At 44.2% G+C, this 57,671-nt stretch carries 48 protein-coding genes and 2 pseudogenes (2 of these 50 cut by a window edge); 25 read left to right on the forward strand and 25 right to left on the reverse strand.

What is annotated here, in order from left to right; genetic code table 11:
- On the reverse strand, positions 1-221 hold the beginning of the coding sequence (locus FTV31_RS04585) for a hypothetical protein (protein ID WP_180013300.1). 484 nt of this gene lie to the left of the window's left edge; 221 of the gene's 705 nt are visible here — the first part of the coding sequence; the start codon lies at positions 219-221; its stop codon lies off the left edge, out of view.
- A 206-nt stretch (positions 222-427) separates the two neighbouring features.
- Between FTV31_RS04585 and FTV31_RS04590 the strand changes: the two genes are divergently transcribed.
- Entirely contained in the window at positions 428-1,849 is a 1,422-nt protein-coding gene (locus tag FTV31_RS04590; RefSeq protein WP_180013302.1) for a phosphate--AMP phosphotransferase, read from the forward strand.
- Between the two features lie 49 nt (positions 1,850-1,898).
- Here FTV31_RS04590 and FTV31_RS04595 read toward each other — a convergent pair whose 3' ends face one another.
- The gene (locus FTV31_RS04595; protein WP_159123426.1) at positions 1,899-2,402 is read right to left on the reverse strand and encodes a hypothetical protein; all 504 of its coding nucleotides are present in this window, start codon (positions 2,400-2,402) and stop codon (positions 1,899-1,901) included.
- A gap of 178 nt (positions 2,403-2,580) precedes the next feature.
- Between FTV31_RS04595 and FTV31_RS04600 the strand changes: the two genes are divergently transcribed.
- From FTV31_RS04600 to pnp, 6 genes and pseudogenes are all read left to right on the forward strand, one after another.
- A complete protein-coding gene (locus FTV31_RS04600) occupies positions 2,581-6,291 on the forward strand; it encodes an exodeoxyribonuclease V subunit gamma (protein WP_180013304.1) in 3,711 nt (1,236 codons plus the stop codon).
- Positions 6,292-6,347: 56 nt separating this feature from the next.
- Positions 6,348-8,810: pseudogene (locus FTV31_RS17550) on the forward strand (UvrD-helicase domain-containing protein); the annotation flags it as partial.
- A gap of 1,002 nt (positions 8,811-9,812) precedes the next feature.
- Positions 9,813-10,412: pseudogene (locus FTV31_RS17555) on the forward strand (PD-(D/E)XK nuclease family protein); the annotation flags it as partial.
- Between the two features lie 71 nt (positions 10,413-10,483).
- Positions 10,484-12,256 (forward strand): exodeoxyribonuclease V subunit alpha, encoded by a 1,773-nt coding sequence (gene recD / locus FTV31_RS04610; RefSeq protein ID WP_373686975.1) that lies wholly within the window; start codon positions 10,484-10,486, stop codon positions 12,254-12,256.
- 894 nt (positions 12,257-13,150) lie between these two features.
- Complete coding sequence (gene rpsO, locus FTV31_RS04615) at positions 13,151-13,420, forward strand: 30S ribosomal protein S15 (RefSeq protein ID WP_004637724.1); 270 nt, start codon at positions 13,151-13,153, stop codon at positions 13,418-13,420.
- 249 nt (positions 13,421-13,669) lie between these two features.
- Positions 13,670-15,757, forward strand: a complete 2,088-nt coding sequence (gene pnp, locus FTV31_RS04620) for a polyribonucleotide nucleotidyltransferase (protein WP_171505581.1) — start codon at positions 13,670-13,672, stop codon at positions 15,755-15,757.
- Between the two features lie 161 nt (positions 15,758-15,918).
- On the opposite strand, the gene FTV31_RS04625 is transcribed toward pnp, so the two are convergent.
- The 8 genes from FTV31_RS04625 to FTV31_RS04660 all read right to left on the reverse strand — a co-directional run bounded on the left by FTV31_RS04625 (position 15,919) and on the right by FTV31_RS04660 (position 24,259).
- Positions 15,919-16,182 carry a YdcH family protein gene (locus FTV31_RS04625; protein ID WP_004781728.1) on the reverse strand — a complete coding sequence of 88 codons (264 nt, stop codon included), beginning with the start codon at positions 16,180-16,182 and terminating at the stop codon, positions 15,919-15,921.
- A 93-nt stretch (positions 16,183-16,275) separates the two neighbouring features.
- A complete protein-coding gene (locus FTV31_RS04630) occupies positions 16,276-16,605 on the reverse strand; it encodes a chaperone modulator CbpM (protein ID WP_004781729.1) in 330 nt (109 codons plus the stop codon).
- Positions 16,606-17,125: 520 nt separating this feature from the next.
- The gene (locus FTV31_RS04635; protein WP_179991984.1) at positions 17,126-17,587 is read right to left on the reverse strand and encodes a DUF2147 domain-containing protein; all 462 of its coding nucleotides are present in this window, start codon (positions 17,585-17,587) and stop codon (positions 17,126-17,128) included.
- 187 nt (positions 17,588-17,774) lie between these two features.
- Positions 17,775-18,236: a DUF2147 domain-containing protein gene (locus FTV31_RS04640; protein WP_180013364.1), complete on the reverse strand. Its 462-nt coding sequence runs from the start codon at positions 18,234-18,236 to the stop codon at positions 17,775-17,777.
- A gap of 277 nt (positions 18,237-18,513) precedes the next feature.
- The gene (locus tag FTV31_RS04645; RefSeq protein ID WP_180013306.1) at positions 18,514-18,963 is read right to left on the reverse strand and encodes a DUF2147 domain-containing protein; all 450 of its coding nucleotides are present in this window, start codon (positions 18,961-18,963) and stop codon (positions 18,514-18,516) included.
- A gap of 216 nt (positions 18,964-19,179) precedes the next feature.
- Positions 19,180-20,055, reverse strand: a complete 876-nt coding sequence (hslO, locus tag FTV31_RS04650; protein WP_004781734.1) for an Hsp33 family molecular chaperone HslO — start codon at positions 20,053-20,055, stop codon at positions 19,180-19,182.
- A 50-nt stretch (positions 20,056-20,105) separates the two neighbouring features.
- Entirely contained in the window at positions 20,106-21,962 is a 1,857-nt protein-coding gene (locus tag FTV31_RS04655; protein ID WP_180013308.1) for a cation:proton antiporter, read from the reverse strand.
- 74 nt (positions 21,963-22,036) lie between these two features.
- Positions 22,037-24,259, reverse strand: coding sequence for a primosomal protein N' (locus FTV31_RS04660; protein ID WP_180013310.1), 2,223 nt, complete (start codon positions 24,257-24,259; stop codon positions 22,037-22,039).
- 149 nt (positions 24,260-24,408) lie between these two features.
- Here FTV31_RS04660 and gspF point away from each other — a divergent pair, with 149 nt between their 5' ends.
- From gspF to FTV31_RS04675, 3 genes are all read left to right on the forward strand, one after another.
- Positions 24,409-25,614, forward strand: coding sequence for a type II secretion system inner membrane protein GspF (gene gspF, locus FTV31_RS04665; protein WP_034705070.1), 1,206 nt, complete (start codon positions 24,409-24,411; stop codon positions 25,612-25,614).
- A gap of 70 nt (positions 25,615-25,684) precedes the next feature.
- Positions 25,685-26,182: a type II secretion system major pseudopilin GspG gene (gene gspG / locus FTV31_RS04670; protein WP_005232473.1), complete on the forward strand. Its 498-nt coding sequence runs from the start codon at positions 25,685-25,687 to the stop codon at positions 26,180-26,182.
- 284 nt (positions 26,183-26,466) lie between these two features.
- Positions 26,467-26,802: a hypothetical protein gene (locus tag FTV31_RS04675; RefSeq protein WP_005232472.1), complete on the forward strand. Its 336-nt coding sequence runs from the start codon at positions 26,467-26,469 to the stop codon at positions 26,800-26,802.
- 150 nt (positions 26,803-26,952) lie between these two features.
- Here the strand turns inward: FTV31_RS04675 and lnt are convergent, their stop codons facing one another.
- Together lnt and FTV31_RS04685 are read right to left on the reverse strand one after the other, a co-directional pair.
- Complete coding sequence (lnt, locus tag FTV31_RS04680; protein ID WP_180013312.1) at positions 26,953-28,512, reverse strand: apolipoprotein N-acyltransferase; 1,560 nt, start codon at positions 28,510-28,512, stop codon at positions 26,953-26,955.
- Complete coding sequence (locus FTV31_RS04685) at positions 28,509-29,348, reverse strand: HlyC/CorC family transporter (RefSeq protein ID WP_004781742.1); 840 nt, start codon at positions 29,346-29,348, stop codon at positions 28,509-28,511. The genes lnt and FTV31_RS04685 overlap by 4 nt, the downstream gene beginning before the upstream one ends.
- 200 nt (positions 29,349-29,548) lie before the next feature.
- Here FTV31_RS04685 and tusA point away from each other — a divergent pair, with 200 nt between their 5' ends.
- The 3 genes from tusA (at position 29,549) to FTV31_RS04700 (ending at position 33,965) form a co-directional block, all read left to right on the forward strand.
- Positions 29,549-29,809 (forward strand): sulfurtransferase TusA, encoded by a 261-nt coding sequence (gene tusA / locus FTV31_RS04690; RefSeq protein ID WP_004781744.1) that lies wholly within the window; start codon positions 29,549-29,551, stop codon positions 29,807-29,809.
- Between the two features lie 245 nt (positions 29,810-30,054).
- A complete protein-coding gene (locus FTV31_RS04695; protein WP_180013314.1) occupies positions 30,055-32,847 on the forward strand; it encodes a type VI secretion system Vgr family protein in 2,793 nt (930 codons plus the stop codon).
- On the forward strand, positions 32,844-33,965 hold the full coding sequence (locus tag FTV31_RS04700; protein ID WP_180013316.1) for a hypothetical protein: 1,122 nt from the start codon (positions 32,844-32,846) through the stop codon (positions 33,963-33,965). Before FTV31_RS04695 ends, FTV31_RS04700 begins: the two co-directional genes overlap by 4 nt.
- 220 nt (positions 33,966-34,185) lie before the next feature.
- On the opposite strand, the gene FTV31_RS04705 is transcribed toward FTV31_RS04700, so the two are convergent.
- Positions 34,186-35,898 (reverse strand): electron transfer flavoprotein-ubiquinone oxidoreductase, encoded by a 1,713-nt coding sequence (locus FTV31_RS04705; RefSeq protein ID WP_180013318.1) that lies wholly within the window; start codon positions 35,896-35,898, stop codon positions 34,186-34,188.
- Positions 35,899-36,085: 187 nt separating this feature from the next.
- Between FTV31_RS04705 and FTV31_RS04710 the strand changes: the two genes are divergently transcribed.
- The 5 genes from FTV31_RS04710 to FTV31_RS04730 all read left to right on the forward strand — a co-directional run bounded on the left by FTV31_RS04710 (position 36,086) and on the right by FTV31_RS04730 (position 40,514).
- Complete coding sequence (locus FTV31_RS04710) at positions 36,086-36,697, forward strand: DUF1285 domain-containing protein (RefSeq protein ID WP_004781755.1); 612 nt, start codon at positions 36,086-36,088, stop codon at positions 36,695-36,697.
- Positions 36,698-36,746: 49 nt separating this feature from the next.
- A complete protein-coding gene (murI, locus tag FTV31_RS04715; RefSeq protein ID WP_180013320.1) occupies positions 36,747-37,625 on the forward strand; it encodes a glutamate racemase in 879 nt (292 codons plus the stop codon).
- A 115-nt stretch (positions 37,626-37,740) separates the two neighbouring features.
- Positions 37,741-38,769: a DUF4062 domain-containing protein gene (locus FTV31_RS04720; protein WP_034704817.1), complete on the forward strand. Its 1,029-nt coding sequence runs from the start codon at positions 37,741-37,743 to the stop codon at positions 38,767-38,769.
- A gap of 65 nt (positions 38,770-38,834) precedes the next feature.
- Positions 38,835-39,848, forward strand: coding sequence for a ferrochelatase (hemH, locus tag FTV31_RS04725; RefSeq protein WP_179992859.1), 1,014 nt, complete (start codon positions 38,835-38,837; stop codon positions 39,846-39,848).
- Positions 39,849-39,869: 21 nt separating this feature from the next.
- A complete protein-coding gene (locus FTV31_RS04730; RefSeq protein ID WP_180013322.1) occupies positions 39,870-40,514 on the forward strand; it encodes an MBL fold metallo-hydrolase in 645 nt (214 codons plus the stop codon).
- 32 nt (positions 40,515-40,546) lie between these two features.
- Here FTV31_RS04730 and FTV31_RS04735 read toward each other — a convergent pair whose 3' ends face one another.
- Complete coding sequence (locus tag FTV31_RS04735) at positions 40,547-40,729, reverse strand: hypothetical protein (RefSeq protein WP_004781764.1); 183 nt, start codon at positions 40,727-40,729, stop codon at positions 40,547-40,549.
- Between the two features lie 154 nt (positions 40,730-40,883).
- Positions 40,884-41,060 (reverse strand): DNA gyrase inhibitor YacG, encoded by a 177-nt coding sequence (locus FTV31_RS04740; RefSeq protein WP_180013324.1) that lies wholly within the window; start codon positions 41,058-41,060, stop codon positions 40,884-40,886.
- An 84-nt stretch (positions 41,061-41,144) separates the two neighbouring features.
- On the opposite strand from FTV31_RS04740, the gene FTV31_RS04745 reads away from it, so the two are divergent.
- Together FTV31_RS04745 and FTV31_RS04750 are read left to right on the forward strand one after the other, a co-directional pair.
- The gene (locus FTV31_RS04745) at positions 41,145-41,789 is read left to right on the forward strand and encodes an SAM-dependent methyltransferase (protein ID WP_180013366.1); all 645 of its coding nucleotides are present in this window, start codon (positions 41,145-41,147) and stop codon (positions 41,787-41,789) included.
- 3 nt (positions 41,790-41,792) lie between these two features.
- The gene (locus FTV31_RS04750; RefSeq protein WP_180013326.1) at positions 41,793-42,995 is read left to right on the forward strand and encodes a TIGR03862 family flavoprotein; all 1,203 of its coding nucleotides are present in this window, start codon (positions 41,793-41,795) and stop codon (positions 42,993-42,995) included.
- Positions 42,996-43,078: 83 nt separating this feature from the next.
- Here the strand turns inward: FTV31_RS04750 and FTV31_RS04755 are convergent, their stop codons facing one another.
- Positions 43,079-43,657, reverse strand: coding sequence for a hypothetical protein (locus FTV31_RS04755; RefSeq protein WP_005232438.1), 579 nt, complete (start codon positions 43,655-43,657; stop codon positions 43,079-43,081).
- A 15-nt stretch (positions 43,658-43,672) separates the two neighbouring features.
- Positions 43,673-44,449, reverse strand: coding sequence for a class I SAM-dependent methyltransferase (locus FTV31_RS04760; RefSeq protein ID WP_180013328.1), 777 nt, complete (start codon positions 44,447-44,449; stop codon positions 43,673-43,675).
- A gap of 113 nt (positions 44,450-44,562) precedes the next feature.
- Here FTV31_RS04760 and FTV31_RS04765 point away from each other — a divergent pair, with 113 nt between their 5' ends.
- The 3 genes from FTV31_RS04765 to FTV31_RS04775 all read left to right on the forward strand — a co-directional run bounded on the left by FTV31_RS04765 (position 44,563) and on the right by FTV31_RS04775 (position 47,196).
- Entirely contained in the window at positions 44,563-45,834 is a 1,272-nt protein-coding gene (locus FTV31_RS04765; RefSeq protein WP_179992853.1) for a hypothetical protein, read from the forward strand.
- A gap of 121 nt (positions 45,835-45,955) precedes the next feature.
- A complete protein-coding gene (locus FTV31_RS04770; protein WP_125278832.1) occupies positions 45,956-46,150 on the forward strand; it encodes a hypothetical protein in 195 nt (64 codons plus the stop codon).
- 92 nt (positions 46,151-46,242) lie between these two features.
- Positions 46,243-47,196, forward strand: coding sequence for a 2-hydroxyacid dehydrogenase (locus FTV31_RS04775; protein ID WP_180013330.1), 954 nt, complete (start codon positions 46,243-46,245; stop codon positions 47,194-47,196).
- 38 nt (positions 47,197-47,234) lie between these two features.
- On the opposite strand, the gene FTV31_RS04780 is transcribed toward FTV31_RS04775, so the two are convergent.
- From FTV31_RS04780 to glyQ, 6 genes are all read right to left on the reverse strand, one after another.
- Positions 47,235-47,753 (reverse strand): hypothetical protein, encoded by a 519-nt coding sequence (locus FTV31_RS04780; protein WP_180013332.1) that lies wholly within the window; start codon positions 47,751-47,753, stop codon positions 47,235-47,237.
- Between the two features lie 108 nt (positions 47,754-47,861).
- Positions 47,862-48,341, reverse strand: a complete 480-nt coding sequence (locus FTV31_RS04785; RefSeq protein ID WP_180013334.1) for a hypothetical protein — start codon at positions 48,339-48,341, stop codon at positions 47,862-47,864.
- Positions 48,342-48,576: 235 nt separating this feature from the next.
- Positions 48,577-48,966, reverse strand: a complete 390-nt coding sequence (locus tag FTV31_RS04790; RefSeq protein ID WP_159123919.1) for a hypothetical protein — start codon at positions 48,964-48,966, stop codon at positions 48,577-48,579.
- 328 nt (positions 48,967-49,294) lie between these two features.
- The gene (locus FTV31_RS04795; protein WP_180013336.1) at positions 49,295-50,266 is read right to left on the reverse strand and encodes a hypothetical protein; all 972 of its coding nucleotides are present in this window, start codon (positions 50,264-50,266) and stop codon (positions 49,295-49,297) included.
- A 68-nt stretch (positions 50,267-50,334) separates the two neighbouring features.
- Positions 50,335-52,404: a glycine--tRNA ligase subunit beta gene (gene glyS, locus FTV31_RS04800; protein ID WP_180013338.1), complete on the reverse strand. Its 2,070-nt coding sequence runs from the start codon at positions 52,402-52,404 to the stop codon at positions 50,335-50,337.
- Positions 52,404-53,393, reverse strand: coding sequence for a glycine--tRNA ligase subunit alpha (glyQ, locus tag FTV31_RS04805; RefSeq protein WP_180013340.1), 990 nt, complete (start codon positions 53,391-53,393; stop codon positions 52,404-52,406). Before glyQ ends, glyS begins: the two co-directional genes overlap by 1 nt.
- A gap of 314 nt (positions 53,394-53,707) precedes the next feature.
- On the opposite strand from glyQ, the gene FTV31_RS04810 reads away from it, so the two are divergent.
- Entirely contained in the window at positions 53,708-54,535 is an 828-nt protein-coding gene (locus FTV31_RS04810) for a transglutaminase family protein (protein WP_180013342.1), read from the forward strand.
- A 198-nt stretch (positions 54,536-54,733) separates the two neighbouring features.
- The gene (locus FTV31_RS04815; protein WP_180013344.1) at positions 54,734-55,843 is read left to right on the forward strand and encodes an HPP family protein; all 1,110 of its coding nucleotides are present in this window, start codon (positions 54,734-54,736) and stop codon (positions 55,841-55,843) included.
- A 71-nt stretch (positions 55,844-55,914) separates the two neighbouring features.
- Here FTV31_RS04815 and FTV31_RS04820 read toward each other — a convergent pair whose 3' ends face one another.
- Together FTV31_RS04820 and FTV31_RS04825 are read right to left on the reverse strand one after the other, a co-directional pair.
- Positions 55,915-57,324: a DASS family sodium-coupled anion symporter gene (locus tag FTV31_RS04820; protein ID WP_166138077.1), complete on the reverse strand. Its 1,410-nt coding sequence runs from the start codon at positions 57,322-57,324 to the stop codon at positions 55,915-55,917.
- Positions 57,325-57,408: 84 nt separating this feature from the next.
- Positions 57,409-57,671: the 3' portion of a sulfite exporter TauE/SafE family protein gene (locus FTV31_RS04825; protein ID WP_180013346.1), read on the reverse strand. Its footprint extends 520 nt past the window's final position; only the last 263 of its 783 coding nucleotides appear in the window; its start codon lies beyond the right edge, outside the window — the gene reads right to left on this strand; it ends in the stop codon at positions 57,409-57,411.

Raw genomic sequence — 57,671 nt, forward strand, 5'->3', positions numbered from 1 at the left:
GCCAGTGCGTCAAAGTCCGGGCCACCGTAGAGCCGGTTCAGGAAATATTCGGCCATCAGCTGGTTATTTTTTTCAGAAAAATGCTGATGATGGCTACGATGCATCCGTGCCTTTTGCCATGCCTGCACATCCTGTAAACGGCTTAAAATTTCAGGCTGAGTATGATATTTCAGCTGATAATACTGTTCTAAGAGTTCATCTAATCGGGCAAGTTTGGACATGTATTTTCAAATATGATTTTTCGATCTCAGAATCTTAGAGGGTGTGGCGCAATCTCGCTATGACAAATTGATCAATGATTCCTTATTTGAATGTCAATTTGCTGTTTAAACAGACAATCTAATCGTGTGAAAAACGTTGCTAACGCTATTTTTGCCTTCAAACTCCTCGCTATACTGCCCACAAGAATAAAAGATGAGGGATCTCCATGCGTATAGAAGAACAAAGTTTCCAGTTAATGGATGAAGACCAGTTATCCCTTGCGCTGATCAATGCCCAGTATGATCTGAGAAAAACCCAGGGACAGAAAAATGGCAAAAGCCTGATTGTTCTGGTCAATGGAATCGAGCTGGCAGGTAAGGGTGAAGCAGTCAAACAGTTACGTGAATGGGTAGATCCTCGTTATATGCAGGTGAAAGCCGATCAGCCGCAAGTATTAGGAGAAAAACAGACTTTCTGGCAGCCCTATACACGGTTTATTCCGGCCCAAGGCCAGATCATGGTGCTATTTGGCAACTGGTACAGTGATCTGCTCAGAACCACGATGCAGACCGGTGCCATTGATGATGTCCAGTTTGATGCCTATCTGAAAGATATGCGTACCTTTGAGCAGGATCTGAAAAATAATTATGTTGATGTGGTCAAGGTCTGGTTCGACTTGCCCTGGAAAACGCTGCAAAAACGCCTGGATCAGATGGATCCAAGTGAAATGCAATGGCACAAACTGCATGGCCTGGACTGGCGCGACAAAAAAAAGTACGACACCGTGCAACGTTTGCGAGAGCGGTTTACTAAAGACGAAGACTGGCTGATCATTGATGGAGAAGATGAAAAACAGCGTGACCAGCAGTTTGCACAGTATATTTTGCAGGCGCTAAAACATTGTCCCAATCATCCGGTTCGGGCCAAAGGACGATGGAAACAGGCCAAAATTCCAGAATTATTGCAGCATCCTTCGCAAGAACTTGCCAAGACAGAGGACTATAAAGCGGAACTGAAAAAACTGTCTCCTCAGGTGGCCAAGGCGCTGCGCTCAGACCCACGTAATGTGATTTTGCTGTTTGAAGGGATGGATGCAGCGGGCAAGGGTGGAGCGATCAAGCGGATTGTGAAAAAGCTGGATCCACGTGAATATGAAATCCAGACCATCGGGGCGCCGGAAAAATATGAACTGAATCGTCCTTATTTATGGCGTTTCTGGAACAAGCTGCAAACTGATGATGATATCTGTATTTTTGACCGCTCCTGGTATGGTCGGGTGCTGGTAGAACGGGTAGAAGGCTTTGCCAGTCCGGCAGAATGGCAGCGGGCCTATGATGAAATTAACCGTTTTGAACAGAGCCTGATTAACCATCAAACCGTAATTATTAAATTCTGGCTGGCGATTTCCCAAGAAGAGCAGGCCGCCCGTTTCAAGGCGCGTGAAGATACCCCACATAAGCGCTTTAAAATCACTGATGAAGACTGGCGTAATCGGGAACGTTGGGATGATTATTTAAAAGCGGCCGCCGACATGTTTGAACGTACGTCGACAAAACAGGCACCATGGCACATTATCGCCACTGATGATAAAAACACCGCTCGGGTCGAAATTTTAAAAACAATTTTAAAGCAGCTTCAGGCAGATTAATCTGCCTGAGTTTTGAAAGGTTTTGAGATAAAAAAATGGGGCGGGCAATTTATTTACCTTGAGCAATTTGTTTTTGCTGGATATTTTTTGCTGTGCGATAACAATCTTCCACATGCGCTTCAGCAATTTTTTTCATGACAAAATAACCGAGGCTCGCGGCTACCAGTTGGCCACCCAGCGGAATGAATTTTGTGACTTGCTTTGTGATCACTTTCGCTGCAACATTGTTCAAAGATTTTTTGACTGCTGTACGTGCCACTACCAGACCGGAAAACTCGATTCCGCGTTTACGCAGTTCATTCCAGTGCACCTGTTTAGTTGCAGGATCAAACACACTGATCTGTTCAGGGGCTAGACCAAAGCGGGCATTGATCTCCGGAATCAGTTGCGACAGAATGCCGACATCAATGACCACGTCCAGAAATGGCACCGGAATCACAGCTGCTCCGGCAGAATAATAGGCACGTTTTTTGGTTAGCTCTAAGCACTCGTTGCGAATTCTGTCTAAATCTAAACTTGGATCGATACGATCTGGAATTTTGTCTAATTTCATGGGCATTACCTAAAGCTAGATGTTGTTTTTTTCTGTTCAAACATCAATAAGATGCTTTTTTCAAAGAACTTTTTTGACTGAAGTATGAGTTTTAAAGTGACATAGACAGTTCGGTAAGTATAGTAAATAATCTTTATCATTTTGTAGTACTGCTCCATCTCATTTTTCAGGGGAAACGATGGCAATTCATGTTATTCAGAGTCAACGCATTGATGTGCTTTTGGATAGTATGCTGCGTATCGTCAACCAGAGCGCAAAAAATCCCTTGGCTGTGTTACAGCCGCGGCATTTTATTGTGCCATCTCCTGCAGTCGAGGCCTGGCTGACCCAAAAAATTGCCGAGAAAAAGGGCATCAGTGCCAATACCCAGTTTCATCATCGGATCCGTGCCTTTCAATGGACCTCTTATCAGTGGGTGCTAAATAATCCAAAAGAAGTTGAACAGGTTCGTGAAGCCAATATTCCCCGAATTATTATTAAATGGCGGGTATTTCAGGCATTACGTAAATGCATTTTGCCTGAGCAGATTCCATTAGAGGTCGATCATCCACTGTATTCGATTATCAAACGGATTTATGACAGCGCAGATCGTCTGGAACAGGGCACAGAGAAGCAGCTGAAAAAACAAAGCATGCTGTACTGGGTATCTGAACAGGTCTCGCGCCTGTTTAGTCATTATATGGATTACCGTGGCTATTGCGCGCGGAATTGTCCGCCACAGGAATGCCGTTGTCCGACTAACTGGCTGGCGTCCTGGGGGCAGGATATTGCGCTCGACCTTGAACAGATGATCTATATTCCTAAAGATGAAAATGGCCATGAAATTCCGGTGGCAGACTTCGTCAAGATTCAGGCACGCGAACTGGAAGCCTGGCAGCGCTGGCTGTGGCAGCATGTCTTTCAGGATGATTATGCCAAGATTCTGGACATCGAACAGATGTACTGGGAACGTCTGGAAAATGAAGATACTCAGGCACAGGCTTTAAAACGTTTACCAGAACAGGTCGTGGTCTTTACCTTGCTAGAATTACCACCGAGTCAGCTGGATTTCTTGCGCCGTCTCGGTCAATACATCGATATTTATATTTTCCACTTTAACCCGTCACAGGAATATTGGGCCGATAGTGTCGATCCGGACTGGAAAGCGCGTTATGACCTCGGTGTGCAGGAACGTTTCATCAGGAAATTTGAAAAATCGCAGGGACGTTTGCCGACTGATACCGAAATCCAGTATTTCTTTGCAGCCTTTCAGCTGAACTTTAACGCCGAAGATCGGGAATCGCGTCATCCCTTGCTGACCCGCTTTGGCAAACAGGCGCGTGATCATTTCTCGTTATTATCTAAACTGTCTTCGGGTGAAGAAGGTCTCTGGGCCGATGCTTTCGTGGATGAGTATCAAGACAAGTTACTGGCCAAAATCCAGTCGGATATTCTGTACCTGCTGGAACCAGAAAAACACCAGTATCCGCTCAAACCAGATGATGATTCGGTACAAATTCATGTCTGTCATTCCTCACTGCGCCAGCTGGAAGTTTTAAAAGAACAGATGATTCACTGGCTGGCCCAAGGTACCGAAGATGCCCCACGGCAGCCGAGCGATATTCTGGTACTGGCCCCGAATCTGAAAGAGCTGGAACCGGCGATTCGGAGTGTCTTTGCACCGCCGCCACGAGAACGGGAAGGCCATAGCCAGCGTCTGCAAAAAGATAATCTATATTTACCGATTCAGATTGCCGGGGTATCCCGACTCGATGTCAGCAATGCCTGGCGCGCGGTACTGGGCCGGATTCAGCTGGTGCATCGACGTTTCAGTATCGAAGATTTTGCCGACTGGCTCAGCCTGAATGCGACCCAGCAACTATATGCGCTGGACTACGCGCAAGTTGAGCGCATGTTGCAGTTACTGGGCGAAGCGGGCTTTAAACGCGGTCTGGATCAGCAGCATTTACAGCAAAGCCTGACTGCCGGTGATGAAGACTACCGCTTCAGTTTTAAGTTTGCGCTGGATCGGCTGGCACTCGGGCTTGCAGTTCCGGAACATGTCCTGTTTCAGGATACCTTAAGCTATGCTCGGGTCTTGAGTAGTGATTTTCCTCTGATCTCGACTCTGATCCAGATTTATCAGGATCTGGTACAGCGCCGTGACTGGCTGATTTTGCATGAACAGGGACAACGTACCCCGGTAAAAACTTGGCTGGAATATCTGCGTGAAGACTTGAATGAGTTCCGTGAAGCCGGGGTTGAGTCCTTAAAGACGGTCGCAGAAATCATTGACAAGCAGATGCGGATGCTGACGTTGGCCGATTACCATGATCAGGATGATCCGCAGGCCAGCCAGGAGCTGGTCGCCTTAAGTCTGCCATTGCCTTATGTACTGGAAGAAATTCAGAATACGTTGGAGATGCAACTGGATCAGGCCGAGCCGACCGGACAAATTACCTTTAGTCAAATCGGCCAGATCCGTCCGTTGCCGTATAAGCTGGTGGTGATGCTGAATCTGGATACCGGTAAATTCCCGAGCCGGAATCAGCAGGTGCCATTTGACCTGATGAACAGTCTGAAGCCGCAATTAGGGGATCGTTCCCGTCTGGATGATGACCAGGGTGCTTTTCTGGATGCATTGCTACTGGCGCAGGACAATTTATGGCTGTTCTATAATGGCTTTGATGTTGATGATGGTGAAGCGCGTGATCCATCCACTTCATTGCAGGAACTGATCCAGCATATTGCCTTGATTTGCCAGTCAGACCAGCCCGATGCTGAAGTCGATGAAACGCTTGAGATGAATGGTTTGAGCGTCGCCAAGCATATCCGTCAACTCTATCATGTGCATCCATTACAGCCTTTTGACCCGATCGGTTACGTCGAATCTCATACTCCACGTTATCAGACCCAGTGGTTTGCTGTGGCAGAATATATTCGCAGTGCAGAGGGCAAGCGCAGCAGCTGGATCAATGCCCATTATCCGGCACTGATGCAGAAAGAAATCCGGGTGCTGAAAGGGGATGAGTGGATTCGTGACATGATCTTCCCGGCACGTCTATTCCTGAAAAGTGTCGGTATTTCCAGTGTGAGATATGCCGATCTGCCAAGTTCCCGAGAACCCTTATTGCTGAATAAACTGGAACAGTATCAGGTCCGTGATTTCCTACTACAACAGGATCAAGAGATTGAGCCACAGCTGATGCTGGATCGTTTGCCGGTCGGAAAAACTCAGGAAGCGACTTGGCTCAGCAGTCAGCAGGAACAGCAATCGCTAAAAGAACGTTTATTGCAGCTGAATAAAGAGCTGACACCTGTAACGCAGCAAACTTGGCAATATAACCCTGAACTGCTGATTCATATTACCTTGCCGCAAGTGCCGCACAGCAGTTACTGGCTCAGCATGCAGTCTTCCTCCGCTTCGGAAAAACGTCGGGCACAGGTCTGGCTGGAATATCTGCTCTGGCTAGCCTATCTGAATAATGATGAACTGTCGCCGCAGTTGGAACGGATTGTCATTTTCAGTAATAAAACCCTGAAATTCTCCGGACTGCGTTCTAGTCAGGCACGTCATCATTTACAGGCCTGGCTGAAAGCTTGGGAAGTGGGACAGACCCAGCCGCTGGTATTGCCTGCCGAATTGCTGATGAAAAAGGCCTGGGAATGGACTGAAAATGAACAGGGGCAGATCACTATTGCCGAGATGCAGGAACTGCTAAAGGCCTGGAACAACAGCTATGAAAGTGCCAAGCCTTTGGCCAGTGATGAATCCAGTCAGCTGCATCAGGACTGGCAGTTTATTTTGCAGGATCAGGACCCGGATCTGGCCTTGCAACGCTGTTGCCATGATTTTGCCCATGCGCTATATGCGCCGATTCATGAACATCTGGAATGGATAAAAGAATAATGACCATGTTACCGAACCAGAGCAGTAAAAAGATTTCAACCAATCCGATTCAGGACATGCGCTTTAGCGGCCTGCACTGGATTGAAGCTTCGGCGGGGACCGGTAAAACTTATACTTTATCCAGCCTGATGGTACGGATTTTTCTGGATCAGTATTATCCGCATCAGGTCATTGCCACAACCTTTACCCGTAAAGCTACAGCTGAACTGAAAAACCGGGTACGTCTCAGAGTCGAGGAAACGCTAGCCTTCATTCAGCGTCATCAGGAGCTGAATTCGGTCGAAATCACCGCCAAAATCCAGGCTGAATCGGATCCACTATTTCAGCAGGTATTAAAAGATTATGGCTCACGCATGGATTATGCCCGGCGCCGTCTGCGTCTGGTACTGAACCAGCTGGATGAGCTATTTGTCGGAACACTGGACAGCTTTAGCCAGAAATTATTGCGTGAATTTGCCTTTGAAAGCGGCAAGATTGAACGGGCCGAACTGACTGAAGATCAGGACCTATATATCCAGCAGCTGATTCATGACGTGCTGCGAGAATGGATCCAGCAGCAGCCGCAATATATGATCAATTATCTATATCTGCAAAACCTGTTGAAACCGGTAGAACACTATACCGGACTGGTTCGTGATGCTCTAAATTTCCGTGTGCAATACTTTCAGAAGGTAGAAAAAGTCGAATGGGATCTGACTGAACTAGAGCACTGCATCCAGCGCTTATTCGATGTGCATGAACATGAAATTAAGATCATTCGGGAGTATTGCCAGAATTCTCCGAAGTATTTTCATAAGAGTTTTTTCACCAGATTAAGTGACGTTTGTGAAAACTTTATGACCTGGATGGCGGCACTGAAAACCAAAGGTGTGATGAGCTTTTTTGATCCAGAACTGCATGCGATCTTATTGAATCTGTGTTATTTGCGCCGTAAGAAAACCGATTTTCAGCCGACGACACAAGTGTTTAACAAAAGCTGTCCGGAAGCAGAGCAGCAGAAGATTCTGCAACATAGCCTGATTCAGGCCATTGATGGATTGTGCGAGGTCAAAGAGAAGATGGATGCACAGCTGAAGCAGCTGATCACCTATCTTGAATATCATATTATTCGCAGTGTGCAGAACCGTCTGCCACAAACCCTGCAAAAACAGGGCGAAACCACATTTTCCCAACAGATTCGAACCTTGGCTGAAGCTTTAAAGGGACAGCAAGGCCAGCGTTTTGCCCAGTTTGTACAGGCGCGTTATCCACTGATTCTGGTGGATGAGTTTCAGGATACCAATCAGGATCAGGATGATCTGCTGGCTAAAATCTGGCGTGATCCGAACCGGGTCAAAGCCGGCTGTATGATCATGGTGGGCGATCCGAAACAGGCGATTTACGGTTTTCGTGGCGGCGACATGCTGACCTATAACAAGGCGCGTGCCGACGTGCGGCAAAAGCAGGGCCGTGAATATACTCTGATCCAGAACCATCGCTCGGTAAAACCTTTAGTCGAGGTGGTGGACGCGTTGTTTCAACGCCAGATGGATTTTGGTGAACAGGTGCATTACACCCTGATTCAGGCGGGAAGTCGGCCACATCCGGATTTAATCGATAAAACGCTGAGCAATCCGCATCCACTGCGCTGGATTCAACTCGGTGAACAGGATGTTGAAGCGGATCAGGTGGTCTGGAAAATCCGCCAGTTATTGAATCAGTCTGAACAGCAGCAGCTATATTTTCAGCAGGGTGACAACGTTCAGCACTTAAAAGCGGATGATATTGCAGTTCTCAGTTTTGGCCATTATGCACTGGAACAGGTTAAACAGCGTCTGCAACGCATGGGGATTCCCTGTTATAAGGAATCCAAGCAGAGCATCTTTGCCAGCCCGGTGGCTCAGGATGTTGCAGCTGTTCTGACCGCGATCATGGAACCTTTCAACGAGGCCAAAGTCAAACGCGCTTTATTGACCCGGTTATTGGGCTTTAACCTGAAAAAGCTGATTGAACTGCAAGAGCAGAGCGAAGGTCTGAGCCGTTATATTGCCGACTTTGATGCCATCCGGGAAATGTGGTTTGAAAAAGGGTTTCTGACTGCCTGGAATTATGCCTTAAACCTGTTTCAGGTCTGGACCAATCTGGTCGCGAGCCAGAGTCTGGACAATGAACGGGTAGTGGTGAATTTACGTCACCTGACCGAAATTCTGTGCCAGCAAAGTGAATATTATCAGGGTGCTCAAAAGCTGTATCACTGGTATCTGCGTCAGTTGCAATCACCTTCAGGCAAGGACAACGAAAAAGAACGTAAACTCTCTGGCGATCATGGGGTACAGCTCTTAACTATCCATGCTTCCAAAGGTCTGGAATTCAAAGTGGTGTTCCTGTTAGGTGCCGATGCGCCTTTTGATGTAAATAAAGGGAATCTGAACTTTTCCCTGTCAGCCGCGGAAAATGTACTGGAACAATCCCGAGTGATTGCAGTTAATCATAAGGACTTGCATGAGCAGGCGATTTTGCAAAATGCGGCCCGGAATGCCGCAGAAAATCACCGGCTTTGGTATGTGGCACTGACCCGGGCCAGTCACCGGATTTATGCCATGCTGCAAGACCAGAGCGGACAAGCGGATTCAGGTCTGGCATTCTGGCGTGGACAAGGTGAGGCGGCCTTTCAGCATGCCCTAAGTCTGCTGGAACAACCTCTGGCTTCTGAGCCGCCTAGAATTGTGGCAAAACAGACAGAAGCACCGTTACAGATGCAGGCTCATCCTTTACCGGAGCGACAGTTCTATCCACGGACCAAAACCAGTTTTACTGCACTGTCACAGCATCTCCCGCATCAGGCAATATTGCAGGATGATCTGGTCATCGCTTCTGAACATCCAGACAGTGCTGCAGATGAAATGAATCTGCTAGAACTGGAACAGCAGGCAGCCAGTCAACCACTGGACTGGATCAAGCTGAATTTTCCTAAAGGCACGGTGGCCGGAACCTTCTTGCACAGTATTTTTGAGCATATCGATTTTCAGGATCGCAGTTACTGGAATCTGGAAATCCGCCGCCGTTTTAAAAATACCGCACCACAAATCTGGCAGGAACTGAAAGAGAAATTTCATCAGGCCTTTCATGTTCGTGCATTGTTACAGCAGGCATTTACTCAGGGCTATCAGACGGCCTGTGTGAATTTACAGACCCTGTTCAGTCAGGTGGCTCGTCAAGGTCAAATGCAGCCGGAGAAATTGCAGCAAAGTATGCAAAAAGTACTCTCCAGCCTGAATTATAAAATCCTGACCGGAATTCGTCTGCATGATCAGAGTGAAGCTTATCGTCAGGAATGGCAGCAGTTTTTCCGTTCAGCTCAAACATTCGATCACTCTGAATGGTTGAACTTCTTAGGGCAGTTTCAGCGCTATTTTGCAGAACTGGATGATGAACCTTTTATCCAGTTTTTCGAACAGGAAATGGCGCAGATGACGCCTGCTGAGACAGCAGCGCAACTGGATGTAGAAGCCGTTTTTCGGCAGGCATTCGATCATTTCATTGATGAGATGATTGAAGATCTTCTGCTCAATCGGGTTCATGACTGGCTCAAAGAAATTCTGGCTGCACCCCTACAGGAAAACTTCAGTCTGGAACAGTTGCAGCAAGGCGCGTATCTGTCCGAGTTCCCGTTTTACCTGTCTTTAACCGATGTGCCGTTACAGATTCGTCAGATCCAGCAACTGTTTGCCGAGCATGATATCCTCATGCCTGATTTTAATGAGGCAAAATCAGCACGCTATCTGACCGGGTCTATTGATTTGGTTTATTTTGATGGCCAGCGCTATCATATTGCCGATTATAAAAGCAATTTTCTCGGGCCGGATCAGCAGCATTACACCGCCGAGGCCATCCAGCAGAGTATGACTCACTCCAGTTACTGGCTGCAAGCGGCCTTATATCTGGTGGCATTGCATCGTTATCTAAGCGTGAACATGCAGGGGTATGATATGCAGCAGCATCTGGGTGGGGCAACTTATCTGTATTTGCGCGGTATGAATGGTCAGGCTGAACAAGGTGCTTATCACTGGCAGCCAGGTCTGGAATTTATTCTGAAACTGGATGAAATTCTGGGCTATTTTGAGCAGAAAAAATCAGCATAATTTTAATGATTTATAAAATTTTAAGAGTTTAAACAGAAGATTATCCTGTGGATAACTTTGAGGATAACTGTGTGGAAAATGAGCAAATTCACGTGTCTCAGCAATCAGCCCATTTAATGGCCTGGATTGACTATCTATGTCAGCCACCGTTCAGTTCGGCGACCTTTGATGCTGCCGCAAAATTGCTGATTCAGCAGCTCCTTGAAGCGATGCAGGAGGGCAATAGTTGTATTCCGGCTAGTGCCGAGCAAACCACTCTATTGCATCATCTGGTGCTGGATCGGAGTCAGCAGGCTCAGGGTATTGCACCTTTTATTTTTGAGAACCAGCAATTGTATTTATACCGCTACTGGCAGCTGGAGCAGGCGGTCGCCACCCAGATCGCCCGGATCAAGTCACAAGCCATCACGCCGGTTGATTTAAGTGAGCGTGATCGTAACCTCCTGACAGATCCACAGCAAAAGCAAGCGCTGGAAATGGTCGCCAAGCAGGGGCTGAATATTATCACCGGTGGGCCAGGAACCGGTAAGACCTATACCTTGGCACATATGATTGCTGTACTGCATGAAGCCTTGCCTAATATCCGAATTGCGATGGCCGCTCCGACGGGTAAAGCGGCGCAGCGGATGCAGGAAGCCTTGCAGAAAGCTTTACATAGTGAAAAATTACAAGCTTTTGAGCTGGAGACTTTAAAGCAGGTTCAACCTGTTACTTTGCACCGCTTACTGGGCTTGGGGCGGTTGGGACGCCCCCGGTTTCATGCCAAGCAGCCTTTGCCTTATGATGTGATCGTGGTCGATGAAGCATCCATGCTGGACTTAAGCCTGTCACAGATGCTCCTTGCTGCAGTGCCAGATTCAGCCCGCTTAATTCTGTTAGGCGATGCAGACCAACTGGCCTCGGTGGATGTTGGCACTGTGCTGGCAGACTTGCAGCAGACTTCTGTTCTGGCAGATAACCGGGTCAATTTAATCACGACGCGCCGTTTTGCTTCAGGCGCCCGGATTGGTGCAATGGCACACTTTATCCAGCAGGAGCATGTTCCGGCATCAGTTTTAAACCAGTTTGAACAGCAAGTGGTTGCTGCGAGTGAGCTGCAAGCAATTGCACTGGACCAGGTGGAAATTGACCAGTTGCAACTGCAATATCTGCCAGAAATAAACCCAACTACACGTCTACAGTTAGACCCATATTATGATCAACTGATGTATGGCTATCAGGCCTATGCGGACGCGATCAAGCAGGCTCAAGATCAGGCTGGTTTCGAGCAATATATGCAGCAGGCAATTCAGTACTTTGATCATTACCGGATTCTTACAGCAATCCGGCATGGTGATCTGGGTTTGAATAAAATCAATCAGCAGATTGAACAGCGTTTTCTGGCCAGTGTAGGCAAGTTAAAACAGGGCGACTGGTATACCGGCCGACCAGTGATGATGACTTATAATGATTATCAGCTGGGTCTGTCCAATGGTGATATTGGAATCTGTTTCTGGAGAGAACAACAAGGACAGTCACAATTTGAAGTGTATTTCCCGAATCTGGAAAAATGGGTACTGGCGACCCGCTTGCCAAAAAGTATCGAAACGGCATTTGCTTTGACGATTCATAAATCGCAAGGTTCAGAATTTACTCATACGGCTGTAGTACTCGATCAACAGGCTAAAAATTTACTGAGTAAGGAACTGATTTATACAGCGATTACCCGGGCCAAAAAAGTTGTGAGCTTGCTGGTAGATCGTGATGCATTTACACAAGCGCTATGTGTCAGAACCACACGAAAGAGTGGTTTAAGCGGAAAAATACTTGAACAATGCAACAATTTATTGGCAAAAAATAAATAACTTTTGTAGGTAAATGCTTACATGGATTCAGGAAATTGGCGCATGGAGCTTTTACTCGGTTTTTGAGAAGATTGGTCACACAAAAGAACTCAACACGGAAAGTTGGGTATAAATCGCATAATAAGAACAAGAATGTCACCAGACAGCGAACTTACAGTGAAGTAAGTGAAAGAGGAAACTTACAGCCGCTAAGCCTTGTAGTTTTGGGAGAGACTACAAGGCTTTTTTATATCTGCCGTTAATGGAATTTTGTCGTAATCTTATAGTTCAATAAAGTTGGCAGAATAAGTAAATTTAAGTAAATAACGTAATTAAAAGATATATAAGTGTAATATTTTGCAAATTTCGATGATAATTTTGTACGCAATGGCTTACAGCGAGTGAGGATAAATGCCTCTATAAGCATTTCGACAATATGGCAAAATATACCACACAAGGAAGTTATTTTTAGTCAGGAAGATTTGAAAATAATAAAGCGTAAAACGCACTAAAAAAAACAATAAATAAAAAATGATAATAGAAGAAACTACAGCGCGAAAAAGCCCGAGTTTACTCGGGCTTTTTTTTATCATTTATTTCTAAGCTCTACCAGAAATATTTTAAATATAAAAAGATCAGTTAATTTCTGCAGTTATCTAAACAGCTACTCGTAAGCCAAATCAGGTCTAATTCCTGAAATTATGTGTAAATTGAACCATATGGGATTTCTTCATATCAGTAAATAAGCAAAGACCGCTGGCAGCCGAAATCCTTAAAATTCATGATCTATTTTTGCAATCTGACGCAATTTCCCTTAAAATATGCAACTTGCTGTAGTGATGCACGGCAGTCAATGTATTGAATTCTCATTACTTTGATTTTTATCAAGATATATAAGCATCTCGGAGAAATCGAATGGCTTTAACAAACGCAGATCGCGCAGAGATCATTGCTAAATTCGCTCGCGCTGAAAACGACACTGGTTCACCAGAAGTTCAAGTAGCTCTTTTAACTGCTCAAATCAATGACTTACAAGGTCACTTCAAAGAGCACAAACACGACCACCATAGCCGTCGCGGTCTGATCCGTATGGTTAACCAACGTCGTAAGCTTCTTGACTACCTAAATGGTAAAGACCATGGTCGTTATGTTGCATTGATCGGTGCTTTAGGTTTACGTCGTTAATTCGATTTAAACTTTATTTTCGGGTTTATTGCATGCCTTGTGCTTTATTGCTGAAAACTAAAGTCGGTTTAGCCTTTGGCTAGATCAGGGGAAGGGGCGAATGTTCGCTCCTTCTTTGTGTTTAAAAATAGTGTTTATTTCTGGTGAGGTCGGCTTCTAAGCTTTGTCATTTACCCGTCCATATGGATGTGAATGCCAAACCTTAGGGGTCTCCACTAGAATAAAATCAGGAAAAAATAAAACATGTCGATGTTTAATATTGTTCGTAAAGAATTCCAATTTGGCCAACATCAGGTTGTCCTAGAAACAGGTCGTGTTGCGCGTCAAGCCAATACTGTATTGATTACTATGGGCGGCGTAACTGTATTAGTTGCTGTTGTTGCTCAACCAACTGCTAAAGCAGGTCAAGACTTTTTCCCACTGACTGTTAACTATCAAGAAAAACAATACGCAGCTGGCCGTATTCCTGGTGGTTACGGTAAACGTGAAGGCCGTGCATCTGAAGCTGAAACGCTGATTTCACGTCTGATCGACCGTCCAATCCGTCCATTGTTCCCAGAAGGTTACTATAACGAAATCCAGGTGACTGCGACTGTTGTATCTTCTGACAAGACTATGGAAGCTGACATTGCAGCAATGCTGGGTACTTCTGCAGCACTTGCGATTGCAGGTACACCATTCCGTGGTCCAATCGGTGCGGCACGTGTGGGTCTGATCAACGGTGAATACGTTCTAAATCCAAGCTTTGAACAATTGAAAGAAAGTGATCTTGACCTTGTGGTTGCAGGTACAGAATCTGCAGTACTGATGGTTGAATCAGAAGCGAAAGAACTTTCAGAAGACCAAATGCTGGGTGCAGTATTGTTCGGTCATGATGAAATGCAAATCGCGATCCAAGCAATCAAAGAATTCGCGACTGCAGCTGGTGCGAAAGAATCAACTTGGGTGGCTCCTGAGAAAAACGAAGACCTTCGTGCAAAACTGAAAGAAGCATTCGAAGCGAAAATCTCTGAAGCATATACCATTGCGGTGAAACAAGACCGTTATGCAGCACTTGATGCACTTCAAGCAGAAGCACTCGCTCAGTTCGTTCCAGAAGGCGACGAAACAGGTCTTGCTGATGACGTAAACGAATTATTTGAAGATCTTAAATACCGTACCGTACGTGACAACATCCTGTCTGGTAAACCACGTATTGATGGTCGTGATACTAAAACTGTTCGTGCCCTTGATGTACAGGTTGGCGTATTAGACCGCGCTCACGGTTCTGCATTATTCACACGTGGTGAAACTCAGGCATTGGTAACTACTACTCTGGGTAATACTCGTGATGCGTTGATGGTAGATACCCTGGCCGGTACTAAAACTGATAACTTCATGCTTCACTACAACTTCCCTGCATATTCTGTAGGTGAAACAGGTCGTGAGTCTGGTCCTAAACGTCGTGAAATCGGTCATGGTCGTCTGGCTCGTCGTGGTGTTCAAGCTGTGCTTCCAGCAGCTGACCGCTTCCCGTACGTGATCCGTATCGTATCTGACATCACTGAATCTAATGGTTCATCTTCAATGGCGTCTGTATGTGGTGCTTCTCTATCATTGATGGATGCCGGTGTTCCACTTAAAGCACCAGTTGCGGGTATCGCAATGGGTCTGGTGAAAGAAGGCGAACGTTTCGCAGTTCTTTCTGACATCCTGGGTGACGAAGACCATCTTGGTGATATGGACTTTAAAGTAGCGGGTTCTGCCAACGGTATTACTGCGCTGCAAATGGACATCAAGATCGAAGGTATTACTGAAGAGATCATGGAAGTTGCATTGAACCAGGCTTATGCAGGTCGTATGCACATTCTGAACGCAATGAATCAAGTGATTTCACGTGCTCGTCCAGAAATCTCTATGCACGCGCCGACTTTCCAAGTGATCAACATCAACCCTGACAAGATCCGTGACGTGATTGGTAAAGGTGGTGCGACTATCCGTCAAATCACTGAAGAAACTAAAGCTGCGATTGACATCGAAGATAACGGTACAGTACGCGTATTTGGTGAAACTAAAGCTGCTGCACAGGCTGCGATTGCAAAAATCCAGGCACTGACTGCTGAAGTTGAGCCAGGCACAATCTACACAGGTAAAGTGATTCGTATCGTTGAATTCGGTGCATTCGTGAACATCCTGCCAGGTACTGACGGTCTGCTTCATATTTCTCAAATCTCTAACGAACGTATTGCCAACGTGGCTGACGTATTGAAAGAAGGTCAGGAAGTGAAAGTACAAGTTGCTGACGTTGACAACCGTGGTCGTATTAAATTGACCATGAAAGACATCGAACAAGCATAATTCGATTACTTTTAAGTCTGAAAAAGCCTGCATCATGCGGGCTTTTTTATTTGGACAGATTCTTTATTTAAGAACCGAAATCATTTAATAATCACATTGTAGATAAAACGGATGATTAAACCTTATATTGAAACATTCTTGGTTGAGAAAGCTGTTCTCATTTAGGTAAGCGGATCGGCTTCAGAGTTTTTCAGCATGCGATAAATCTCGTCTTTCAGTTTTAGTTTTTTGCGTTTAATCGCATCGATATCATCATTGATATGATTGACTGGATCGAGTTCAAGCTGACTAATCTGTTTGTCCAATTCACTATGTTCCTCAAACAGTCGGGCAAAGTACGGATTTTCCTCACGTAATTGCACAATTAAATCACGGTATTCTGGGAACATATATTTGATCTTTTTATTGCAGTCTTTGGTTTTCATAGGGATATTTATCACTCAAAAAATAAAAGAAAAAAGCAAAATATGCCCTAGTCCGCATTGATCTAACTCAAGCAGACCGGACATTAAAAGGCATTACTTGAAATGCAGATGTTTCACCTCGCGACGTAATTCCTGCACTTCATCAATGAGATCCAGCATCATGGCAACGGCACTAAAGGAAGCATCAAAATCACGCTGCAAACGGTAAGCCCGTTGTGCTCGAGTAATATCTTCCCCGAGGAAGGTACCAGGATGCGTTTTAGAACGGTTCGGCAAAATTCCATGTTCAATGAGTTGCATCACCCATTCCGGACTTTGGCCACATGCTTCAGAAAAGTGGAACAAATCAAAGGTACGATCATCCATGATTTCAGAGGGGATATAACCGTTGGAAAAGTTTTCTCTATATTGAATTGTAGTCATAGCTCTACTCCTTAAACAGCCAGGCTTGAGACATTCAGAAAGGAAGGTCGTCCTGAAGTAGGGGAATGCCATAATATTTTATGGCCGCTGCGCTGTGCCCTAACGGTATGGGATGCTAGTTGAACCAGCACCCTGCCTAGAAGAGGAACTCCTATCCTGTGGAAATCCTGCTTGAACCTGAACAGCTCAGTCTGAGCAGGGAAACAAAGATCTAGGCGGGCATCTGTTTTTATAGTTTTATCTGTCATTTGCAAACCATCCGCTGTTTGCAACACACATTTACCCATGCCTATCAATTGAGGAATACTTGTTGCATGGATACTCCGTTCCAGAGGTTCCAGAGTCCGTAGCAGATTGAATTGCAGCTGAAGATAGATCATTGTGTGAATAAAAAATAACCGTCTTCAATTCATTATTATGAGTTTGGGCTAAGGGAAACAGTTTTTATTTGTACTTAATTGTTTCAAATCATAACCATTAAAAAAGCCCCTGAAACAGGGGCATGGAAAACTGACAAAAATTAGTATTTTATCCAGGTAACACTGCGTCCGATAACCGAAACGCCTACATAACCACGCAGGGTCAGGCGTTTGCCATTGGCGCTTAAACGTGCTTTACCTTTGTAAACTTTACCGCTGATTGGATCAAGTATCTTGCCATCATGGAATTCGTGAGGTTTTTTGGGGTCTGCCTTAAAATCCCAGATAAATGGCAAGCCAATAAATGGTTTATTCTTAAGCTGTCCTGGACATTTGCTACAGATTCCCAGTTTTTCTGCACCTGGCAGGCTACGGGTTTCTACGATAATTCCCTCATAGCTGCCATCTGGTTTTTTACGGATTTCGACATCAGCACGAGAATAACCGGATTGATCATCGATAGTCTTCCATTTCCCCAGTAGTGGATCTTCAGAAGCAAAGCTTAAACCTGCTGCTGTTGCCAATGTGATCCCCATCATTAAGCGACTTAAAATTTTCTTCATAACATGCCTGTTGATCAATGATTATTCGTATTAGATTTATTACTCTAATTTATTCATAAAATGTAACAAAATCAATAGCACAAAGTGTGATGAGATTGGCATAAGATTAATAGATTCATGTGAATTATCACATGACCTAAAATAAAAAAGCTCCTAAGGAGCTTTTCTTAATAATCTGAATTCGAAACTAGTTTTTAATCCAGGTCATATTGCGTCCGACCGGTGCACCTTCAGCACGACTATGAATGGTAAGATGCCTGCCATTATTTTTCAGGCGGGCACGGGCCTGATAAAGCTGTCCAGAAACCGGGTCGAGCAGAGTGCCGTTAATAAATTCATTGCTATGCTCGGGATGACTACTCAGTCCCTTAAGCATCGTCAGTCCAATGAGCGGCTGATCCTTCAATGCGCCTTTGCATAGGGTGCAAGTCTGCTGTCGAGCTGCCCCTGGAATCTCACGAACATGCACAATTTTGGCAATATAGCGATCCTGAGCATCCTTACTAATCACCACATCTGCCAGGGAATAACCAGTACGGTCATCAATGGTTTTCCAGTGGCCAAGTAATGGGTCACTGTTGGCGAAAGCAGATAGACTGATGGTGCTTGCTGCTGTAAGAATGATAGAACAAAGCAGTTTGAATCTCATTGCCACATTACCCCATGCTATTGAAAATATATTTAACTTCTTAAAGGCATAAAAAAATTATGGGATTAATATAGCGTGAAAAATACACTAAATACCAGTCAATAATCACATTAAATTAAGAAAAATGAATATGAGTTAAAAATTACGTTCATTCAGCATGATGAGAATGAGTAAGTATTTACGTGATAAGGAATGGGATAAAGATAATGATTTTAAGCTGTCCAAGCCTTTGATCTGGCCAGACAGCTTGCAGATGAGAATTTATAAAAAATGAGATTTATTCGACTTTCACCCAGGATACTGTTCGTCCGAGCATGGGTGTACCTACATAGCCACGAAGCGTCAGCACATTGCCTCGGGAATTCAGCGTTGCCTTGCTTTTATAGACATTGCCGGTTAGTGGATCGAGAATTGAACCATTAACGAATTCATTTTTCTTTTCTGGATTTGGTTTTAGACCTGATAAGACAGAGAGACCCAGAATAGGTACGTCTTTCAGTGCCCCCTTACATTTAGAGCAATGGGTATGTGCAGGACGATTTGGAATGGCATGGATACGAATAACTTTACCCTGATAAGTACCATCATTGAGTTTACTGATTTCAACATCAGCACGTGCATAGCCCGTTTTGTCATCAATGGCTTTCCATGTCCCCGTGATTTCGACTGCATAGCTGAAGCTCTGCGCAGCACATAACATCACACCCATTAAATATCGAAATTTCATTTAAAATCTTCCACTTATTTTTTTTGATTTTTTTACTTTGAAAATACCGTTGATCTTCTGATTCTATCGGTGTGCAAATTTTAATCATGAGGCAAGCTTGAAATTAAGTACATTTATCTTTTTTTATGAGGAATTTTGGTCAATATTTTATGAAAATATAAAATGAAAAAAGCACTCAATATTGAGTGCTTTTTTTGAGTCGAGCAGGGGCTGTTATTAACTGAGGTGTTCACCAAACAGGCTCAAAGCTTCTTCAGCCGTAAAAATATAACGGCTATTACAGAACTGACAGTCCATTTCAATTGGATTCTGGAATTCTAAAGTTTCACGAACCGATTCTACACCAATCTGCTGTAAGGCAATCGCACAACGTTCTTTAGAACAGGTACAGCCAAACTGCAAATGTTCTACTTCTGGTAAGCGCACTTCTTCTTCGTTATATAAACGATAGAGAATTTCATTGGCCTCCAGAGTGACCAGTTCTTCTGTTTTTAATGTTTCAGTCAGCATGGTCAAACGTGGCCATAAGTCTTCATCGACACGGCGTTGTTCTTCTTCACTGTTACGCGGTAGCAGTTGAATCAGTAAACCGCCTGCACGATTGTTGTCACTGGCCAGCACGATACGTGTCGGAATCTGGGCAGACAGGTCATAATATTGCATCAGACAGCCAGCCAAATTTTCCTGATCAAGCGGAACAATACCCTGATAACGTTCACCAAATTCAGGCTCGATATTGATAAACAGCACTGGATTAGTCAGTGATTTTAAAACTGTGCTGCTATCTTCTGCTGCCTGAAAGTGTGGATCTTCTTCGTAATCCGCCAGTGCACGTACTTCACCGCGATGGTTACATTCAGCCATTGCCCATTTAAATGTGCCTGAAGCCTGAATTTGTAGGCTGATACGCCCTTTAATTTTCAGGGTGCTGGCCAATAGTGCAGTGGCGCTCAGCATTTCACCTAATAGGATTTTTACTGCAGGCGCATAGTCACGCTGGGCCAAAATTGTTTGTAAAGCTTCTTCAAGATGCACCACTTCACCACGAACAGGGCTATCTTCAATAAAAAAGCGTTGGCGTAAATCAGACATAAAATTCTCCATAACCCTGCTTTAATGGTGGCATTATTGTAAAACACAAGTTATGCCAGATCATCTCTTATGGCATCAATTCCTGAAGCGTTGTTGTCCTGTTGCGTGTCCGTATCCTGTTCTGGTGCTTTTTTTAGCTGATCCTGAGCAAGAAGATGCTCCAGTTCTGCCAGTGTATTCCTTGAGCCTGCGAAATTAAACGGACTCTCCGTATCCGGATGAAATTGACGATTGAGCAGTTTCTGATCATGAGTATGAAACTCATGGATCTTTTGTTGCGCCTGTTCTTCAGACAGTCCGCTCAGCTGAACTAGCAAACACTGACTTAGTTCTAGTGCAGAAGCATAGGTTTCTCGCCAGATTTTTTCCACGCCCAGCTCCTGAAGTAGATAGACATGATGCCGGTTACGTGCCCGTACCCATAAAGACATGTCAGGATAATTTAAGCGCAGATGTCGGACGGTCAGCAGTGAATCTTCAATATCATCAATGGCGACAATCACATGCTGAACCGTATCCAGATGTGCCTGAGCTAAAGCCTCTGGCTCAGTCGCATTGGCCTGATAGAAGGTAATACCGTAAGAGGTCAGCAATTCAGTTGCTTCGATATTGCTGTCCATTACACTGAATTTTTGCTGCTGTTGTAGCAAAATACGGGCAATGATCTGGCCAAAACGGCCAAAACCGATTAATAAAATTGGTGCGGTATTTGGTGGAAGGCTTTCAATGTCAAAGGTCGCTGCCAAATGATTTTGCCGATCCAGTCGTGGCAGAATCTGGTTATGCAATAACCAGTAAAATGCCGGTGTGAGTAGCATGGATAAACTTGCCATCCACATCAATGGGGAGAGCAGGGCTGGAGTAACGATCTGCTGCGAAAGCGCAATGATGAGTGCCAGAAAAGCGAACTCACCACTTTGTGCCACACTGGCGGCCAGTAGCGTACTGTTGCGCCAACTATGCTGATAATAACGTGCCAATCCTAAGGTAATCGCAAATTTAATCAGGATCAGCGAAAGTGTTCCGGCAATAATCAATACGGGTTGCGTCAGCACATCGGCAAACTGCAATGACATGCCCAGACTGATAAAAGCCAACCCAATCAATAAACCGCTAAAAGGCTGCAGACTCTTTTCAATCGAAATCCGGAAATCAGAATCTGCCAGTAACATACCGGAAAATAATGCTGCCAGGTACAGATTCAGTCCCAGCGTATCCATCAGGACTAGTAAGCCCAGGAAAATGACAATGGCAACAATGCTATGCAATTCATGACGACCACTTTTGGCAATCCAGCGATAGAGCGGTTGCATGAAATAGCGATTACAGAGGAATAAACCGGTAAAGGTAGCCATCATGGCAGCAAAATAAGCTACGCCATGTTCTGTTGAACTGATGCCTGCAAAGAGCGGAATCGCTGCAATGACAGGAATTGCAATCAGTGCATGAATCAGGGTGTTGGCATAAGCGGATTGACCATAACTGGTCGCCAGTTGTTGCTGATTGTTCAGGAACTGGGTGACTAACGTCATGGCAGAAAGGCTGCCGGCCAGTCCGATGACAATGCTGGAAACCAGATGCTGATCGAGAAAGAACCAGGCCAGCAGGCTCAAAATCAGGGCAGTGCTCAGTACCTGTAAAATGGCCATAAACCACAGGGATTGCCCAAGCTGAAGAATTCGTTGTGGTCTGAGTTGTAGGCCAATCCAGAACATTAGGGCCAACAGGCTGATTTGAATAAAAGTCTGCATCACCTCAGGAGCAGAGATCAGCGCTAAGGCACTCGACCCAATGATTAAACCTGTCAGTAAATAGCCCAGCACTGTTGGCAGTCTGAGTTTATGGCTCAGTGGCACCATGAACAGTGCAATCGCCAGAACCAGCGCTATTTGTAACAGTATCGACATTTTTCCGCCTTAAATTTTATTTTCATCCAGTCTTAAAGTTGAGCCTTTATCAAATGAAGTTGGGTTCAATATTTTTAGCTGAGTTCTTGTGGATCAATATCCAGTGTCAGCTTCATATTGGATGGCTTATCCTGTAACAGGTTTTGCCACCAGCTACGGACATAATAATGCAAACGGGCACGGTCTGCGGACAATAGCACCATATGAGATTGATAGCGTCCGGCCTTGCGTTCCATCGGGGCAGGAATGGGACCCCAGATGTCCAGCACCAGATCGGGATATTGCCTGAGCAGGGCAGCATGTTTCTGTAAGAATTCGGTATTTTGTGCCTGATCTTTGGATTCACAGCGAATCAGCACGGCATAACGAAAAGGAGGCATCTGGGCGATTTGCCGTTCGGTCAAAGTCTGCTTGGCAAAGGCGCGGTAATTTTCAGTGACTAAGGTATTCAGCAGCGCATGATCAGGTCTTAGGGTCTGTAAATATACATCCCCTTTATGTTCCCCACGTCCTGCACGACCTGCGACCTGTACGATCAATTGTGCTGTACGTTCTGTGGCCCGGAAATCGACACTGAGCAGACCAGAATCGATATCCAAAATTGCAACCAGCGTGACATAAGGAAAATGATGGCCTTTGGCCAGCATCTGCGTGCCGAGCAGAATCGCAGGCTCACTTTTCTGGACCTTGTCATAGATCTTTTGCCAACTACCCACCCGGCTGGTCGAGTCGCGATCGACCCGGATCACTTCAGAATCTGGAAAAAGCTCATTCAGATGTTCTTCAACTTTTCCAGTGCCCATGCCTAAAGTGGCCAGCTCCTGATGCTGACATTGCGGGCATTGTTCAGGCATACGATGAATGGTGCCACAGTGATGACAATGCAGATGCTGATAAGGTTGCCGGTGCACAGTGAAATTGGCATCACAATTCGGACACTGCGCCTGCCAACCACAACTGCCACAAATCAGTACGGGCGCATAACCACGACGATTCAGGAAAATGAGTACCTGTTCTTTTTTAGCCAGGCGCTTTTTGATTTCTTCAATTAGATGCAGGCTGATGCCATGCTGCTTTGGTGCTACTTTTAAATCCAGAATATGGATTTTCGGCATTAGCGCTGTACCCGCGCGTTGATTCAGTTCCAGTACCTGCATTTTACCTTGCTGCACCAGTGCATAACTGTCAATGCTGGGTGTTGCCGAACCCAAGAGTACTGGACATTGCTGTAAATGTCCCCGGTACAATGCCACATCACGGGCATGATAGCGAAAGCCTTCCTGCTGTTTAAAAGACAGGTCATGCTCTTCATCCAGAATGATCAGGCCCAGATTCGGCATCGGTGTATAAATCGCAGAACGGGTGCCAAGCACAATGGAAGCTTTACCGGTTTCAGCGGCTTGCCAGGCTTGTAAGCGTTTACTGTCATTCAGGCCAGAGTGAAGCAAGGCAATATGACAATGGAAACGGGACTGAAAGCGGCTAATGGTTTGTGGCGTCAGTCCGATTTCAGGCACCAGTACCAGTACCTGCTTGCCCTGTTTCAGTACCTGTTCCATGATCTGAAGATAGACTTCAGTTTTACCGCTGCCAGTCAGGCCATCGAGTAAAAAGGCCTGATATTGCTTGCGGTATTTCAGCACTTGCTGAATCGCATGCTTTTGTTCCGGATTGGCCGTTAATGGCATCTGGGCCAGTTGTACAGGTTGCGGGCTAAAATCCTGTGCTTCCAGGACACATTCGCAAATTCCTTTTTTTTCGAGCGCTTTTAAAGTCGCTGTTTCTATTCCGGCCAGATTTAAGAGATTCTCAGTTGTTCCCACCGGATGTAGTTTTAGAATCCGATAGGCTTCCTGTTGCCTCTCGGAACGGCGAACCTTGGCTTCAGCCTCATGATCCAGCAATTTCCAGTTTCGGGCCAGCAGGTTATAAGGTTTGCCCTGACGCAATAAGGTCGGCAAGGCAGTCTGGATCACTTCCCCGATAGGAAACTGGTAATACTGTGCTGACCAGGTCAATACACTTAAAACCTGGGAATTGATAATGGCACGGTCATCTAAAAGCTCGGTAATTGCTTTCAGTTTGAAACTGGGATCAATCGGAGCATCTAGCGGTAATTTTTCAGTAATCACGCCGACCAGATTTTGCCGGCCAAAAGAAACCGCGACTCGGGCACCCACTTCTGCCTGCTGATATTGTTCCTGACTCAAGCTATAGTCAAAACAGTCAAACAGATGCACCGGCACTGCAACACGAACACGATAAATAGGGGCAGTAACGGGAACAGAATTTGGCATAGTAACAGAGTGGGTCCTGATGAAATTTCGTCGTGCTCAAAGTTCAGTTATGTTAGAGTGAGCAGATAATTTATATTGAAGAATATGAATGATTTTGATGGTCTGACGCAACAGCGTTAAGCAAAATTTTGGAAAATTAGAGCATTACAATGCCTGCATATCAGTTTACTGCGCTTGACGCTTCAGGGAAGCAGCAAAAAGGCGTGCTTGAGGGGGATTCAGCACGACAAATCCGGCAACAGCTTCGGGATCAGGCGCTGATTCCGGTCTCTGTAGATCCGGTTGAGAAAAAAGACCAGCACTACCGTCGCAAATGGTTTGAAAAAAGCATCACTGCCTATGATCTGGCCCTTATGACCCGGCAACTCTCGGTACTGGTCGCTGCCGCAATTCCGCTAGAAGAAGCCATTCGCGCCGTCGGCAAGCAGAGCGAAAAAGTTCATGTGCAAAATCTGCTGATGTCAGTACGCTCCAAGGTGCTGGAAGGGCATAGCCTGGCTCAGGCACTACAACAGTCTGGACGTTTTCCGGAACTGTATATTGCTACTATTGCGGCCGGTGAACGTTCTGGCCACTTGGACCTGATCTTGGATCAATTAGCCGACTATACCGAAAACCGTTTTGCCATGCAGAAAAAGATTCAAGGGGCGATGATCTATCCGATTATTTTGCTCTTGATGTCTTTTGCGATTGTGATGGGTCTGATGACCTATGTGGTACCGGATATCGTCAAGACCTTTGATCAAAGCAAAGATGCTTTGCCGTGGATTACAGTGACTTTAATGAAAGCCAGCGATTTTATCCGGATCGCCTGGCCATTTTTGCTGATAGGCAGTGCGGTAGGTATTTTTCTGCTGGTACGTTTTTTAAGAACAACAGCTGGGCATTATGCTTTTGATCGTCTGACTCTGAAACTACCTTTATTCGGAAAATTATCACGTGGTATTAATGCTGCCCGTTTTGCCAGTACCTTATCGATACTGACTCAGTCCGGTGTGCCTCTGGTAGATGCCTTACGCATTGGGGCAGCGGTAAGTAATAACTGGGTAATCCGGGATTCGGTTAATCTGGCTGCTGAAAAAGTGACTGAAGGCGGGAACCTAGCTACCCAGCTGGAACGTAGTGGTTATTTCCCCCCGATGATGGTACAAATGATCAAAAGTGGTGAAGCCTCGGGGGAGCTGGATCGTATGCTGGAACGGGCATCGACCATGCAGGATCGGGAAGTGACCACGCTGATTTCGACATTACTCGCGCTTCTGGAACCGCTGATGCTGGTACTCATGGCCAGTATTGTGCTGGTAATTGTGATCGCGGTGATGCTGCCAATTGTCAATATGAATAATATGATTTAAATAACATGTGTAACGTCTACGAAGAATTGAAAGTGCCTGAAACTTTCTAAAGATGAATGAGAGATATTGAATGAAAAGGAATCCAAATCAAGCCATAGACCCTTCAACTACAGCTGTTGAACCTACCGTACGTGTGAGCCAGTTACGTGCACATCGTGCCTCAGGTTTTACCCTGATTGAAGTAATGGTGGTTATTGTTATTCTCGGTGTGCTTGCGGCCCTAATTGTTCCAAATGTAATGGGACGCGGTGAAAAGGCTAAAGTGGATACCACAGTCATCAAATTGCAGAGTATTGCGGGTTCACTGGATCAATATAAGCTGGACAATGGCAAATATCCAAGCATGCAAGAAGGTGGTCTGGATGCACTGGTAAATCAGCCAGCAACAGCGAAGAACTGGTTGCCAGGTGGCTATGTGAAAGGAGGTTACCCAAAAGACAGCTGGGATAATGACCTGCAATACGTGATTCCAGGAACCAATGGTCGTGCTTTTGATTTGTACTCTTTTGGTGCCGATGGACAGGCAGGTGGGGAAGGAACTGATGCTGATATTTATTACCAACCTTAACTGATAATTATTATAAATTAGTAGGTTATTGAATATATCACTTCACTTGATTGGTTGTTTCAATATTAGGTGAAGTGATAATAACTCTCAATCATAAAATATAATATAAGAAATTGAATTTAATAATATTATTATAATATTGGTGATTTGATAGTTATAATAAGAATTATTCCCATATTTATCTATTACAATTATCGTAAAATGTGAATAAATATAGACTTTCTATTTACAAAAAATAGCTCATAATATTCTTAATGGCCCTTTTTTAGCCAAAGGAGAATGGTATGAAAGCATTAATATTGTCGGATGAAATAAACCAGTTTCATTGGTCGATGCTGAAATCTGTTCTTTTGGTTTTAAGCATTCTTCCAGCCAGTCAGGGAATTTTGCATTTATGGCAGACCACTGAAGGCAGCAGCCAGATTATGGTCGGTTTCTTTGCCATTAGCATGATGAGTACCTTATTCGTACTATGCTTCTGGTCAGCATTAAAAGCATCGGTCGTACAGTTTGAACAGGAACAGGCCTCTGCATTTGAAAATGGTATTGTTCAGATCTATCGCTATATTCCAATGTTGTCACTGGCGAGCATGTTGTCTTATCTGGTGATCCAGTTTTAATAACATGTAGATAAAAAAACCGAGGCATGAACCTCGGTTTTTTTATATCTCCTCCCTTTTTAAAAGGGAGGCCGGGAGGGATTTAGAAAATTAATCCCCCTCTTGCGCCATATATGGCTCACCTTTCGTAAAGAGGGACTTTTGAGAGAATTATCTTCTCGACTTAAAGCTGATATCCACTTTACGTGGACGGAAGCGCCAACCCAGTAATAATAACAATACGGAGAAAATCAATACTGGCCAGTCGCTGAGTTTCATGTAAAGCGTTTCACCCTGCATGGCGGGTAGCTCACCGCGGAGTATAGCTTCTTTATCCATGGGTGCACGTTTCACAATATGACCATTGTGGTCGATGAACGCAGTTACCCCAGTATTGGTAGCACGAATAAACCAGCGACCATTTTCCTTGGCCCGCATTTGTACCATCTGTAAATGTTGCTGTGGACCGGCAGTGCCAGTAAACCAGGCATCATTAGATACGGTCACCAGAAAATCGCTTTGGCTGGCATTACGACGAGTCAGATTTGGATAAGCCACTTCATAGCAAATTGCCGCACCTAGAGGATGGTTTTTCACATTTAATGGTTTCTGGATATCCGCACCACGCGAGAAACCACTCACCGAAGGGTCGTTTTGCAGAGCTGGCAGTACCCAACTGAGTGCGCCAGAAAGTGGAATATATTCCCCAAAAGGCACCAGACGCTGCTTCTTATAAAGACCACTCGACTCATCACCGGTCGCCATAATGCTATTGTAATATTTTGGCGTGCCTGCTTCCTGTGACTCAGCCAGATCCCAGAACGGAATACCTGTGACCCAAGCTGTTCCAGATTTTTCTGCCTGAACTTTCATGGCATCCAGGAAAGGTTCGATATCAGTCTGGAACATCGGAATCGAAGATTCTGGCCAGACAATCAGGTCACGTCCCCATTCGGTCTTGCTCAGATTCGCATAGATCAGTAAGGTTTTTACCTGATATTCAGTTAACCATTTCAGGTCCTGAGGGATATTGCCCTGAATCAGAGAAACGGTGAGCGGCTTTTCATTTTTTTCTTGCACGAAAGTCAGTTGTGCTGCGCCCCAAGCACCCAATAACAGTAGGGCAGCAGGAACGATCCAGAAGACCCGTTTACTTAAGATTTCAACCAGCGCACAGGCCAGAACAATCACTACAAAGGACACCCCAAATACACCAAATAAAGGCGCATAGGCATCCAGATAAAGCTCAGTAAAAGCGTAACCTGCAAAGAGCCATGGGAAACCGGTAAATACCCAGGTTTTGGCCCATTCAAAGATCACCCAAAGTGGTGCGAAGGTAAGAGGTGTTTCTGGGAAAAATCGACGATAAATGAAAGTTTGAAGCGCAGTAAACAGTCCCATGACAATCGCCATGATCAGGATCATGATTACGCTCAGGAAAGCACTGGTATCGCCATACACATGAATAGAGGTATAGAGCCAGAATGCACCCACAAACCATAATCCAATTCCATAAGCCCAGCCAATACCAAAGGCCTGTTTGGCACTACGACCACGGACGCAAGCATACAGTAAGGCAGGAGAGAGAATCGCCAGCCACCAGTAATGATAAGGTGCCAGTGCCAGGCTAAAAATAGCGCCGGCAAATAAGGCAATCAGTACAGGATAAATCAGGGCTAACTGCTTTTGCTGCTGGGCTGGATTTAATAGCTTATCGAAATATGCTCTCATTGGCGCACAGCTCGAATTAAACGAATAGAACGTGAATCTGCCTCAAGAATGGTAAATTGCCAGTTTTCCAATTCAATCGTCTGACCTTCCAGATCATTTACCAGACCAATTTCCTGCAATAACAAACCGCCCATAGTTTCAACTTCATCATCGGAGAAATTGGCATCTAGCATGTTGTTAAAATGCTCGATTGGCGTCAGCGCTTGTACTACCCAGGTATTGGCTGTCTTCGGGTCTTGATCCGGAACAATATATTGTGCTTCTTCATCAGCAATATCATGTTCGTCTTCAATTTCACCCACAATTTCTTCGAGAATATCTTCTAGGGTCACCAGACCTGAAGTTGTACCGTACTCATCAATCACTACCGCAATATGAGTCTGGGTATTTTTCAGCATACGTAGAACCTGATCCGAACGCGCACTTTCCGGCACAAACAGCGGCTGACGCATCAAGGCACGAATATCGACTTTGGAAGAAGGCTCGGTCAGGAAAGGAAGCAGATCTTTGGCCAGCAAAATACCAACCACATTATCCGGTTGATCCGATGAGAACACAGGGAATCGCGAATGCGCAGATTCAACTAAAACATGCAGAATTTCCAGAAGTTGGTCATCTTCCTGCAAGCTAATCATGGACGTTCTTGGCGTCATGACTTCACGAATTTTGGTGGCTGGCAGGTCCAGTACGCCTTCCAGCATTGCAACAGTATCGGGTTCTAAAAATCGACGTGAATCTTGTACTAATTTTAGCAGTTCGTCGCGAGTTTCGGGTGCAGTTCCCAGCCATTTACGTAAGCCGCGCATACCCCACGACGGGCCTGATTCCTCGTGCATGATCTTTCCTAAAGACTCTTAATATCTAAAAAAACGTGATTTTATCATACCGCAGAAAATACGCTTGTCTATTGTAATTATGCTGCGCAGACTTGATCTCGCGGGTCAGTCTGGTTTTGTGAACTGGCTCAAAGCGTGAGCTGCAATGCGATAGCCGCTTTATGCTAAAATAGGCTAATCTTGAATTCCTGAGTCTGTCGATGTCTGAAGCCGAAATTACGCCAAGCCTGCAATTGAATACCCGTGGATTACGCTGCCCTGAGCCAGTGATGATGTTGCATCAAGCCATCCGTAAGTCTAAAGCTGGTGATGTAGTTGAAGTTTTTGCTACGGATAATTCAACTTCTTGGGATATTCCAAAATTTTGTATGCACCTCGGCCATGAACTGCTGCTCCAAGAGGAGCGTTTGGATGAAAATGGCAATAAAGAGTTCCATTATCTGGTGAAAAAAGGCGGTTAAGAGATTTTTTTGGGTAGATGAGTGATTCATTTGCCCATATTTTTGAAAGATTAAAATGAAAAGAAAGCTATTTTTTTGAATACTTGATTTGCTTGAAATTCCTGACTTTCAGAAAATAAAAAATTTGATATTTAAGCCTCTTCCAGAATTACAGTGATGAATCGGAACCATGGCCAGACCAATGAATCTAGGCTGGATATAAATAATTCACTATAATGCCGCAAAAATATTTATAACAATTAAAAATGATAAAAAATCATATCGCTCAAGTATTAGCGCAATTGGGTCTTAGCGCACAGAAGCGTGCTTTGCTTGTTCAGTTTTCCCATCAAAAACTTAATTCCGAAGTTTTTCTGCAACATATTGATGGCCAACATGTCCTGAATCAGGGACTAAAAATTGAGCTGATTTGTGTGTCGACTAATGCCTTGATTCCCCTTAAAGAATTTATTGGAACTCAAGTAGCGATAGATCAGGTCACGGATCAAGCACAGTTATTTCGCAGCTCCGGAATTATTACTGCAGCAACTCAGGGACAGAGTGATGGTGCATTAGCGCTTTATAAACTCACTCTGGAAGATGCAACGTCGCTATGGCATAAACGCCGTAATAGTCGTGTGTTCATGGACAAGAGTGTCCGAGAGATTACTGAAATCTTATTCAAAGAATGGCAGCGTAAGAGTCCATTATTTGCGGCTGCACTTAAGCTGGATTTATCCGGTTTGCAGCAAACTTATGATGTACGTCCTTTTACTATGCAGTTGAATGAAAGCGACTATGACTTTTTAACCCGTTTATGGCGTAGTGAAGGGATTAACTGGCTGATTGATGAGTCTGAGCTTATAGTTGTGCATTCATCTGCACCGATTGCAGCGCAAAAGCTTAGATTAATTGATGACAATAGCCACTACCAAACTTTAAGCCGCAGGGCGATCCGTTTCCATCGTTCCAGTGCTACTGAACAAGAAGATAGCATGACCAGTTTTATTGTAGAACGACAGTTGCAGCCGACCGCTGTACACATCCAGCGCTGGCATGCCGATCGCTTGAATCAGGAAGAAGGCGTAGGTTCAGTACAAAGCAAGCACCAGCAGAGTCAGGTTCAGGATAATGCCAGTCTGTCATTGGAACAGGCCTGGAACATCAGTCCGGCATGGATCACTGATCTCATGCATGCAGATCAGGCAACCCCAGCCTCAGATACACAAATCGAAAAAATAAACCAAAATTTGCAGCATTTCTATGATGCACAGGCCAAACAATTTTTAGCAACATCCACGGTTCGCGATGCTCAGGTGGGCTACTGGTTCCGTCTGAATCAGCATCCAGAACTTGACCAGCATCCAGCAGCAGTAGATAAAGAATTTTTAATCATCTCCAAGAAATTTTATAACCAGAATAATTTACCTAAAGACTTAAATGAGCAGGTTCATGCTTTAATTCAGCAAAGCTGCTGGCAGATGACAGAATTCAAGGACGCAGGTGAGCGTCAGGCCAACCAGCTAGTCTTGCAACGTCGCCATATTCACTTGGTTCCTGAGTATCAGCCTTTATTGCAGCGGCCACAGGCCTATCCGCAACGCGCCAAGGTAGTCGGGCCAGAAGATGAAGAAATTTATGTGGATGAATGGGGGCGGATCAAAATCCGTTTTCTGTTCACTCGTCCGGATGACCATGCTCACGATGGTGGCGCAGGCAGCAATGACAGTGATACAGATTCAGCCTGGGTAGATGTTCTGACCCCGTGGGCAGGTATAGGTTATGGGGTCCGTTTCTTGCCAAGCATTGGTGAAATTGTGGTCGTCGACTTTTTCGATGGCAATATTGATCGGCCTTTTGTGGTAGGTCGGATTCATGAAGGCCAACGTTCTCCGACGAAGTTTGATCAAAAAGGACAACTACCAGGCACTAAAAAACTCAGTGGTATTCGCTCGCAAGAAGTACAGGGGCAAGGCTTTAACCAGCTACGTTTTGATGATACGACTGGCCAGATCAGTATACAGTTACATAGTAGTCAAGCTGCCAGTCAACTCAATCTGGGTAACTTGAGTCATCCGAAAGAACAGGCGGAAAGTGAAGGACGGGGTGAAGGTTTTGAACTTAGAACTGACCAATGGGGTGCAGTCCGTGCAGGTGAAGGGTTATTGATTTCGGCTCATAAACAGCAAGCTGCAGATGGTTCACATATGGATGCTGAACCAGCGAAAAGCCAGCTTGAATCAGGCTTGCAGATGAGCCAGGCGCTAAGTGATGTTGCTAAAAACCAGCAAACTGATCCGCTTGAAATCTTTGAAAATTTAAAAAGCTTTATTGAGCACATTGAACAGCAAGATCAAGACAAGGCAGCTGCCTTTAAACAGGCAATTATGATTCTGACAGCACCAAAATCCATTGCGCTGAGTACTCAGCAGGATATTCATTTGTCTGCAGATGGTCAAATTAGCCACCAGGCAGCGGACAGTATTAATTTAAGTTCGCAGAAAAATATTATTGGGCATGCCTCTTCTAAAGTGAGTCTGTTTGCAACCCAACAAGGCTTAAGAGCTTATGCCGCAAAAGGCAAAGTTGAACTACAGGCGCAAAATGATGGGATGGATATTATTGCACGCAAAGGTATCAAAATTATCTCCACTGAAGATCAGATCGAAATTACAGCAGCGAAGGAAATTGTTTTAACTGCGGGCGGTTCTCAGGTTGAAATCAGTAGTGCTGGAATTTTGCCGACGACGGGTGGTCAGTTTGAGATGAAGGCAGGGCAGCATCAATTTTTATCAGGGGAAAAGGTAACAAATGATATTCCCTATCTTCCTGCCTCACATAATAGTTCCTATATTTTAGAGTTCGATGTGCGACATAAAATAAACAATAAATTATTAGAAAGCTCTCCAATTTTTAGTCTTATTGATTCTAAGGGGAATGTACGAACAGGAGAGGTTCCCAAAGATGGAATTATTAGAATTACCTCAAAAAATAAGGAAGAAAAATATACGGTTATGGTGCATAAATATGATGCAGAGATATCGGAGTTAGAAGAATGACTTATACGGCTCGTTTAAAAGTATCCTGTGATAATAAAGACCTTTTATCAAAATTAAGCTATACCTTACTAAATACGACAACTCAAAAAAGTTATGGAGGAAAAATTGATCCGAATGGTTGTACCAAAATCTATAGTTGCAATAAATTAGATTTAATCTTTGTAGAGTTAATTTTAAATAATTCAAAAATTGCCAGAGTGCGTGTTCCCGTATTAGAAAATGGCGAATTTAATAAATCGATATATAAATTAAAATCAACTACAGGTACAACAAAACAAGCAGAATCAAATAAAGTACCTGTTAAAGTTAAAAATGAATTAGAAATCGCTATTGAACAATGGGAAGCAACAACAACTTATATTTCTAAAGAAACAATACAAAATCCCGCTCTTCGTTTAACCTATCAAAAGAAAGCAAAAGAAATATCAAATAGATATAGACAACTTGTAAAAGATGGAACTTTAAAGCTTAAAGAAGCTGCTGAAGAATGTAATAATTTCAGAAATCAGATTATGGAGACTACACGTAGAAGAACATCATCAGCTGGTTTAGCTGCCGTAAAGAATATGAAAGCTCAAGGATTAACTCTTGAATTCTTATATGAAAAATATGCTTATCAGCTAAAAGATCCTGAAAATTATAAAAAGTTATTGAAAAATAATCAGTTAAATTTCTTCATAAAACAACAAATGGCTTCAGGTCGGTCGTTTTTTAATTCACTATCTGATTTTGGAAAAAATCGAATTTATTATTCTGTTATCCGTAGTGCAGGTAATGCGAATCCTAATGTAACTGAAATTATGAAAAGGGTAGGGGCATTGGGAAGTGTTTTCTTGGTGGTAACATTATTTTATGCAGCCAGGGAAATATATTATGCGGAGAACAAACAAAAAGAAGCTATTAAACAAACTACTACTATTATTTCAGGTATAGCTACAGGGGCAGTAACAGCATCCGTAGCATATTCTCCAGCTGGAGCTGTTTGTGGGCCAGCAGCGCCTATTTGTATAATCATGGCAGGTCTGGTCGGATCAGCCGTAGGAGGATGGGGAGCATATAAATTATTAGAAGAATACGATAAAGAATTAGAGGAGTTTACTACGTGGAATTTCTTTTAAAATACGGAGGTTATTTGTGTTTAATAGTAGGCTCATGTCTTTTAATATCTAGTATGCCCTCCCTTTATCAAAACGATGAAGATATTGATATTCATAAATATAAAATCCGATTTTATACTAGTTTAGTTTTTATCTTATTTTGGTTAACTTCTTTACTTTTAAAATAACTTAAGATTAATAAACCCGCTTTTCAGCGGGTTTATTTGTATCTCATCAGAGATTACATATTCGGGTAGTTCGGACCACCGCCACCTTCCGGTGTTACCCAGGTGATATTCTGAGATGGATCTTTGATGTCACAGGTCTTGCAATGTACACAGTTCGCGGCGTTGATCTGGAAGCGTTTCGAGCCTTCATCATTTTCCATAATTTCGTATACACCCGCCGGGCAGTAGCGCTGAGCTGGCTCATCCCATTTCGGCAGGTTCACATCCACCGGAATCGAAGCATCAGTTAACTTTAAGTGCGCTGGCTGGTTTTCTTCATGGACTGTATTCGATACAAACACAGAAGACAGACGGTCAAACGTCAGCTTGCCATCCGGTTTTGGATAGTTCGGCTTGAAGTTCACTGCATCAACCGTTTTCAGAGTTTTAAAGTCTGGCACTAAATCATGGAGCGTGAACGGCACTTTAAATACGTTCTGGTCGATGAAGTTGAACGCTCCACCCATCCATTGACCGAACTTGTGCATTGCTGGGCCAAAGTTACGTGCGCTATACAACTCTTCTTTCAGCCAGCTGTTGTTGAACTTGTCTGTATAAGATGTGAGTTCTTTCACGAAGAAGTCTTCGCCTTCAGTCACACGCGCAATCGCCAGATCACCACCTTTTTCTACACCGGCAGCAATCGCTTCAAATACCGCTTCACCGCAAAGCATGCCGGATTTCATGGCAGTATGTGAGCCTTTGATCTTGGCAAAGTTCAGGAAGCCCGCATCATCACCAATTAAAGAACCACCCGGGAAGGTGAATTTCGGCAGAGAGTTAAAACCACCTTTAGTTACGGCACGCGCACCATAAGAAATACGTTTACCGCCTTCCAGATATTGTTTGATCAGTGGATGGGTTTTCCAGCGCTGCATTTCCATGAATGGATACATGTGTGGATTTTCATAAGACAGATCCACAATCATGCCCAGAGTCACCTGATTATTTTCAGCGTGGTATAACCACCAGCCACCTGAAGAACCGGTTTCAGATAAAGGCCAGCCGGCACCGTGCATCACTAGGCCTGGTTTGTGTTTCGCTGGATCAATTTCCCACAGTTCTTTAATGCCGATACCGTAGTGCTGAGGATCAGCATCTTTGTCCAGATTGAATTTCTGGATCAGACGTTTACCTAAATGACCACGGCAGCCTTCAGCAAAGATGGTGTATTTGGCATGTAGCTCATAACCTGGCGCAAAGTTATGTGTCGGTTCACCATCTTTGCCAATCCCCATGTCACCGGTTTGGATACCTTTCACCGTACCATCTTCATGATACAGAATTTCAGAAGCAGCAAAGCCCGGGAAGATCGATACTTCCAGCTCTTCGGCTTTCTGGCCTAACCAGCGCACCACGTTGCCCAGAGAGATGACATAGTTGCCATCATTGTGCATGGTTTTCGGCACCATCCAGTGCGGTGCTTCTTGTGATTTTTCATCTGAAAGAAGGAAGAAAGTTTTGTCTTCTGTCACTGGCACATTTAAAGGTGCACCTTCTTCTTTCCAGTTCGGGAATAGTTCGTTCATGGCACGTGGTTCAAGCACAGCACCCGAAAGAATATGTGCACCGACTTCGGAGCCTTTTTCTACGACACAAACGGACAGATCATTTAAATTGTTTTCAATTGCAAGTTGACGGATCTTGATTGCAGCAGACAGGCCGGCAGGACCCGCACCTACGATCACAACGTCAAACTCCATCGATTCACGTTCGATGTGTTCCATGTAGGACTCCTCATATTTCTATTCGGTGGCAACCATAATCGGATGATTGGGTGCTGCCATGAGTGTTCTGAATTCCTAGACACAAAAATAGTAGTGTCTTTAAGCATCTGGGCTAGTATAGTTTTAAACCCAGGTTAAGCCAATTGGCTGAAACATATTATTTTTCCGTCATTAAGGTCTTCTTTATATGAATAAGTCAGCACCCGAGAAAAATCCGACGAAAAAAGTAGCTTCTAGCGATGATAAAAATTTAATGGATATCGCACAATACTTAAAAGATGCACAGGGCAGTCACAAAAGGTCAATCCCGCCTTTGGATCAATGGCAGCCAAAGCATTGTGGCGCAATGGATCTCAAGGTTTTGGCCAATGGAGAATGGTGGCACGAAGGTCAATTGATCAAGCGTCAGCCGATGATAGACCTATTTTCAACGGTACTCTGGAAAGAAGAAGGAAAATTCTACCTAAAGACTCCGGTAGAAATGATTGAAATCGAGGTCGAAGATGAACCTCTGTTTGTGAATCAGGTCGATCAGGTCGAGATTGAAGGCAAGACTTACCTGCAACTGACCACCACGACTCAGGACATCATTATTGTTGATAGCGAACATCCTATCTTTATGCGTCAGTATCAGGATGAATTGCGCCCTTATGTGCATGTGCGTTTTGGAATCAATGCGCTTATTCAGCGGGCTGCTTTTTTACATCTGGTGGAGATGGGCGAGCTTGGTGAAAATGCTGCTGGAGAGACGGTTTTAAGCTTGAAAAGTGGTGATTTAGACTTGCATTTAAGCACCTGAGGTTTAAGCTTTGTCGCAAGGTCATTTGAAACAAGCAACTAGCAACGTTATGAGCGCTATCCAACCGATTTATCCCTTAGTAGATCCCATGCCTAAAGCCAGTGCTGATGCACCTATCGGGATTTTTGATTCTGGTGTGGGAGGGTTGTCGGTTGCTTTGGAAATTGCCCGGTATTTGCCCAATGAACGCTTTGTTTATTATGCCGACACGGCTTACGTACCTTATGGGCCCCGTAAAGATCAGGAAATCCGTGACCTAACTGCGCGAGCGATTGAATGGCTGTATCGTGAAGGCTGTAAAGTTGCAGTCGTTGCCTGTAATACCGCTTCTGCATTTAGCCTGGATTATTTACGTGAGCATTATGGTGAAAACTTTCCGATCATTGGACTGGTGCCAGCGCTCAAACCTGCAGTCCTCAATACCCAATCCAAAACGGTGGCCGTCCTGGCCACACCTGCAACCTTTCGTGGCCAGTTAATTAAGGATGTCATGACCCGTTTTGCCGAGCCGGCACAGGTCAAAGTAATTCCGGTGACCTGTCTGGATCTGGTGCCTTTTGTAGAAGCTGGCCAGCAGATGAGTCCTGAGTGTTTGGCGACATTAACTCAGATTTTACAACCGGTTGTTGATCAGGGTGCTGATTATTTAGTGCTAGGATGTACACATTACCCCTTCCTAAAATCGTCAATTCAGTATATTTTTGGTCAAAAGCTGACATTAATTGACTCAGGATTCGCGGTTGCGAGACAAACGGCCCGAATTTTGATCAAAAATGGGTTATTATTTGAACATGAGTGCAAGGACAGTCTAAAAATCCGACTTGTGGTTAGTGGTCAAAATGCTGAACAGCTCCAGCCGATTTTAGGGCATCTGATTCCAGCCGATATTAAATGGCAGGTCAGCAATATGGAGATAGAAGTCAGCTAGGCGACCGTCACTCATCTTATAATTTTGAAAGATATATTTTTATACTGGGGTCGTCATATTGTGTCAGGGCAGGGTTTAGCCGGCCAGATCAATGTGCAGTAAAAGAGGATAACCAATGCTCGATAAACGTTATCAGGTGTTTATCTCCACCTCTGGTGCAGAAATGCAGCCAGAGCGGATCATCTTGTCACAAACTTTGGTCGGCATGGGTTTCTTTTCCTGGGGGCTGGAACAACGCACTCCTTTAAATACTGCATTTGCACGTCGCCAGATTGATGATTGTGATTATGTGGTGATTCTGCTGGGTAGCCAGTATGGCGAGCAGTCGGTTTCCGGTGTAGGTTATATGCATCTGGAATACATTTACGCTGTGACCAAGCAGAAACCGATTATTGTGTTTATGCATGAAGATCCGGCTTCACGTGATCCTTCCTTGCACGATACCAAACCTGAATTACAAGAAAAATTTAAAGAATTTCGTCAGTTATTGCAGCAGGAAGCTGATCAGGTCTTTTGCTATCGTACCTTGCGCGATCTGGAAATGGCGGTACGTTTGAACATGCCGCAAATGCTGGAACGTTATCCGGTAAGTGGCTGGGTACGTCCGCAGAATACTCAAGCCTTGCATGACGAGATTGACCAGCTCAAAGCTAAAGTGGCCCAACTGGAACGCGATGGGGGGACACGTGAAGTGGATCCTTTCCTGAGCCTGCCGAAAGTGTCTATGCATGAAGTTTTCTCCTTCGAATACCGTATGCATGCTTATCAGGATGGTAACTTTAAAGAATTAAAAGTTCAGAAAAGACTGACCTGGGCACAATTGCTGGCTATTCTCGGCTCTACCTTCATTAATCCAACGCCAGAGGAATTTTTCTCCAAGCGTATGAATGAGTATTTGAATGAAACCGGTCTGGAAGATGCACGAGCGGAAATGCCGCGCGCGCATGCTGTAGCCCGTGCCCAGATTAATATTCGCGCCTTGCATAGCCTGAAATTGCAAATGCGCCAGAATGACTGGATTGTACCGTCGGGTCGTGATGACCGTCAGCGTCTGCTTTGGCAGATTACGCCTAAGGCACAAAAACTGCTGGACAGTAACTTGCTGGATAAAGATCGTACTTTTCAATATAAGTCAGTGTATTAATCCATATAGAGAATAAGTAAAAAGCTGTTAAAGTAAGCGGGTTGATACCACGACGGGCGTACTGCATGTTTTCTACAGCTAAACCGAAAGTTACAATTATATTGGCAAATTTAGGCACACCTGATGCACCGACTGTGCCGGCAGTACGCGATTTCCTGAAGCAGTTTTTATCTGATCAGCGTGTCATTGAAATTCCCAAGCCGATCTGGCAACTCATCCTGCGTTTATTTATTTTACCGTTCCGTCCCAAGCGAGTTTCCCAGGCTTATGCACAGGTCTGGGGTCAGGATTCACCGATGCGTGAGATTCTGCTGCAGCAGGTGAGTCAAGTAAAGGCCAAACTCATTGAACAATATCCGCAATTTGAACTGAATGTGGTGCCTGCCATGACTTATGGCAATCCTAATATTCAGGGTGTTCTTGATCAGATTTCGGCTCAACCGCAAGATCATATTATTCTGTTTCCGTTATTTCCCCAGTATTCAGCGACCTCTACCGCACCTCTGTATGATGCAGTCGCAAAATGGGTGCTGAAACAGCGCAATTTACCTGGTCTGTCGATTATCCGCGATTATTATCAGCATCCCTTATTTATTCAGTCACTGGCACAAAGTGTTCGGGATTATCAGGCGATTCATGGGCAGCCGGAAAAACTATTGATGTCATTTCATGGTATCCCGCAGCCCTATGCCGATAAAGGTGATCCTTATGCGGATCGTTGCCGGATCACAGGCAAACTGGTTGCAGAAGCTTTAGGTCTATCTGAAGATCAATATGCAATTAGTTTCCAGTCCCGGTTTGGTAAACAGGAGTGGGTTAAGCCTTATACGGATGCCTTAATTGAAGAGTGGGGCAAACAGGGCGTGAAATCAATTCAGGTGATGAGTCCGGCTTTCTCGGCCGACTGTTTGGAAACACTGGAAGAGCTGGCCATGGAAAATGGAGAGACCTTCAAGGCCAATGGCGGGAAAAGTTACAGTTATATTCCGGCTTTGAACAATCGTGAGGATCATGTGCAATTGCTCAATACACTGTTACAGGCTAATCTTGAAGCATTGAACCAGACGCTTGCCCATTAATCTTTTGAGGTTTCTTATCCTATGTTACAAGTCAAAATTGTTCCTGTGACTGCATTTCAGCAAAACTGCTCGATTCTTTGGGATAGTGACAGTAAAGAGGCCGTTTTGATTGATGCAGGGGGCGAACCTGAAAAATTAAAAGCGGAAGTAGAAGCACTGGGCTTAACGGTCAAGGCTTTATGGCTGACTCATGGTCATCTCGATCATGCTGGAGCAGTTGGTGCTTTAAAAAAAGTTTGGGATGTGCCGGTGATTGGTCCGCATAAGGACGATGCATTCTGGTTAGATATGATTCAGGAAGTGTCTGCCCGTTACGGTTTTCCGATTCCGGAAAAAGTAGAAGTCACGCAATGGCTGGAAGGTGGAGAAGTTCTCAAACTGGGTGATGAAGAGTTTGAAGTACGTTTTGCCCCGGGCCATACTCCAGGTCATATAATGTTCTATAACAGGAACCATGCTTTGTTATGGACAGGGGATGTGCTGTTTAAAGGTTCAATTGGGCGGACAGATTTTCCGCGTGGCGATCACCAACAGCTACTCGATTCAATCCAGCGCGAATGTTTTAGCCTGCCGGATGAAACCCGGTTTATTTCAGGACATGGTCCGATCAGCAATATTGGTTTTGAAAAACAGCATAATCCTTTCGTTGCGGGAAAAGCAGGTTAAAGTAGGTGAAAAGATCAGCCTAGCTGGTCTTTTTATTTGCTAAAAGGATTATTTAAAGACTGACGGGTTTGTGCGTAGATCAGCCAAGTCATAATGGCAAGGAGAATTCCAACAACAATAAATAAGCCATCCTGTTGGAAAATGCCTATCCCTAATGACAATATCGCAAGTATTCCTACCCCAATTAAAATGATCTTTAGAATAATGTAGCCCATGTTCTTGCTCTAAAATAATGTGATATTTCTGCGTAAGAACATAGTATTAAACTGGCATATGTGCTGTTAACTTGTGTTGGTTTTCTATAAGCCTTTTATAAAAATCATGTGATTATTTAGGATATGCTTAATGTGATAGGATATTTTAAAAGGTTCAGTCTTCTTCAGAAGATTCAGTTGTTGGAGCATCTTGGGTTGGCAGTTTGTATTCCTCACTGGCCCAAGCGCCTAGATCAATCATTTTGCAGCGTTCCGAGCAGAAAGGACGAAATTCATTATTTTCCCAAGTGGTCAGTTTGCCACAGCGTGGACATTTTAAAGTGGTTGACATCAGCGCACTCCCTAGAAAAATAAAGCTTCGATTAGGCAAATATAACTGCACTTGTTAGACTTATACAGTTTTTATTAGTTTGATCTGATTATGTCGATTCGTCAATTTCAAGCACAGCGTATGCATGCGCCTCGTGATTTCCAAAGTATCAGTTCTGAACCGGTTTGTGTGGAAATCGGTGCGGGCAAAGGTAAACACGCATTGCTCTTTACCCAGATCAATCCAGACAGCAAGCTGATTGCGATCGAACGGACTCGAGAGAAATTTTTAGCCATGCAAAAACAGCATGCGCTGGAAGGACAACCGAATTTACAGACAGTTCATGCCGATGCCTTGCCTTGGATTGTGCATGCTCTCTATCCAGCGCAAGTCGAACAGTTTTTTATTTTATATCCGAACCCTGAGCCGCATAACCCGGCGCAGCGCTGGTTGAATATGCCATTTTTTGAGTTTTTATTATCGCGTTTAAAAACCGGTGGCACGATTACTTTAGCCAGCAATATTCCTGAATATATTGAGGAGGCAGAACAGCAGGTTCAAAACCTGTGGAAGCTGCCTTTTGTTAAAGAAGTCATTGGCCAAGACTCGGCAAGAACTCATTTTGAAATTAAATATCTAGAGCGTGGTGAGTTGTGCCAGCAATTGATTATTAGTAAACCGGAAGGCTATACAACACGTTTTGATGAGTTTCAGCCGTTACAAGGGCGGAATGCGAGTTCGGCGGAATAAGCCATGACGAAACGCATTGCAATTGTGGGTGCTGGCCCGGCAGGCTTGATGGCTGCAGAAGTTCTGAGCCAGTCTGATTATGAAGTTCATGTGTTTGAACAGAAGCCTTCGGCTGCCCGTAAATTCCTGATGGCTGGGAAAACCGGCCTAAATATTTCTCATGCCGAACCCGTCGAGCAGTTTGTGCAGCGTTATGATCAGGTAGACTGGTTAGAACCTTGGATCAAACGCTGGGATGCGATATGGATTCAAAACTGGATGAAAGATCTTGGCATTGAACCTTATATTGGTTCTTCAGGTCGAGTTTTTCCTACAGAAATGAAAGCCGCTCCACTATTGCGTGTCTGGTTAAAACGTTTAACTGAGCAAGGGGTACAATTTCATTATCGTCATCAAATTCTAGATCTGAAAAATCATCAGCTACAGATCCATGATTTAAAAAATGATTGCGCATTCACAGAAAACTTTGATGCGATTGTTTTGGCTTGTGGTGCAGTGTCATGGTCAAAACTCGGCAGTGATGGGAAATGGCAAGCATGGCTTGATTGCAGTGAGATTGAACCTTTCCAAGCCAGTAATGCGGGTGTGGAATATCCATGGTCTAAGTTTATGCAGCCAATCTTCGGTCAGCCCCTAAAACGGGTCGAGGCTTGGGTTGATGGCGGTGACAAGACCATGGGAGATATCGTGATCAGTCACTATGGTCTGGAAAGTGGTCTAATCTATAAACAGGACCGGGGACTGCGTCAACAGCTGAAACAGGGTCAGCCAATGCAGCTGAATCTGGATCTTTTTCCGGATCAAACCTTAGAGCAGCTGGCTAAAAAATTACAGCCAAGTAAAAAGCAGTCTTTGAATAATATCTGGCGGAAAGCAGGTCTGGATGGTGCAAAAGCTGCTCTGGTGCGTGAACTGTTACCAAAGCCACTTTGGCAAAATGCTACTGAATTAGCACAGCAGATTAAGCAATTGAAAATTCCTTTAACAGGTTTCCGTCCTATACAGGAAGCGATTAGCTGTGCAGGTGGTGTTAAACGCGAGGTTCTGTCAGAGCAGCTTCAGCTTAAATCCAATCCACATGTGTTCTTATGTGGTGAGATGCTGGACTGGGATGCGCCTACAGGGGGTTACTTGCTGACAGCCTGTTTTGCCACTGGACGAGCAGCCGCAGAAGGGGTGCAGCAATATTTAGTTCAAGCTCAATAATATGCATTCTTCAGAAAGTGAAAGTTAAATCTTAGAACTGCATATAAAATTTCAGGAAGCGTCCGCTTCCTGAAATGTATTATTTATTGTGCTGGGGCTTTATTTGCGGTGGTCATCTCTGGATATTGCGAACGCCAGCGTTCCAGTTGCTCTTGGGCATGTAGATATTTGCCCAGACCTTTTACATTTTCACTGGCTTCATTTACGGTAGAGGCCTGAGATTTCGGACTATTCACCAGTTTTTCCTGATGTTCCCAGTATTGATACATCAAACCCTGAATATAACGGCCCTGTTCAGTTTTAAGCTCCAGATCTTTGAGCATATTTAGCGAAGACTGGACATGATCGCGTTGACGTTGCTGGACAAATTCCGGAGTCAGATTGTCATCATTGCGCATGCCATTGAGCTCAGCTTCCAGATCCGCGCTCATTTCCTGAAAACGTTCTTCATAGTCATTCAAGACAGCAATATCATGGGGATCATCTTCCGTTTTAGGGAAGTTTTTTACGGGTCCAGTTTTCAATTCCTGCATGATTTCCTCTGATGCAGAGTCTTCTGTTGCCTGCTGTTCTACAGATTGTGAACTTTTCTGGTCACAGGCCATCAAAAACATGGCGGCAGTGAAAAGTGCAGTTCGTGACATCAATTGAATCGTGTGCATGATTGAATCCTGTTCCTAATTATTTTTTTTGAATACATAAACATAGGTGACATAAGGGAAATTAATCATATCTTCTGCACCTTTGTCCGTATAGTTTTTGATAATTTGTTCGAATTGCTGCTTGAGCTGCTGTTGCTGTTCTTTTGGAAGTGCGGCAATAAAGCTGGTTGACAATAAGCGTTTGGAAACCACCTGCTCGACAGGGCCATGCTGCAGCTGGCGCATTTGCGTTTCAGCATAAGGCTGAAAGAGATTCTGTTCTTTAAATACTTTACGCCAGGCACCACTATGATAGCGTGGCGTATCACCTTCCAGTGGCGCAATACAATCTGCCAGGGCTTTGACCCAGTCGACTGTAATATCACGCTGGTTCCAGACCAGTACCAGAAAGCCTTGAGGTTTCAGTACCCGATCCAGCTCCTTTAAGGTTTCCAGATTGGCAAACCAGTGAAATGACTGTGCACAAAACACTGCATTCACGCTATGATCGGTCAGGGGAAGCTGGTGGCTCATCCCTTCAAGGGTATGAATATCCGGATGTGCCAGTTTTAACTGGGCCAGCATCTCAGGGACAGGATCAATGGCGGTGATGTGGCTGCTGAGTGGAAGCAAATAGGGAATAAATTTACCTGTTCCTGTTCCCAAATCGACAAGATCTGCATCTACAGGTAATGACAGTGTCTCAGCAAGCCATGGGCTAAGATCTGCTGGATAGTCAGGACGTACCTGCTGATAAAGCTCGGCCGCTGCACTAAACCCCTGTTGAGCTGCAGGATGCAGTGATTGTGTCATATTTTGCGCTTTTTAATCTTTTTCATCGATATAAAATAGCATATTCACTTTTTCGGCCCTATTCATTGAGTGAATTGTTGCCGAAAAGTTAGATTCACCAGCACGGGAAAGTTATGGATAAGCAGATTGTTTTTGAAGATGAGCATATACGCGCAATTTTTATGCCGGGGTCATCTTCAGAATTGATTTTTTCATTTGGAGATTTGATTACCCGTGCCAAGGGCTTGAGCATCAATGCCGAAAAATCATTAGCGAAATTTGAATTTAATGTTTTAGGAATCATGCCCAAACATAAATCCTGGTTTCCCAAAAGTTCCATGTGGAACATGTTGCAAGCCATTGCCGAGCTGATTGCGCCGTTTCAGCAGCGCATTGCCTATGGTGGCTCCATGGGTGGCTATGCTGCGATTAAATATTCTAATCTGCTGAATGTTCAGCGAGTGGTCGCGATGGTGCCGCAATATTCGATTGATCCGGAAGATGTGGAAGATGCCCGCTATAATATGTTTTACCAGCCCGAGCTGAATGAAGGCATGCGGATTGAGGCAGAAGATGTCAGTCCGGAACGGGAATATATTCTGGTTTATGACCCATATTGTACCGAAGACCGGGCACATTACCTGAAACTGGAAGCCGTACTTCCACAGCATCATGTACTGCATCTGCCATTTACCGGCCATGATGCCATCGCCGTTCTGGCCAGTTCCGAACTGCTGTATGACTTTTTATTGCATGACTATGATGAAAGTTATTTCTACCAGAAAATGCGTCGGGTCAAGAAAAACAGCAAGTTCTATTATCGCAAGGTGATTGAGAATATCCTGCCGAGGCATCGTTTTGCTTTAGGACGTATCCTGAAAAATAATGACCTATTACTGGATACCCAGTTTTTTGATGCAGCGCAAAAACAGGTGATTTTGCGTGAATTGCTGAGTAATAAACAGGTCGATCAGCAGGATCTGCTCAAGCTTGGGATTCACGTCAATCTGCCGCAGGAAAAGCGCCAGTTATTGCTGGATGCTTATGGGCATGCACTGGTCTTTAACGTCATCAGCAACAAGATCGAAAGCTATACCGGTGATGCCATTGCACTGAACCATAAATTCCTGATTCCAATCTATGCCAAGGGTAATGGCTTGCTGACCATCAACCTGAATGATGAGCGCTATCTGGTGGTGATGAATGACCGGCATATCATGAAACTGGTCAAGGAACAGGACGAATTAAATGTAGGCATGCATCCGATTATCATGAAACGCTATGCTGATTTTTATATGTTCAGCTATAAGCATCTGAATTTGCATACAGATGAATACGGCGCTTCCGGTTTCGTTGACGCAAGTGACAAAAATACACAGTTTGTGACACGAAGTGAAATGAACTAACGAAAAATTTATCTAAAAAACAAATACTTGACTTATATTAGCTAAGGCCTAATATGGTCTTAGGCGGTATGAAAAATAGTCACACCGCTCCCGGTTGTTTATATGACAAGGGAGTAAATATATGCAATCCATACAAGTTTCAAGTATTTGTTTTATTCTTGGACTGATGCTGCCTAATTTTGCACACGCGGAAAGTGTGCATCCTGCAGTGATTTTGCTCAGTTCTTCTCTTATTTTTCTGATCTTTCTCAGTGTATATGTGATTTATAAGGTGCGTCGTTCTCTGCGTAACCATATTGATAAGTCTGTAGATTAACCACTTCTGACAGTAAGTTGCTTGAAAACCCTGCAGGACTTGTTTTAAATGACAATCAAAATAAATTGTCAAACAAGGTTGAGGGTAGCGCCATGAAAGCCGCTTATTTAGATTATGCTTCTTTAGACCAACAGGATTTGGACTTTCAGGCACTTCATGCAGTATTTGATCAACTGGTCTTATACCCGGCCACATCGGCTGCTGAGATTCAGTCCCGTGTGGCCGATGTCGATGTCATCATCACCAACAAAGTCATGATTGACGCGGCAACCATCCAGCAATGCTCTCAACTGAAACTGATCCTGATTTCTGCTACGGGCACCAATAATGTCGATCTGGCTGCGGCCAAGGCATGTGGCATTGTGGTGTGTAACTGTCAGGCTTATGGCACCTCTGCCGTCGCTCAGCATACCCTTATGCTGATGCTCAATCTGGCCACTTCATTTTTAACCTATCAGCGTGCAGTACAGCAGGGCGAGTGGCAAAAGGCCAGTCAGTTCTGTCTATTGGGTACACCTATTGTGGAGCTGGCAGGCAAGACTTTAGGTATTGTTGGTTATGGCGAGCTGGGCCATGCTGTTGCCAGACTGGCTGAAGCCTTTGGCATGAAGGTACTGATTGCTGCTTTGCCTAACCGTCCAGCAGATGACTCACGTATTCCATTTGCCGATTTATTGCCACAAGTGGATTTTTTAAGCCTGCATTGCCCTTTAACGGAAGATACCCGTCATTTAATCAGTCATGCCGAATTGGACGCGATGAAACCAAGTGCATTTTTAATTAACTGTGCGCGTGGCGGAATCATTGATGAACAGGCGTTGGCTCAGGCCTTACGCGAAGGCAAAATTGCCGGTGCTGCGACGGATGTGCTTACCGTGGAGCCTCCGAAAGAGGGAAATGTATTGCTCGATGCCTCAATTCCTAACCTGATTGTTACACCGCACAATGCCTGGGGTAGTGTCGATGCCCGTCAACGTATTGTGGATCAGATGGTGGAAAATGTAGAAGCCTTTAAGCAGGGTCAGCCCATCCGTCAGGTAAATTAAAAATTATTAAATAAAAACTAAATGCTGATCGAATTCGATCAGCATTTTTTTCGGTTTTCTGGCGTAATATATTTATCTAATAGTTTTAAAAATTCATTCTGAACCAGTGCAGACCGGGGGTTAAATATAATTTCCTGATAGACGCGCTTAAATTCGGGTACCCGTTCATCGGGACGCTTGTCATAAGATGTTCGATAATGGGTTTCAAACATATAAATCAGATGATTCTGCGAGAAATAAGCAGTCCGATAGCTATAAATGTCATCTCTCTGAGTCCCGATTCTTAATTTACACATATCCTTGATCCGATACAGATCGGCATTATTGCCAGAGGCGGGCCTAAATTCAGCTTCATCGAGGTTTTGAATATGCTGGATTTTTTCACCTTCAGTTTTGTGGTTATAAGAGGCGGCACTAGACAGGCTCGGGATGGAGGATAATTCGTCATCAATCGCAGCAATTGAGGTCACGGTTTCACCTGAAACCAGTAAAGTGATGTATAGAATAGCTACGCCACACAGAATGCCGGCGATAAAGCTGAGGAGATTTTTTTTCATTTTTATTATCTTCTCATGATTTTATTTGAGTTCAGTCTAAAGAAAGACTCAACTATCTTCAATGCTTAAAAGAAAAAGCCCGTAATGGGCTTTTTTCAATGCGATGATTTAGAGATCATCTACTGCATAACTGGTCGCTGTACCGGAACCTGACTGGGGTTGTGATATCGATGAATTTTGAGTAGCGGTAGATGGCTGACTCAAAGGCTGTTGCACGATCGGCGCCTGTTGTGAATTGCCGCGCCAGACTTCTCGGGTCTGCTGAATTTTCTGACCCGTTTGCTGTGCTGCCTGAGTCGCACCCTGATCTACTTTCTGGATGGTATCTGATGCCGCAGACTTGGTATTGCCCCAAGCACGGTCTACACCCGGTTTGATTTTGGCAATGCCTTTTTCAGTGACTTCACCTACTTTTTCAGCGGTATTGATAACACCTTCCTGTGCTTTATAGGCAAATACATGCAGCAGGTTCGGATTCTCACCATAAGGCGCAATCGGTTTAGTGGTCTGAGTGGTTTCTGTCTGTGCAAATACAGGTGCGCAGAACATTAAAGCTGTCGTTAAAATAATTGGGGTTTTGATATTCATTATGGATCGACCTCGAATTCGTCAAAGAGCGGTCTGAGTTTGGTTTTCAGTGTAACGGATAATCAGCCAAAAACAATGAATAAGCTATGGAGAGAGTATAGGTTCAGCGTAGTTTGATGCGAGGATCTTATAATTTTTAAAAGGAAGAAAAGGCAGTTTAAATCAGAAGAAAAATTAAATTTCTGTTCATTCAAATAAATAGCCCTATTTTCATGATAAAAACAGGGCGATCTATTTAATCACATTGAGTCAGGGCATCTTTGGCAAAATGATTGCGCAGGGTTACAAAGTTCTTTTGTACCGCCGCATCATGTAGGTCAAATTTTTGTGCTGTGCTGGTTCCGTCGCGCTGGAAAGTCGCTGAGCCGGCATCAATTAGGGTCATGCCTTTAAATGACCATTGTTCAACTGAACGGTTATTACCGATGTCGCCAGTAAATTCAATCACGCATTTGTCGAGGAATTTGGTCAGTTTCGCCTTATTGTTGGTTGTTTCTGGAATAACTTCGAGATTTTTTACTTCCTGTAATACACCCAGTTCCAGTTGTGGAATGGTGGGTTGAGATGTACATGCTGTAAGTGCGATACCCGCAAGAGTCGTCATAATGAGTGTTTGAAATTTCATGCGCTTCTTTCTTGTTGAGTGTTGTTAAGGTGAGTATATGAAATATATAGGGATATGCCTATAGTTTTTGAGCTTAAGGGCTAAGGTGTATGGTCTGTTTTTTTTCGTGCATAGTTATATAGGATCACCAAAACGGTGATCATAATGAAGCTAAAAAAAATGTAGCCAAAAAGTACGTTGAATCCCTGCAAATACTAAAATTTCAGTGATGATTGGGGGGAGAATACCAATCATCAAATATTGAGCTATTGAAAGGGATTTTCTATTTTTCATAGTTTTATTGTGATCTTATGGGAGATGTAAAGATCAGCTAATTTGACCTTTGACCCTAAGTAATCAAGCCTGAAGGACCGATTCGATCTTCACTTAAGTAATATTCACCTTTGTAATTTAGTAAGGTTAAAATATATTTTCTTAATAGATTACTTACATTATGGAAATCATTTTCAGCTTTTTCAAAGTAATTCTCATGTCCAAATGGAAATACTAAGCCCTCATGTATCAGATCGTTTCGATTTTTAAGGGAAAACTTAACCATAGGGTTGTCTCTAGATATTCCAATGTCTTCAAACATGCGCCTAGTCATTTCTGCTGAACCAACTTGCCCGAATTTTTTATGTATATATTGTTTCGTTTTTCTGGTAGGCGGGAAATAATTTTCTAAGTCTTTAGGTGCAACATCTAAAGCAGGATAATCTTTATGTGAAAAATATCCTCTAGAGTATTTATATCCTTTATCTAAGGCAAATGTCTGCTTCAAATTTTCTATAGCAACGTAGTGAGAAATTAGAGAAATCTCATAAGCTAATGATGGGCGATATGCCTCACAAATATAGCCAAAGATTACTGTTAATTGCCTTTTCGATTTTAGTTTTTTAAATGTTGGATAAACTTGTTCAATGAAGTATCTAATGTCTTGACCTCTATTTTCTATGATATTGTTTTTATTATTTATAGTGCCTAAATTGCTATACCAATGTTCTCCGCTATCGTATTTATAACCAGCTCTGCAAACATATGATTGCTGACAAAATGAAAGTAACCAACAAAGATCATCAATAATTTGTAATATAGATTCAATTTCCGTGGATTGAACATTCAGTATTTTTACTACTGTTGTGATTTTTTGCTGGTTTAGAAATTTATATTGGTTAAAGTGAATATCAATTTGTTTGAATTCAAAAATATATCCTTCACACTTAATAATTGTTATATTTCTAGAGCGTCTTGTTTCAGAAATATTTGAAAAATCCTCCCCCACCATGAATAGATTGAATAAAAAGATTTCTAGTGTTTTCATAGCAATATTAATAAAAAAACCCCACTAATTTATAGCGGGGTTTCGTGTATTTTACAACCAATTAGGTTTTAGTGTTGAAGCACTGAAATATCCGCAACTTTAGTGAACAGATCACGTAGTTGAGCAAGCAGACGTAAACGGTTTGCTTTTAGTTCAGCATCATCAGCCATCACCATGACACCATCAAAGAACGCATCTACTGGCGCACGTAGGGCAGCCAATGCAGACAATGCAGCAGTATAATCTTTAGAAGCAAATAGCGGCTCAACCACTGGTGCGATTTTCGCAAGTTCAGCGAATAATGCTTTTTCAGCATCTTCCACCAGATTTGCTTCAACCACAGCCCCTTCAGGTGCAGCTTCTTTGGCAAGAATGTTGGCAACACGCTTGTTCGCAGCAGCAAGAGCAGCCGCTTCAGGCAAGGCACGGAAGTGATTAACGGCATTTACACGCTTGTCAAAATCAAGAGGTGATTTTGGTGACAATGCTTGAACAGCTTGGATCACGTCAACATCAACGCCTTGGTCTTCGTATTTCGCACGGTAACGGCCTTCCAGGAATGCAACTGCATCTGCCAAAGTCTTGTCGTGGTCTTTCAAGACATCACCATAAGCAGCTAGAGCCAGCTTAATCAGGTCTTCGATGGATACATCAAGCTCATTTTCAGTCACCAGACGCAGGATACCAATTGCAGAACGACGCAGTGCAAACGGGTCTTTAGAACCTGTAGGTGCCTGACCGATACCGAAAATACCAGTCAGGGTATCTAAACGATCCGCAAGCGCAATCGTTGTACCAGTTTTGGTTTTCGGTAGAACGTCACCAGCAAATTTAGGTAAATACTGCTCACCTAAAGATTCAGCCACTTCATCATTTTCACCTTCAAGACGCGCGTAGTAAGTACCCGCGATGCCTTGAAGTTCTGGGAATTCACCCACTAGCTCAGAAGTTAAGTCACATTTAGCGAGAAGAGCCGCTTTTTCAGCATCTTCAGCTTTTGCACCTGTAATCGGAGCAAGTGCGACAGCCAGTTTGGCAATACGTTCAGACTTGTTCCACAAAGTACCCAGTTGTGCCTGGAATACCATGTTTGCCAGTTTCTCTTTACGAGACGCAAGCGGTTGTTTCTGGTCTTGCAGGAAGAAGAACTCAGCATCAGACAGACGCGGGCGAACTACTTTCTCGTTACCTTCAATAATTTGAGTTGGATCTTTAGACTCAATATTTGAAACGGTAATGAAGTAAGGCTGTAATTTGTTTTCAGCATTCACCAAGCAGAAGTACTTCTGGTTGTCCTGCATAGTCGTGATCAATGCTTCTTGAGGAACAGTAAGGAAGCGTTCTTCAAAGCTAGCACGTAATGCAACCGGCCATTCAACCAGAGCAGTGACCTCGTCGCGAAGATCAGCAGGAACAATGGCAATCGCATTCACTTCATCAGCCAGTGCTTTGACTTGCTGATCGATGATTGCTTGACGCTCTTCAAAAGACGCAATCACTTTCGCAGCGCGCAGGGCATCCAGATAAGCATCTGCATTGGCCAGAATAATCGCTTCAGGCGCATGGAAACGATGACCATAAGTCACGTTGCCTGCTTTGTGATCCTGAATGGTTGCATCAATCACATTGCTGTCTTTTAACAACACCACCCATTTCACCGGACGAACGAATTCAGTACGGCTAGCTGCAGAACGCATACGTTTTGCGATTGGCAATTGATCCAGAGCATGTTGCAGGATTTGTGGCAGTAAAACGTCCAGACTTTGGCCTTTCACATCTTTCAGGTAGCAGACTTTTTCAACTTTACCGGCCTGGAAAGTAGAAACCTGATCAACCGTAATGCCTTGACCGCGCATAAAGCCTTCAAGTGCTTTGGTTGGTTTGCCTTCAGCATCATAAGCCGCTTGCACAGCAGGACCGTCAAAACGTTTTTGCGTATCCGCTTGAGCAGCATCAACATTTACGATTTTAAGTGCCAGACGACGTGGCGCTGCATAAGCTTCGATCGCATCGAAAGCCAGACCCGCATCTTTTAAGCCTTTTTCAGTTTCAGCTTTTAAAGCATCACGTAATTTTTTCAGGCTTTTTGGAGGAAGTTCTTCACAGCCAAGTTCAAATAAAACTGTATGTTTAGACATTATTTGTTCTCCGCTGATTTTTCTGCTTGAGTCGCTTCTGCTTCTACTTGAGCTTTAAGCTGAGCCAGGACTTCGTCACGTAGGTGAGGTTCTGCCATTGGGAAACCAAGTTTCGCACGTGCTGCTACATAACTGGTCGCAATTGAACGTGCCAAAGTACGCACACGCAGAATATAACGCTGACGTTCAGTCACAGAGATCGCGCCACGCGCATCTAACAGGTTAAAGCTGTGTGATGCTTTAATCACTTGTTCATAAGCAGGTAATGGCAGTTCAGCTTCGATTAAACGGGTCGCCTCAGCTTCGTAGAAATCGAACAGTTCGAACATTTTTTCTACTGGTGCATATTCGAAGTTATAAGTCGATTGTTCTACTTCATTTTGATGGAACACATCGCCATACGTCACAGTACCGAACTGACCTTTGGTCCAAACCAGATCGTAAACTGAGTCTACACCTTGCAGATACATCGCCAGACGTTCCAGACCATAAGTGATTTCACCGGTTACTGGGTAGCATTCAACACCACCGACTTGCTGGAAGTAAGTGAACTGAGTCACTTCCATGCCGTTCAGCCAAACTTCCCAGCCTAGACCCCATGCGCCCAGTGTTGGAGATTCCCAGTTATCTTCCACGAAACGGATGTCGTGAACTAAAGGATCAATACCGATTGCCTTTAAAGAATCTAGGTAAAGCTGCTGGATGTTGTCCGGGTTTGGCTTAAGCACAACCTGGAACTGGTAATAATGTTGCAGACGGTTCGGGTTCTCACCATAACGACCATCTTTCGGACGACGTGATGGTTGAACATAAGCAGCATTCCAGGTTTCGGGACCTAACGCACGAAGGAAAGTTGCAGTGTGGAATGTCCCTGCACCCATTTCCATGTCGTAAGGCTGTAACACGACGCAGCCTTGCTCCGCCCAGTAGTTTTGTAAGGCAAGAATTAAGCCTTGGAAGGTATCAATATGCGATATGGCGCGACTCATGGTCATCCACTTAAAATTAGAGAAAAATTGTGCTTGATTATAAGGATTTTACAGGGGAGTGGCAAAGGGTTAATACGCTGAAAATATTTTGGAAAAAATTAAAATGGTCTTCATTCATGCCAGATTTTGCGCGGCTTTGCTGAAATTTTATGCTGGAATAGCAATGGGATGAGATCCAAAAATCAGGAATAAATCAGATGTATAGCATCCTGTTCACTGAAGCGCGATAAAGTTAAACTGATCTCATACGATTGCGGTCTTAGAATTAGTTTAATCTTCACACAATATAATAATGCCTAATAATAAGGAACTTCATGACCACTTACCAAATTCAGTGCCATTTAAAATACAAGATTGTGCAACCTACCGAATTTATTTTTATGGTTCAGGTCGCCCATCATCCCGATCAGAATATTCTCGGAGAACAGCTCACTATGAATATGTCGGTCAAGTGGCATGAATTTCAGGATGCTCAGCATCAAAACCGTCATATCCGGTTGCAACTCGAACCCTGTGAGGCATTTGAACTGAACTATAGCGCGACAGTTACCCGTCAGCCGAGCATTCCGATTGATCTGAGGCAAAATCTGAATGAAGTCAAAATCCCAGATCTGCCGGATGAGGTACTACCTTATTTGCTGGCCAGCCGCTATTGCAATTCAGATTTATTATTAGAAATGGCGAAGCGCTCATTTGGCTGGATGACGCCCGGCTATACGCGTGTAAAAGCCATTGAACAGTGGATTTATAACAATATTTCTTATGTCTCTGGCTGTTCTGACCAGTTTACGACTGCGACAGATGTGCTGGTCCACCGGGCAGGTGTATGCCGTGACTTTGCTCATTTGAGCATTGCGCTGTGTCGTGCTTTAGGAATTCCGGCACGCATGGTGGTCGGTTATGTGGAAATTGAAAAATTTTTACCCGATTTTCATGCCATTTTTGAAGCCTATCTGGAAGGAGGGTGGGTGCAGTTTGATCCGACCCGTTTAGCCCCGGTCGACGAGCTGATTCGCATTGGTACTGGGGTAGATGCCGGAGATGTAGCATTTTCAACCTATTATGGTCAGGTCGAGCTGCTCAAAATCGAACCTCTGATTAAATCTGGTTCTCATAGCGAAGCTGAGACTAAAATCACCTGACATGAATGATCTTATTGAAAATCCTATGAGAGATTGAATAGTAAAATAGGACTAGATGGATGGTTTTTCTCTGGTGTGTGACTTAGCTTTTTAAACAGCATCCATTTAAGTGTAATTAAAAGATATAAAATAAATACATCTTTAAAGCGACTAGTTTTATAATGCGCAAAATCTGTAAACATTAAAATCAGGCGCGCCGTGTTCCATTCCAATCTCGACTGGCTCAATACCTTAAAACCGAATTTTAAAGTTCTTCCACTCAAGGACCGTTTACTCTGCGGTATTGGGGCACTACTGGGTCTCACGGTATCATCATTACTGAGTTTATGGATTCTGGGTGATTTTGAAGCCTGGTATATTGCGCCGATGGGGGCCTCATCTGTGCTGCTGTTTGCAGTTCCGGCCAGTCCCTTGGCACAGCCCTGGAATATTCTGGTAGGTAATACTATTGCTGCGGTAGTGGGTGTGACCTGTGCCTTGTTTATTGCCAGTCCGACGGAAGCTTTTAGTCTAGCGGTAGCTTTGGCTATTATCCTGATGATGACCACCGATTCCCTGCATCCACCGAGTGGTGCTGTGGCTATTACCGCGGTACTCGGCGGCAATGCGGTGCATGAACTCGGCTATGCTTTCGTTTTCTATCCGGTGCTGCTGAATTCGATCTTATTGATGGTAATTGCGATCGTCTTTAATCGAATGATTGGCAAGCGTTATCCGCAGCAGGCGCAATTGAATACCCGTTCCAAAGATCCGACCCCGACCCAGAAAGTCACTATTCAGCCGCAAGATATTCAGGAAGTACTAGATCAGCAAACCGAGCTGCTGGACATTAGTGAATATGACCTGCAAAAGATTATTCTGGAAGCGCAGGACCGAGCCAATGCCCGTGCGGTCAACCAGTTTACCTGTCAGGACATTATGACTAAAGACGTGGTGACCCTGCATGCTAATGATAATATTCAGCATGCACTGGATAAATTTAAAGAAATGAACCTGATGAGCCTGCCGGTGGTTAATGCGGAAGGCAAGCTGGTGGGAACGCTGGCCATGTATCAGGTGGTAGAATGGTTTAAACGTGCTGCAGATGTGCGCAGCAGCTGGGAACATCAAGTCAAACATATTATGACCCGCAAAGTGGTCACTGTGCAGCCATTGCAGCCGATTCAGGATCTGGTGCCCTATTTTGTGGAGCGTTCCTTTAACTATATTCCGGTAGTGAGTGAGCAGCGTCTGGTCGGAATTATCAGCCGCGCGGATATGATTGCCGCCCTGAATCAGGAACTGAACCATTTTAAAATGAGAGCTTAAAACTGTTTTGAATAGTTCTGAAAAAAGCACCCTTGGGTGCTTTTTTATTTGGAATCTGGATTTATCTCAACTTAGATAAAGAACCAGTAAATAAACAGGGAAACCAAGAAAATACACATGATATTCAGGACAAAGCCGACTTTCATCATTTCACTTTGTTGAATATGGCCAGTACCAAACACAATCGCATTCGGTGGTGTCGCCACAGGTAGCATGAAGGCACAAGAAGCCCCAATCCCGATCACAATCACCAGAATCTCTTTAGGCATACCCATCTGGTCGGCAATGGCGGCAAAGACCGGAACCAGTAAGGCAGCTGAGGCAGTATTACTGGTAAATTCAGTCAGGAAGATGATGAAGGTTGCCACAACGAAGATAATTACGAGAGGCGAGGAGTCACCGAAAGCATTTGCCAGTGTTTGACCTAAAACCAGAGAACTGCCTGAATCCTTCAAGACAGCACTTAAGGTCAAGCCGCCACCAAACAGATAGAGCACGCCCCAATCGGTATTTTCAGCAACCTGTTTCCATGTAGCAGTACCTAAAATCACCACCAGACAGGCTGCCAGAATCGCGATCCAGGTATCGGGCTGTGAAATACCAAAATTTTCAGTCAATTTTTTACTGAAAATCCAGGCCATCGCCGTACAGAGAAACAACACCATCGTCGCAATACGGGTGGTGGTCCAGGGAATATTTTCGGTGACAAAATTCACCTTATGATTCAGCTTTGGACGCAGCACCAGATACAGACTGATCAACATTGCTGGCAGGATGATGAACATCATTGGTAGGCCGACTTTCATCCAGTCAGCGAAGTCATAACCGAGGGCTTTGGCTGCAATCGCATTCGGTGGAGAACCGACGATGGTGCCCAAGCCACCAATACTGGCTGAATAGGCAATCCCGAGCAGAATAAATACAAAGGTTTTACGTTCTTTTTCGGCATCCAGATGCGCAAGTAAACCCAGCGCCAGAGGCAACATCATAGCTGCGGTGGCGGTATTGGAAATCCACATCGACAGGGCAGCAGTTACTAAAAAGATAGCCAGTACCGAAGCACCGAGATGTCCACCGGAGAGCGAGATAATCCATGTGGCAATCTTCTTGTCCAGTTTCTGGATATGCAGCGCCGTAGCCAAAGCAAAACCACCAAAAAACAGGAAAATCACGGGATCGGCAAAGGTAGCGAGTGCTGCCTGCATGCTAATCGGTACCAGTTCATCACCATCTGCCATCGGCATACTCAATACAACCGCCAGTACCGGTATGAGTAGGGCTGTAATCGTAATATGCAGGGCTTCGGTCAGCCATAGAATGGCGATAAAGGTCAGTAGGGCCAATCCCTTATTGGCATTTTCGTCATAGGGTAAAATATGATACAAGCCATAAGAGATCACGGCAGCGATCACAATTAAAATCCAGCCCTTGCGAATTCCTTTTGGCATGGCATTAGTCGGGGTGCGTAAAGGGTCGTTCATACAACCTCCTTGCTCAACTTTTTTATTTAAAAGCGTTTTTGAAATTCTTATAAAAGTGAATATGTGTTTTGATTAAAAAAGATATTATTTAAACAGTATAGTAGATTGTTGTAATAATCCCACACTTTGCCAAAGTGCGTAAATCCCCAGTCCAAATAGAAAAAACAGCACCAGATATTTGAAATGTTGCTGGGAAAGTCGATGCCGTATTTTTCCACCCAGCCAGACGCCGATGAGTGCAAATAATGTGATGCCGAGCAGGATATGCCGTTGATGAGTTTGCAAAGAAATGAGAATCGGGAAAAGTAAGGTCAACTGCACCAGTTTGCTGGCAATAAAGTTAAGAT

The organism is Acinetobacter sp. YH16031 (genome assembly GCF_013417335.1).
Taxonomy (GTDB): domain Bacteria; phylum Pseudomonadota; class Gammaproteobacteria; order Pseudomonadales; family Moraxellaceae; genus Acinetobacter.

Bases quoted from the DNA above. Each gene is read 5' to 3' on its own strand.
- FTV31_RS04590 (WP_180013302.1), top strand. From the start codon at position 428: ATGCGTATAGAAGAACAAAGTTTCCAGTTAATGGATGAAGACCAGTTA.
- FTV31_RS04595 (WP_159123426.1), bottom strand. From the start codon at position 2,402: ATGAAATTAGACAAAATTCCAGATCGTATCGATCCAAGTTTAGATTTA.
- FTV31_RS04600 (WP_180013304.1), top strand. From the start codon at position 2,581: ATGGCAATTCATGTTATTCAGAGTCAACGCATTGATGTGCTTTTGGAT.
- rpsO (WP_004637724.1), top strand. From the start codon at position 13,151: ATGGCTTTAACAAACGCAGATCGCGCAGAGATCATTGCTAAATTCGCT.
- pnp (WP_171505581.1), top strand. From the start codon at position 13,670: ATGTTTAATATTGTTCGTAAAGAATTCCAATTTGGCCAACATCAGGTT.
- FTV31_RS04625 (WP_004781728.1), bottom strand. From the start codon at position 16,182: ATGAAAACCAAAGACTGCAATAAAAAGATCAAATATATGTTCCCAGAA.
- FTV31_RS04630 (WP_004781729.1), bottom strand. From the start codon at position 16,605: ATGACTACAATTCAATATAGAGAAAACTTTTCCAACGGTTATATCCCC.
- FTV31_RS04635 (WP_179991984.1), bottom strand. From the start codon at position 17,587: ATGAAGAAAATTTTAAGTCGCTTAATGATGGGGATCACATTGGCAACA.
- FTV31_RS04640 (WP_180013364.1), bottom strand. From the start codon at position 18,236: ATGAGATTCAAACTGCTTTGTTCTATCATTCTTACAGCAGCAAGCACC.
- FTV31_RS04645 (WP_180013306.1), bottom strand. From the start codon at position 18,963: ATGAAATTTCGATATTTAATGGGTGTGATGTTATGTGCTGCGCAGAGC.
- hslO (WP_004781734.1), bottom strand. From the start codon at position 20,055: ATGTCTGATTTACGCCAACGCTTTTTTATTGAAGATAGCCCTGTTCGT.
- FTV31_RS04655 (WP_180013308.1), bottom strand. From the start codon at position 21,962: ATGTCGATACTGTTACAAATAGCGCTGGTTCTGGCGATTGCACTGTTC.
- FTV31_RS04660 (WP_180013310.1), bottom strand. From the start codon at position 24,259: ATGCCAAATTCTGTTCCCGTTACTGCCCCTATTTATCGTGTTCGTGTT.
- gspF (WP_034705070.1), top strand. From the start codon at position 24,409: ATGCCTGCATATCAGTTTACTGCGCTTGACGCTTCAGGGAAGCAGCAA.
- gspG (WP_005232473.1), top strand. From the start codon at position 25,685: ATGAAAAGGAATCCAAATCAAGCCATAGACCCTTCAACTACAGCTGTT.
- FTV31_RS04675 (WP_005232472.1), top strand. From the start codon at position 26,467: ATGAAAGCATTAATATTGTCGGATGAAATAAACCAGTTTCATTGGTCG.
- lnt (WP_180013312.1), bottom strand. From the start codon at position 28,512: ATGAGAGCATATTTCGATAAGCTATTAAATCCAGCCCAGCAGCAAAAG.
- FTV31_RS04685 (WP_004781742.1), bottom strand. From the start codon at position 29,348: ATGCACGAGGAATCAGGCCCGTCGTGGGGTATGCGCGGCTTACGTAAA.
- tusA (WP_004781744.1), top strand. From the start codon at position 29,549: ATGTCTGAAGCCGAAATTACGCCAAGCCTGCAATTGAATACCCGTGGA.
- FTV31_RS04695 (WP_180013314.1), top strand. From the start codon at position 30,055: ATGATAAAAAATCATATCGCTCAAGTATTAGCGCAATTGGGTCTTAGC.
- FTV31_RS04700 (WP_180013316.1), top strand. From the start codon at position 32,844: ATGACTTATACGGCTCGTTTAAAAGTATCCTGTGATAATAAAGACCTT.
- FTV31_RS04705 (WP_180013318.1), bottom strand. From the start codon at position 35,898: ATGGAACACATCGAACGTGAATCGATGGAGTTTGACGTTGTGATCGTA.
- FTV31_RS04710 (WP_004781755.1), top strand. From the start codon at position 36,086: ATGAATAAGTCAGCACCCGAGAAAAATCCGACGAAAAAAGTAGCTTCT.
- murI (WP_180013320.1), top strand. From the start codon at position 36,747: ATGAGCGCTATCCAACCGATTTATCCCTTAGTAGATCCCATGCCTAAA.
- FTV31_RS04720 (WP_034704817.1), top strand. From the start codon at position 37,741: ATGCTCGATAAACGTTATCAGGTGTTTATCTCCACCTCTGGTGCAGAA.
- hemH (WP_179992859.1), top strand. From the start codon at position 38,835: ATGTTTTCTACAGCTAAACCGAAAGTTACAATTATATTGGCAAATTTA.
- FTV31_RS04730 (WP_180013322.1), top strand. From the start codon at position 39,870: ATGTTACAAGTCAAAATTGTTCCTGTGACTGCATTTCAGCAAAACTGC.
- FTV31_RS04735 (WP_004781764.1), bottom strand. From the start codon at position 40,729: ATGGGCTACATTATTCTAAAGATCATTTTAATTGGGGTAGGAATACTT.
- FTV31_RS04740 (WP_180013324.1), bottom strand. From the start codon at position 41,060: ATGTCAACCACTTTAAAATGTCCACGCTGTGGCAAACTGACCACTTGG.
- FTV31_RS04750 (WP_180013326.1), top strand. From the start codon at position 41,793: ATGACGAAACGCATTGCAATTGTGGGTGCTGGCCCGGCAGGCTTGATG.
- FTV31_RS04755 (WP_005232438.1), bottom strand. From the start codon at position 43,657: ATGCACACGATTCAATTGATGTCACGAACTGCACTTTTCACTGCCGCC.
- FTV31_RS04760 (WP_180013328.1), bottom strand. From the start codon at position 44,449: ATGACACAATCACTGCATCCTGCAGCTCAACAGGGGTTTAGTGCAGCG.
- FTV31_RS04765 (WP_179992853.1), top strand. From the start codon at position 44,563: ATGGATAAGCAGATTGTTTTTGAAGATGAGCATATACGCGCAATTTTT.
- FTV31_RS04770 (WP_125278832.1), top strand. From the start codon at position 45,956: ATGCAATCCATACAAGTTTCAAGTATTTGTTTTATTCTTGGACTGATG.
- FTV31_RS04775 (WP_180013330.1), top strand. From the start codon at position 46,243: ATGAAAGCCGCTTATTTAGATTATGCTTCTTTAGACCAACAGGATTTG.
- FTV31_RS04780 (WP_180013332.1), bottom strand. From the start codon at position 47,753: ATGAAAAAAAATCTCCTCAGCTTTATCGCCGGCATTCTGTGTGGCGTA.
- FTV31_RS04785 (WP_180013334.1), bottom strand. From the start codon at position 48,341: ATGAATATCAAAACCCCAATTATTTTAACGACAGCTTTAATGTTCTGC.
- FTV31_RS04790 (WP_159123919.1), bottom strand. From the start codon at position 48,966: ATGAAATTTCAAACACTCATTATGACGACTCTTGCGGGTATCGCACTT.
- FTV31_RS04795 (WP_180013336.1), bottom strand. From the start codon at position 50,266: ATGAAAACACTAGAAATCTTTTTATTCAATCTATTCATGGTGGGGGAG.
- glyS (WP_180013338.1), bottom strand. From the start codon at position 52,404: ATGTCTAAACATACAGTTTTATTTGAACTTGGCTGTGAAGAACTTCCT.
- glyQ (WP_180013340.1), bottom strand. From the start codon at position 53,393: ATGAGTCGCGCCATATCGCATATTGATACCTTCCAAGGCTTAATTCTT.
- FTV31_RS04810 (WP_180013342.1), top strand. From the start codon at position 53,708: ATGACCACTTACCAAATTCAGTGCCATTTAAAATACAAGATTGTGCAA.
- FTV31_RS04820 (WP_166138077.1), bottom strand. From the start codon at position 57,324: ATGAACGACCCTTTACGCACCCCGACTAATGCCATGCCAAAAGGAATT.